The organism is Mesorhizobium sp. M0909 (assembly GCF_040319515.1).
GTDB lineage: Bacteria > Pseudomonadota > Alphaproteobacteria > Rhizobiales > Rhizobiaceae > Mesorhizobium.
Map to the genome: position 1 here is coordinate 1 of NZ_JAMYOA010000029.1, position 52,001 is coordinate 52,001.

General features: G+C 61.0%; 45 protein-coding genes and 6 pseudogenes. 21 read left to right on the plus strand and 30 right to left on the minus strand.

Going from position 1 to position 52,001, the window contains the following annotated elements:
- Window positions 1–109: 109 nt before the first annotated feature.
- The 4 genes from NKH83_RS28750 to NKH83_RS28765 are packed head-to-tail and all read right to left on the minus strand — an operon-like array spanning window position 110 to window position 4,078.
- Window positions 110–1,288, minus strand: coding sequence for a hypothetical protein (locus NKH83_RS28750; RefSeq protein WP_352808407.1), 1,179 nt, complete (start codon window positions 1,286–1,288; stop codon window positions 110–112).
- A gap of 56 nt (window positions 1,289–1,344) precedes the next feature.
- A complete protein-coding gene (locus tag NKH83_RS28755) occupies window positions 1,345–2,355 on the minus strand; it encodes a succinylglutamate desuccinylase/aspartoacylase family protein (protein WP_352808408.1) in 1,011 nt (336 codons plus the stop codon).
- 9 nt (window positions 2,356–2,364) lie between these two features.
- Window positions 2,365–2,709, minus strand: coding sequence for a RidA family protein (locus tag NKH83_RS28760; RefSeq protein ID WP_352808409.1), 345 nt, complete (start codon window positions 2,707–2,709; stop codon window positions 2,365–2,367).
- 49 nt (window positions 2,710–2,758) lie between these two features.
- Window positions 2,759–4,078: an alanine racemase gene (locus NKH83_RS28765; protein WP_352808411.1), complete on the minus strand. Its 1,320-nt coding sequence runs from the start codon at window positions 4,076–4,078 to the stop codon at window positions 2,759–2,761.
- Window positions 4,079–4,155: 77 nt separating this feature from the next.
- Here NKH83_RS28765 and NKH83_RS28770 point away from each other — a divergent pair, with 77 nt between their 5' ends.
- A complete protein-coding gene (locus tag NKH83_RS28770) occupies window positions 4,156–5,097 on the plus strand; it encodes an amidohydrolase family protein (protein WP_352808412.1) in 942 nt (313 codons plus the stop codon).
- On the opposite strand, the gene NKH83_RS28775 is transcribed toward NKH83_RS28770, so the two are convergent.
- From NKH83_RS28775 to NKH83_RS28790, 4 genes and pseudogenes are all read right to left on the minus strand, one after another.
- Entirely contained in the window at window positions 5,071–6,042 is a 972-nt protein-coding gene (locus tag NKH83_RS28775; RefSeq protein ID WP_352808413.1) for an ABC transporter permease, read from the minus strand. The genes NKH83_RS28770 and NKH83_RS28775 overlap by 27 nt on opposite strands.
- Window positions 6,039–7,004, minus strand: a complete 966-nt coding sequence (locus NKH83_RS28780; protein WP_352808415.1) for an ABC transporter permease — start codon at window positions 7,002–7,004, stop codon at window positions 6,039–6,041. Before NKH83_RS28780 ends, NKH83_RS28775 begins: the two co-directional genes overlap by 4 nt.
- A complete protein-coding gene (locus tag NKH83_RS28785) occupies window positions 7,001–8,509 on the minus strand; it encodes a sugar ABC transporter ATP-binding protein (RefSeq protein ID WP_352808416.1) in 1,509 nt (502 codons plus the stop codon). The genes NKH83_RS28780 and NKH83_RS28785 overlap by 4 nt, the downstream gene beginning before the upstream one ends.
- Window positions 8,510–8,527: 18 nt before the next feature.
- Window positions 8,528–9,579: pseudogene (locus tag NKH83_RS28790) on the minus strand (substrate-binding domain-containing protein).
- A gap of 241 nt (window positions 9,580–9,820) precedes the next feature.
- Between NKH83_RS28790 and NKH83_RS28795 the strand changes: the two are divergent.
- Window positions 9,821–10,621 (plus strand): IclR family transcriptional regulator, encoded by an 801-nt coding sequence (locus NKH83_RS28795; protein ID WP_352808418.1) that lies wholly within the window; start codon window positions 9,821–9,823, stop codon window positions 10,619–10,621.
- Between the two features lie 624 nt (window positions 10,622–11,245).
- Here NKH83_RS28795 and NKH83_RS28800 read toward each other — a convergent pair.
- Window positions 11,246–11,626: a DUF982 domain-containing protein gene (locus NKH83_RS28800; protein ID WP_352808419.1), complete on the minus strand. Its 381-nt coding sequence runs from the start codon at window positions 11,624–11,626 to the stop codon at window positions 11,246–11,248.
- Between the two features lie 941 nt (window positions 11,627–12,567).
- The gene (locus tag NKH83_RS28805; RefSeq protein WP_352808420.1) at window positions 12,568–13,749 is read right to left on the minus strand and encodes an ISAs1 family transposase; all 1,182 of its coding nucleotides are present in this window, start codon (window positions 13,747–13,749) and stop codon (window positions 12,568–12,570) included.
- A gap of 521 nt (window positions 13,750–14,270) precedes the next feature.
- Here NKH83_RS28805 and NKH83_RS28810 point away from each other — a divergent pair.
- Window positions 14,271–14,636, plus strand: a complete 366-nt coding sequence (locus NKH83_RS28810; RefSeq protein WP_352808421.1) for a low affinity iron permease family protein — start codon at window positions 14,271–14,273, stop codon at window positions 14,634–14,636.
- Between the two features lie 392 nt (window positions 14,637–15,028).
- Here NKH83_RS28810 and NKH83_RS28815 read toward each other — a convergent pair.
- Both NKH83_RS28815 and NKH83_RS28820 read right to left on the minus strand, forming a co-directional pair.
- Window positions 15,029–15,327 (minus strand): annotated as a pseudogene (locus NKH83_RS28815) (PRC-barrel domain containing protein).
- Between the two features lie 278 nt (window positions 15,328–15,605).
- A complete protein-coding gene (locus NKH83_RS28820) occupies window positions 15,606–16,085 on the minus strand; it encodes a BA14K family protein (RefSeq protein WP_352808422.1) in 480 nt (159 codons plus the stop codon).
- A 654-nt stretch (window positions 16,086–16,739) separates the two neighbouring features.
- Here NKH83_RS28820 and NKH83_RS28825 point away from each other — a divergent pair.
- The 4 genes and pseudogenes from NKH83_RS28825 (at window position 16,740) to NKH83_RS28840 (ending at window position 18,614) form a co-directional block, all read left to right on the plus strand.
- Window positions 16,740–17,666 (plus strand): NAD(P)/FAD-dependent oxidoreductase, encoded by a 927-nt coding sequence (locus NKH83_RS28825; RefSeq protein WP_352808423.1) that lies wholly within the window; start codon window positions 16,740–16,742, stop codon window positions 17,664–17,666.
- 60 nt (window positions 17,667–17,726) lie between these two features.
- Window positions 17,727–17,882 (plus strand): protein adenylyltransferase SelO family protein, encoded by a 156-nt coding sequence (locus NKH83_RS28830; RefSeq protein ID WP_352808458.1) that lies wholly within the window; start codon window positions 17,727–17,729, stop codon window positions 17,880–17,882.
- Window positions 17,866–18,231, plus strand: a pseudogene (locus NKH83_RS28835) (hypothetical protein); the annotation flags it as partial. The gene NKH83_RS28830 and the pseudogene NKH83_RS28835, both read left to right, overlap by 17 nt.
- A gap of 98 nt (window positions 18,232–18,329) precedes the next feature.
- Complete coding sequence (locus tag NKH83_RS28840) at window positions 18,330–18,614, plus strand: hypothetical protein (protein ID WP_502895638.1); 285 nt, start codon at window positions 18,330–18,332, stop codon at window positions 18,612–18,614.
- A 90-nt stretch (window positions 18,615–18,704) separates the two neighbouring features.
- On the opposite strand, the gene NKH83_RS28845 is transcribed toward NKH83_RS28840, so the two are convergent.
- From NKH83_RS28845 to NKH83_RS28865, 5 genes are all read right to left on the minus strand, one after another.
- The gene (locus NKH83_RS28845; RefSeq protein WP_352808424.1) at window positions 18,705–19,562 is read right to left on the minus strand and encodes a protein-L-isoaspartate O-methyltransferase family protein; all 858 of its coding nucleotides are present in this window, start codon (window positions 19,560–19,562) and stop codon (window positions 18,705–18,707) included.
- Window positions 19,563–19,887: 325 nt separating this feature from the next.
- Window positions 19,888–21,018 carry a LacI family DNA-binding transcriptional regulator gene (locus tag NKH83_RS28850; RefSeq protein ID WP_352808425.1) on the minus strand — a complete coding sequence of 377 codons (1,131 nt, stop codon included), beginning with the start codon at window positions 21,016–21,018 and terminating at the stop codon, window positions 19,888–19,890.
- Window positions 21,019–21,096: 78 nt separating this feature from the next.
- Window positions 21,097–22,626: an amino acid ABC transporter permease/ATP-binding protein gene (locus NKH83_RS28855; protein WP_352808426.1), complete on the minus strand. Its 1,530-nt coding sequence runs from the start codon at window positions 22,624–22,626 to the stop codon at window positions 21,097–21,099.
- Window positions 22,627–22,702: 76 nt separating this feature from the next.
- Window positions 22,703–23,539: an ABC transporter substrate-binding protein gene (locus tag NKH83_RS28860; RefSeq protein WP_352509064.1), complete on the minus strand. Its 837-nt coding sequence runs from the start codon at window positions 23,537–23,539 to the stop codon at window positions 22,703–22,705.
- A gap of 163 nt (window positions 23,540–23,702) precedes the next feature.
- On the minus strand, window positions 23,703–24,569 hold the full coding sequence (locus NKH83_RS28865) for a PfkB family carbohydrate kinase (protein ID WP_352808427.1): 867 nt from the start codon (window positions 24,567–24,569) through the stop codon (window positions 23,703–23,705).
- Between the two features lie 102 nt (window positions 24,570–24,671).
- On the opposite strand from NKH83_RS28865, the gene NKH83_RS28870 reads away from it, so the two are divergent.
- Both NKH83_RS28870 and NKH83_RS28875 read left to right on the plus strand, forming a co-directional pair.
- Window positions 24,672–25,673 (plus strand): SIS domain-containing protein, encoded by a 1,002-nt coding sequence (locus tag NKH83_RS28870; RefSeq protein WP_352808428.1) that lies wholly within the window; start codon window positions 24,672–24,674, stop codon window positions 25,671–25,673.
- A gap of 64 nt (window positions 25,674–25,737) precedes the next feature.
- Window positions 25,738–26,865 carry an NAD(P)/FAD-dependent oxidoreductase gene (locus NKH83_RS28875; RefSeq protein ID WP_352808429.1) on the plus strand — a complete coding sequence of 376 codons (1,128 nt, stop codon included), beginning with the start codon at window positions 25,738–25,740 and terminating at the stop codon, window positions 26,863–26,865.
- 683 nt (window positions 26,866–27,548) lie between these two features.
- Here NKH83_RS28875 and NKH83_RS28880 read toward each other — a convergent pair.
- The 4 genes from NKH83_RS28880 to NKH83_RS28895 form a co-directional block, all read right to left on the minus strand.
- Window positions 27,549–27,986: a TA system VapC family ribonuclease toxin gene (locus tag NKH83_RS28880; protein WP_352808430.1), complete on the minus strand. Its 438-nt coding sequence runs from the start codon at window positions 27,984–27,986 to the stop codon at window positions 27,549–27,551.
- Window positions 27,983–28,210 carry a CopG family transcriptional regulator gene (locus tag NKH83_RS28885; RefSeq protein WP_352808431.1) on the minus strand — a complete coding sequence of 76 codons (228 nt, stop codon included), beginning with the start codon at window positions 28,208–28,210 and terminating at the stop codon, window positions 27,983–27,985. Before NKH83_RS28885 ends, NKH83_RS28880 begins: the two co-directional genes overlap by 4 nt.
- A gap of 345 nt (window positions 28,211–28,555) precedes the next feature.
- Window positions 28,556–29,149 carry a DJ-1/PfpI family protein gene (locus NKH83_RS28890; RefSeq protein ID WP_254819857.1) on the minus strand — a complete coding sequence of 198 codons (594 nt, stop codon included), beginning with the start codon at window positions 29,147–29,149 and terminating at the stop codon, window positions 28,556–28,558.
- 153 nt (window positions 29,150–29,302) lie between these two features.
- Window positions 29,303–30,004, minus strand: a complete 702-nt coding sequence (locus NKH83_RS28895; protein ID WP_352739437.1) for a GntR family transcriptional regulator — start codon at window positions 30,002–30,004, stop codon at window positions 29,303–29,305.
- 186 nt (window positions 30,005–30,190) lie between these two features.
- On the opposite strand from NKH83_RS28895, the gene NKH83_RS28900 reads away from it, so the two are divergent.
- Genes NKH83_RS28900 through NKH83_RS28910 form a run of 3 tightly spaced genes read left to right on the plus strand, consistent with a single transcriptional unit; the run spans window position 30,191 to window position 33,753 of the window.
- The gene (locus NKH83_RS28900; RefSeq protein ID WP_352808433.1) at window positions 30,191–31,417 is read left to right on the plus strand and encodes an iron-containing alcohol dehydrogenase; all 1,227 of its coding nucleotides are present in this window, start codon (window positions 30,191–30,193) and stop codon (window positions 31,415–31,417) included.
- An 18-nt stretch (window positions 31,418–31,435) separates the two neighbouring features.
- Entirely contained in the window at window positions 31,436–32,923 is a 1,488-nt protein-coding gene (locus NKH83_RS28905; RefSeq protein WP_352808434.1) for an NAD-dependent succinate-semialdehyde dehydrogenase, read from the plus strand.
- An 8-nt stretch (window positions 32,924–32,931) separates the two neighbouring features.
- A complete protein-coding gene (locus NKH83_RS28910; RefSeq protein ID WP_352808436.1) occupies window positions 32,932–33,753 on the plus strand; it encodes an alpha/beta hydrolase in 822 nt (273 codons plus the stop codon).
- Here NKH83_RS28910 and NKH83_RS28915 read toward each other — a convergent pair whose 3' ends face one another.
- From NKH83_RS28915 to NKH83_RS28940, 6 genes are all read right to left on the minus strand, one after another.
- Window positions 33,754–34,503, minus strand: a complete 750-nt coding sequence (locus NKH83_RS28915; RefSeq protein WP_352509053.1) for a ribonuclease activity regulator RraA — start codon at window positions 34,501–34,503, stop codon at window positions 33,754–33,756.
- A 22-nt stretch (window positions 34,504–34,525) separates the two neighbouring features.
- Window positions 34,526–35,689 carry a mandelate racemase/muconate lactonizing enzyme family protein gene (locus NKH83_RS28920; RefSeq protein WP_352808437.1) on the minus strand — a complete coding sequence of 388 codons (1,164 nt, stop codon included), beginning with the start codon at window positions 35,687–35,689 and terminating at the stop codon, window positions 34,526–34,528.
- Between the two features lie 32 nt (window positions 35,690–35,721).
- The gene (locus tag NKH83_RS28925; RefSeq protein WP_352808438.1) at window positions 35,722–36,819 is read right to left on the minus strand and encodes an ABC transporter ATP-binding protein; all 1,098 of its coding nucleotides are present in this window, start codon (window positions 36,817–36,819) and stop codon (window positions 35,722–35,724) included.
- Between the two features lie 10 nt (window positions 36,820–36,829).
- Complete coding sequence (locus NKH83_RS28930; protein WP_352808439.1) at window positions 36,830–37,720, minus strand: carbohydrate ABC transporter permease; 891 nt, start codon at window positions 37,718–37,720, stop codon at window positions 36,830–36,832.
- Window positions 37,717–38,676, minus strand: coding sequence for a carbohydrate ABC transporter permease (locus tag NKH83_RS28935; protein WP_352808440.1), 960 nt, complete (start codon window positions 38,674–38,676; stop codon window positions 37,717–37,719). The genes NKH83_RS28930 and NKH83_RS28935 overlap by 4 nt, the downstream gene beginning before the upstream one ends.
- A 65-nt stretch (window positions 38,677–38,741) precedes the next feature.
- On the minus strand, window positions 38,742–40,220 hold the full coding sequence (locus NKH83_RS28940) for an ABC transporter substrate-binding protein (RefSeq protein ID WP_352808441.1): 1,479 nt from the start codon (window positions 40,218–40,220) through the stop codon (window positions 38,742–38,744).
- A 209-nt stretch (window positions 40,221–40,429) separates the two neighbouring features.
- Here NKH83_RS28940 and NKH83_RS28945 point away from each other — a divergent pair, with 209 nt between their 5' ends.
- From NKH83_RS28945 to NKH83_RS28975, 7 genes are all read left to right on the plus strand, one after another.
- Entirely contained in the window at window positions 40,430–41,140 is a 711-nt protein-coding gene (locus tag NKH83_RS28945) for a GntR family transcriptional regulator (protein WP_352808460.1), read from the plus strand.
- 54 nt (window positions 41,141–41,194) lie between these two features.
- Window positions 41,195–42,361 (plus strand): mandelate racemase/muconate lactonizing enzyme family protein, encoded by a 1,167-nt coding sequence (locus NKH83_RS28950; protein WP_352808442.1) that lies wholly within the window; start codon window positions 41,195–41,197, stop codon window positions 42,359–42,361.
- A 55-nt stretch (window positions 42,362–42,416) separates the two neighbouring features.
- The gene (locus NKH83_RS28955) at window positions 42,417–43,778 is read left to right on the plus strand and encodes a mandelate racemase/muconate lactonizing enzyme family protein (protein WP_352808444.1); all 1,362 of its coding nucleotides are present in this window, start codon (window positions 42,417–42,419) and stop codon (window positions 43,776–43,778) included.
- Window positions 43,779–43,795: 17 nt separating this feature from the next.
- A complete protein-coding gene (locus NKH83_RS28960) occupies window positions 43,796–44,995 on the plus strand; it encodes a mandelate racemase/muconate lactonizing enzyme family protein (protein WP_352808446.1) in 1,200 nt (399 codons plus the stop codon).
- Window positions 44,996–45,514: 519 nt separating this feature from the next.
- On the plus strand, window positions 45,515–45,694 hold the full coding sequence (locus NKH83_RS28965) for a DUF892 family protein (RefSeq protein WP_352808448.1): 180 nt from the start codon (window positions 45,515–45,517) through the stop codon (window positions 45,692–45,694).
- 859 nt (window positions 45,695–46,553) lie between these two features.
- Complete coding sequence (locus tag NKH83_RS28970; RefSeq protein WP_352808450.1) at window positions 46,554–47,423, plus strand: MBL fold metallo-hydrolase; 870 nt, start codon at window positions 46,554–46,556, stop codon at window positions 47,421–47,423.
- A 350-nt stretch (window positions 47,424–47,773) separates the two neighbouring features.
- Entirely contained in the window at window positions 47,774–48,226 is a 453-nt protein-coding gene (locus NKH83_RS28975; protein WP_352808452.1) for a YidB family protein, read from the plus strand.
- A 76-nt stretch (window positions 48,227–48,302) separates the two neighbouring features.
- Here the strand turns inward: NKH83_RS28975 and NKH83_RS28980 are convergent.
- From NKH83_RS28980 to istA, 3 pseudogenes are all read right to left on the minus strand, one after another.
- Window positions 48,303–48,722 (minus strand): annotated as a pseudogene (locus NKH83_RS28980) (transposase); the annotation flags it as partial.
- A 974-nt stretch (window positions 48,723–49,696) separates the two neighbouring features.
- Window positions 49,697–49,846 (minus strand): annotated as a pseudogene (locus NKH83_RS28985) (ATP-binding protein); the annotation flags it as partial.
- A gap of 14 nt (window positions 49,847–49,860) precedes the next feature.
- Window positions 49,861–50,895 (minus strand): annotated as a pseudogene (gene istA, locus NKH83_RS28990) (IS21 family transposase); the annotation flags it as partial.
- Here istA and NKH83_RS28995 point away from each other — a divergent pair.
- Together NKH83_RS28995 and NKH83_RS31750 are read left to right on the plus strand one after the other, a co-directional pair.
- Window positions 50,863–50,985, plus strand: a complete 123-nt coding sequence (locus NKH83_RS28995) for a hypothetical protein (protein ID WP_352808454.1) — start codon at window positions 50,863–50,865, stop codon at window positions 50,983–50,985. The pseudogene istA and the gene NKH83_RS28995 sit on opposite strands and share 33 nt — an antisense overlap.
- Window positions 50,986–51,732: 747 nt before the next feature.
- Window positions 51,733–51,882 (plus strand): hypothetical protein, encoded by a 150-nt coding sequence (locus NKH83_RS31750; protein WP_502895639.1) that lies wholly within the window; start codon window positions 51,733–51,735, stop codon window positions 51,880–51,882.
- The last annotated feature ends 119 nt before the right edge of the window (window positions 51,883–52,001 follow it).

The window sequence follows — 52,001 nt, forward strand, 5'->3', positions numbered from 1 at the left end:
CCTCCACTCCAGCCAGCATCTTGAATCACAGAACCGACTGATCGGGAATCCCCTTCGATTCCGTCAAATCAGGAACCGCTCTAGCAGACTGCGGCAACGGATCGGGTTTTCAAACGGATCGTGCGGCACTCACCCAATCGAGTCGTGCGGCAGGGACAAGGCCGTAATTGTAAAAATTGATGCCGTCGACATCGGCCGCCATCGAAGGTTTCACCTTGGCGATGAGGATGTCGGGGCCTGCCATTTCCGGATAGAACAGCCGGTAGCCGGCGCCGAGGAATTTTTCCGCGCCAAGGGCTGCGCGTCCGGCCGCCATCAGTCTGGCGACATCGCCGGGCTGCATGTCGTAGGCACACAGGATTGCCCCATCGCAGACCTTGCCGAGCGCCGCGAGATCGCAGCCGCCAAGCCAACCGTCTGTCAAATCGATGATGACAACGCGGGTCGCCGGATTGGCCACCTCGCGCAGCTCGGCGACCAGGCTGGTCACCGGTTCGAACCGCCACAGCAGGTAGCCATGGAGTTCCGGCCATGGCAAAAAAGTGTCGAGGCCGCTCCCCGGAAAATCTGGAAAGCGCCGTTCGGGCACGGCGCGCTCGCAGGTCTCGACGATCCATTGCCCGACGAGCTTGCGCGCTACTTCGCCGTCGACGCCGGCCCCGGCCGCGCGCGCGAGGCAGGACGGACAAAAACATATCGACAACAGAAAATCGTCTTCCGGCGTCAGCCCGACACCATCTTTCTCATGATGGTATTCGTGGGCGAAGCCCATGAAGGACGGGCTTTCAAGCTCGATCCGGTCCGGCCTGTAGCTGTGCGAGATATCGGCGACCAGCGCGCGGACATAGGCGCGCCCATCCGGATGCGACGGACAGAGGTTGTAATAATTGGGATCGCCGAAGGCGTTGCGGGTGACGGCCTGCGGATAAAGCATGCCAAGGCGGGTATTGTGCAGGCAGACCGTCCAGCACGAAACACCCAGCCCATTGGCGTCTCGTCTGCGGACAAGCTCGCCAAGCACGTCGCCGCCTTCGGAGATCACGTCCGCGACCTTGGGCTGAATTGCGAGGCCGGCCCATCGCGCGGCGGTTGGCTTGAAGTAGATTGTGCCATCCTCCGGGAAATAGGTTTTGCGGCGCGGGCTGCGCGGCTGCAGGAACCGTCCCGCATGATACGAGGTTGCAAGGCTGATCATGTTGAGCCCGGCGCGTTCGACAAGATCGCGTTCGACCATCTCGAAACCCAGATCCTGGACATCCCAGGGGTAGGTCCACATGGAAAGCTGCATAAGATATCCTCAGTTCTCCGGAGTGACGCAGCAGGCAGACGCCGTGCGGTTTCCCGTTAGGCTTCCACGGGTTCGGCGACCTGCATGAGGCAGTCTCCTGCCTCGCACATTGTATGCAGTCGGCGTGAAAGCACGATGCCGCTTTCGGCAAAATGCAGAGTTTCCTCAGCAAGATCGAGCCTTTCGAGGTCGTGATACCAGCCGGCCAATTGTCCGGCGTTCACGCTGTCGCCAAGCCTGACGGCGGGTTCAAACCAGCCGCGGCGGGTGGCATAGAGACCTTGGATATGCCGCGAAAGCGAAAGCAGTCGCATCGGCGCCGACGGCTTTGACTCCGCGCCAAGAACTGGCCCTTCGACCACGCCGAGCGCAATCAGCAGATTGTCGATCGCGCGTGCGGCGATCGCCATCGTGTCGACCGTGGCGGTGCCGCCGCCGCCGAACTCACCGCTGACGCCGATGGCGCCGGCACGGCGCGCTGCACCCATGGAGGTCGGCGAGGCCTGGCCATTGTCGGCCACGAACCCATAGGGCATGCCGAGCGCCCGCATCAGCTCCACCCCGCGCCTGTGGCGCTCGGGATCGGCATTGCGCTCGACGAGCGCTGTCGGCAGATGCTCCATCGAGGTGCCGCCAGAATGAATGTCGAAGATGACGTCGTGGCGGGGAAACAGTTCCATCTCCAGGAAATTGGCAAGCCGCCTTGTTGGCGTGCCTGACGGGTCGCCCGGAAAGGCGCGGTTGAGATTGCCGCCGTCGAGTGGCGAGCAGCGCTTTGCGGCCATCACCGCCGGCACGTTCGCCATCGGCAGGATGGTGACGCGACCGTTGATCCGCTTGGGATCGAGCCGGCGCACCAGCTTTGCCAGCGACAGCTCGCCTTCATATTCGTCGCCGTGATTGCCGGCCATCAGAAGCACCGACGGGCCTTCGCCGTTGCGGACAAGGCAGATCGGGACCTTGACCTGGAAATAGGGCGAACGGTCGATCGAAAACGGCATGCTGAGATGGCCGAGTGTCTTGCCGTCCCGGTCGAAGTCGAGCGTATGGCTGAGGCCGGTGTGCATGGCGGCGGCTCAGACAGCTGCGATCGCAGTGACCTCTATGCGAAGGTCGGGGTCGGCCAGACGCGCCTCGACACAGGCGCGCGCCGGCAGGCGCGCAGGATCCACCCAGGCATCGTAGATGCTGTTCATGGCATCGAAATCGGCGATCTGCGGCAGGAAGATGTTGATCGCCACTAGCCTCGACTTGCTGCTGCCGGCCCCGACAAGGAGCGCCTCGACCTTGGAGAGCACGTCGCTCGTCTGACCCTCGATGCCGGCCTTGCGGTCGTCTGCCACCTGGCCTGCGATGTGCACGAGGCCGCCATAGACGACCGCCTGGGACATGCGGGAGCCGGACTGGAAGTACTTGATCATATTAGATCCTTTCGAGGTTCTCTTTTTTGGAAGTGGCCGCGATATCTGGTCAGCCGAAATAGGTAGGAAAGGCGTGGCGGACATACCCGGCCGCGTCCGCGCCGAAGATCACGCGATAGCGATCGAGGCAGGTGCAGGGGTGCGAGATGCCGAATTCAACCACGTCACCAACGGCAATATCGTCGCCCGAGGCAATTGTCAGGAAGGCGTGCTGGTCGTTGAGCTTGAAGACCTCGGCACGCGCTTTCGGCAGCTCCTTGCCGGCACGAAAGATGGACACGACCGTCGGAAAGCCCTGGTCGAACGACACGTCGCGCATGCCCATACCGCAGATAGCAAGGCCGGGCTCCGGCCGCGACAGTACCTCGGCCCACAGGCGCAAAACCGGATGGAACGAATTTCGTGCGGAAGCACTGACGCCGCCGATCGCAAAACCGTCGCGGGCATCGAGTGCGCCGAGCGCTCTGTCGTAGACGCCATGGTCGTGAAAGAAGATGGCGCCGCTGCGCAGCACCAGCGTGGCATTGCCGTCCCTGGAAACGAGGGGCGCAAGCGCTGCGACCACCTTGTCGAAGTACACCGAGCCGCCGGCTGTGACGATCAGCGGGGTGTCGCCGCCGACGCGGGCGCGCAGCCGCAGGAACATATCGGCTGTCATTGCCAACAGGGCGGATATCGCCTCATCGGTGCGGCCAGGATCGGCTTGCGCCGCGGCACCTTCGTAGGTTGCGAGGCCGGCGATCAGCAGCCGCCCGCGGGCTGCTACAACCGCATCGGCGATCGCCTCGGCTTCGCCGGTGGTCCGGGCGCCTGCCCTCCCCGCACCAAGTTCGACGAGCACGCGCAATGGCGGCAGCGTCGCATTAGCGCGCCAAGCTTCAGCAAGCGCATTCACGGCATCGAAAGAGTCGGCAAAAACGTACAACTCGGCGCTTGGCCAGGCGCCGACAAGGACAGCAAGTCGGTTCGCACCACCTGGTCCGCCGACCTCATTGGCGATGATCAGCCGAGAGAGCCCGGCTCTGAGCATGACTGTGGCCTGCCTTATGTCGGCGACGGTCGTGCCCCATGCTCCGGCCTCGATCAGGGACCGGGCAAGGTCAGGCGCCATCGGGGTCTTGGCATGCGGGGCGATCACGGCGCCCTGTTCTCGCGCATACCGCAGGAACAGGTCACGATTGGCGATGAAGGCCTCCTCGTCGAGGGTCAACACCGGCAACGACATAGGTCCATGCGCTGGATGCCAGCGCTCAGATGCGACAAGGCTGCTGTCCAGCCCGAGGGTGCCAGGCGGCACGCCGCGGATCCGATCGTCGAGCAGGAAATTTTCACGGGGCGCGAGCGACAGGACGGGTGAGTTTTCGGTCATCCGATGCTAGTCCTTTCGCTTTCGCAGGATGAAGTCCGGATCGATTTCCGATGCCGGCCACACCAAGAGAGAGATGCGTGCCAAAGCGTTACTCCGGACCGATCATCGATGCCCACCATCACCTTTGGGATCTCGGCCTCGGACGCCATCCCTGGCTTACGCCCACGGCTGACGAACGCGGCGGTCTGGGCGAGCTCGGCCCCTTGCGACGAAACTATCTTCCTGGGGAATATTTGCGCGACGCCGGCCAGCACAATGTCGTCGCCACCGTCCATGTTGAAGCCGGTTGGGCCGGGGATGACTGCGTGGGTGAAACGCGGTGGCTTGAAACCCTCGACAAGTCGCGCGGCGTGGCCGCTCGTTATGTCGCTCACGTACCACTGGCGAACCGCCAAGCCCCGGCGCTGGTCGAGGCGCAGGCGGCATTCGACCGTGTCGTCGGCGTACGCGACATACTGAGCTGGGATCCGGATGCCGCCCGTCGTTTTGCGCCCCGTGACGGCATCATGGACGATCCGGCCTGGCGTGCCGGCCTGTCCCTGCTTAGGCGCCACCGGCTGGTTTTCGACCTGATGGTGTTTCCGCGCCAGCTCACCGGCGCGGCGCGCCTCGCAGCGGCCTTTCCGGACCAGATCTTTGTTCTCAACCATTGCGGCAGCCCGATCGATCGCGATGCGGAGGGGATGCGGGTGTGGCGCGAAGGGCTGCGGCTTTTGTCGGAGCGCGAGAACGTCGCCATCAAGATATCGGATCTGGTCGCCTACGATCATGATTGGACGCTCGACAGCCTAAGGTCGGTTGTCATGCATTGCATCGACTGTTTCGGTACGCGGCGCGCGATGTTCGGCAGCGACTTTCCGGTCGCCGGCCTGCATGCATCGTTCGATGCGGTGTATGACAGTTTCAAGGCCATTGCAGGAGAGCTTTCCGCGGACGAGCAGACCGCACTGTTCTACAGCAATGCACGGCGCATTTATCGGCTGGACGATATGTCATCGGCGGGCCTGCTCCCTGCCTGAGAGAAGCAGCAGCCCTAGGATCAGCGACCCGAACAGGATACTGCGCCAGCCGGGCGATGCGTTGACGACGGTGATCAGCGCCGTGATCGTAACCAGAAGGAGGGCGCCGGGGATAGTGCCGGCATAGGTGCCGAGCCCGCCGAGGATCGAGGTGCCGCCAAGCACCACGGCGGCAATCGAGGCGAGCAGATAAGGATCGCCGATGCCGACATAGCCTTGTCCGTTCATGCCGAGGACCAACACACCGGCAAGTCCCGAACAGAAGCCGCTGATGCCATAGACCGCGAGCGTGGTCGAGGCGACGGGAACGCCGGACAGCGCCGCGGCGAGCGGATTGGCGCCCATCGCGAATATCCGGGCGCCAAGGGATGTCGCATGCATCGTGGTCAGAACTATCACTGAAATGACCACCCACAAAAGCACGCCTGCCGGAATACCGACCGGCCGCGCATTGCCGAGCCAGCGGACCAGCGGGTTCTGGGCGGTCACGGCACTGCCGCCGGCGATGATGATCAGCAGACCTTGCAGGAATGTCGCCATCGCGAGTGTCATGATCATGGGATGAACGCGCAACAGCGCCACGCCCAGCCCGTTCACCAGACCGATTGCGGTCGTCAACGTGAGAACTGCAAGAACAGCGGTGAGCCCTGTCGGGTCCGCCTGCCACGAAAGCAGCGGCAGGCTGACAGCGCTAACCGTGACGATCGCCGCGACGGAGAGGTCGATGCCGCCGGCAATCACCACGAAAGTTTGGCCCGCCGCGACCAGGCCGATCACCGCGCCCAATTCAACCAAATAGCGCAAATGCCCATAAGCACCGAAGCCACGTGAAGCGAAGCTCGCCGCGATCCACACCGCGGCAACTATAGCGATCGTAAGGAAGGGCCGGCTGCGCAGGATCGTCAGGGCGCGCCTGCCGCTCACGCTCTCTTTCCGTGCTGTCATTGCTGCACCTTGCGGAATTGCGGGATGGCGACCGCGCCGATGATGATGAGGCCCTGGGCGACATATTGGGCGACCGGCGTGAAGCCGAGGAAGAACATGACACTGATCATCAGGCTGAGCAGCAGGCTGCCCGCAAGAGCGCCGCGCATGGTACCCTGGCCGCCAAGGAAACCGATGCCGCCGAGCACTGCGGCGGCAATGGAATTCAGCGTGAACGCCGTGCCGATGACTGGATCTCCCGAACCCGTTTGCGCGGCGACGAACAGGCCGGCGCCTGTGCAAAGCAGGCCGCTAATCGCGTAGGCGGCGATCCGGGCACCGTCGACCGGCACGCTGGAGCGGTAGGCGCCGACGGGATTTTCGCCTGCAGCATAGATGCTCAAACCAAGCGGCGTGGCGAGATAGAGTTTCCACAGAAGCACGATGAGTACCAGCAGCACGAATGCCGCCGGCGTGTTGCCGGCAAGCAGGTCCGACAGCCACTCGGGTATGGCGCCGCCCGGCCTCGGCAGGATGAGCAGCGCAGCGCCGCCGATAATGAAGGAGCCAGCCAGCGTCACCACAATCGCCGGTAACCGAAGTTTCACGACGATGAACCCGATCGCGGCACCGATGCCGAGACCGGTCAGCGCCACCGCAGCGGCACCGCCGGCTACGCCCAGCGGTCCAGTCATCGTCGTCGCAGCGATCACCGCGCCCAGGCTGACCATTGCGCCGATGGCCAGGCTTATGCCGCCGGTGAGCATGAGAATCGCCTGGGCCATGGCGACCAGCGCCAGCGGAAACCAGCTCTGGGTGAATTTGGCGAAACCGGACGCTGTCAAGAGGCCGGGAAACAGGAAACCGTAGGCAATGACGAACGCCAGGACCACAGCGAACAGGCTGCGTACGCCCATATTGCGGCGCAGCTGAACCGGCCAGTAGAGAGCACCGGCTTGGCTTGAGGATGCAACCCTGCTCATGCCGCAACTTTCTGCTGTTCGGCGCCCATTGCGGCGGAAACGATGGCTTCCTCGCTCAGTGCCTCGCGCTCGAGCATGGCCACGATGCGGCCTTCGCGGACCACGCCGACACGATCACAAAGGTGCACCAGTTCGGGTGTATCGGAACTGAGCAGCACGATCGCCTTGTCAGCGGCAGCGAGTTTGCGAAGCATCATGTAGATCTCACGCTTGGTCTCGACATCGACGCCGCGCGTCGGGTCGTTCAGGAGAAGCACAAGCGGTTCGTGTGGCATCCATTTCGCCAGCGCGACCTTCTGCTGGTTGCCACCTGAGAGTGCCTGCGCCGGGCGGTCGAGGTCGCCCTTGATGGCAAGCTGGGCGGCGAGGCCCCTTGCCATATCGCGCTCGGCACGCCGGCTGCGCAGTTTCAGTGCCGGCAGCCTTGCGAACGCGGGCAGCATCATATTGGTGATGATGGGATGGATCAGGTGCAGGCCTTCGCGCTTACGGTCAGCCGGGACATAAGCGAGGCCGAGCGCATTGGCTTTCGGCACGCCGCCGGGCAAACCCGAAACACCGTTTACTGTCGCGGATACCGTCCTGGCGGGGATCGCGCCGTAGAGGCCAAGCAGCAGATCTTCCTGCCCCTGGCCGACCAGGCCGCCAATACCAAGCACCTCGCCCGTCCTGATGTCGAGATCGACATCGCTCATCAGGCCGGCCGAAAAATTGCGAACCGAGATGGCGTCGGCCGGCGATGGCGAGGGCCGCCATCGTGGAAAGAGATCGCCGGGGTCGCGGCCGACCATCAGCCGTACTAGTCCTGCGGCATCGGTTCCTTCCAGCGAGCAGTCCGCCGTGCAGGTGCCGTCCTTGAGCACGGTGACATGCTGACACAGCGTCATCACCTCGTTCAGTCGGTGTGAGATGTAGAGAATAGCGATGCCCTCGCCCCGAAGCCCCTCCAGCAGGTCGGTGAGGATTTTTGTCTCAGTTGCCGATAGCGATGAGGTGGGTTCGTCGAGAATGAGCACGCGCGGCCGGCGGTAAAGCGCCTTGGCGATCTCCACCATCTGCCGGCGGCCGAGGGACAGCTGCCCCACCGGCGTAGACAGAGGTTCGTAAAGCCCGACAAGATCGCATGCGGCCCTGGCCCGGACGGCAAGCTCGTTGTAGTCGATCAAGCCGAACCGCTTTGGATAGGCGCCGAGCCCGATGTTTTCGGCAATGGACAGGCTGGCCGTCAGGCTGAGTTCCTGCTGGACAACGGCGATCCCGGCCTGTCGCGCATTAACGGGGGTCATGCGCGAGACCGGGCGCCCATCGACCTCGATCCCCCCGCCGTCCGGGCGCAAGGCGCCGGATAAAAGGTTGATCAGCGTCGACTTACCTGCGCCGTTCTCGCCCAGCAGCGCATGCACGCGGCCCGGCTGGAGAGCGATGGACACGTTGCGCAGAACGGGGTTGCCGAAGAAGGACTTCGACACCCCCCGCGCGGCGAGAAGCGGAGCCGTGGTTGTCAATGCTACAACCCTTCAGGCCTATTTCTGGGCCAGCAGCTTCTTGAATAGATCCTCATCGTACGGCGAATAGATGTAACCGTCAGCCGGGAAATCTTTCGCCCGGGCGAGGTATTCGTCGAGGTTGGAATTGTCGATCACCGGCAGCGGGATCTTGACGAAAGCCGGCACATCCTCGCCCTCCAGTGCCTCCACGGCGGTGTAGGTGGCGAAGGCGCCGAGCCAGTTCGGCTGCATCGTCGCCCAGCTCTTCAGGCCCTTTTCCTTCCACAGTTCGAGGAACTGGCGCGCATTCTCGCCGGTGATCGGTACCTGGTCGCGGCCCTGCTTGTCGAGCGCGAGCACGGCGCCCGCCGACAACGCGCCGCCCAGCGACAGGATGCCGTCGATTTCGGGGTTGGCGAAAAGCAGGCTGGTGACGGCCTCCTGGGCGGGCGCGACATTGTAGGGCGTGTTCGTCTCGGCAAGCACCTTCACATCGGGATGGGCCTTAAGCTCGGCATCGGCGCCTTTGCGCCGGTCGTCGCTGACCGAAACGCCGGCTGGGCCATTGAGGATGAGGATCTTGCCCTTGCCCCGATGGCGTCGATCAGGAACTTGGCCGCCTGATCGCCCCACTGTGAGGAATCGGTGTTGACCTTGGCGGTCACCTGGTCGGTATCGACGAGGCTGTCGAAGTTGATGATGGCGATGCCCTTGGCGCAGGCGTCCGCCAGGACGCGCGCCGGCGCGGTCGACGAACCAGCGATCAAGATGATGGCATCGACATCGGAATCGATCATCGACTGGATCTGCTGAATCTGGACGTTGGCGTCGCCCTGGGCATCGGTCACGACTAGCTTGTCGACCAAGCCTTGCTTCTTCAAAGTCTCGACTTCGGCTTCGATCGTGCCCTGTGTCTGCTTCATCCAGGTCGGCACTGAATAGATATTGGCCCAGCCGATCGTATATGGCGCTTTGCGATCGCCCTTGATGCATTTAGCGGCGGCGTTGGCCTGCGAACCGGCGCCGAGGCTAAGGAGAAGGCCGAGGCAAAGGGCACTGGCGGATGCGAAAAACGATAGTTTCGTCATGATTGTTCCCTTCTGAAGTTATGCCTGGACGTGCGGGGTCGGGACGAGAAAACCCGCCGGTTGCCGCATCTCGGAAACCGCCTGTTTTCTCGTCAGGACTTTCTGCGCCTAGCTCGTTATTGTCCGATATTTCAGACAATAGGCCTGTATACCGGACAAATGAGATGCTAGACTGAGCCTTGACATCTTTCAAGCGTCTTGAGACGAGGGCCGAAATGATTTTTGCGTGGGTGCGGCCTATATGAGCGATGGCGTCACTGGTCTAATTGAAACGGAAGCCGGCGCCGAGCCGCGCAATGGCGAGCGGCGTCGCGGGATCGACCGCGTCATCATGCTACTCGAGGCCCTTCTGCGGCACCGCGCACCGATGCGCGTGGGCGACATCGCCAAGATGATCGGCGCGCCGCGTTCAACCACTTATGAAATCGTCAACAGCCTGCTGGAAGCCGAAATGCTCGAGAACGTCGGAACCGAAGGCTATGTCTATTTCGGAAAGGCGATGCATCTGTTCGGCTGGGCCTACTCACATCATAATGCCCATTACCGGCGCATCATCGAAACCCTGGACAGACTAGCGGCGGAGACGGGCGAGACCGTCCAACTGTGCGGCCTGCGCGGGAACAAATACGTCGTCCTTGATTGCCGGGACTCGCCCGGCCCGTTCCGGATTTCAAGCGATGTCGGAGTCGAGGTGCCGATACCGTGGACGGCGTCCGGAAGGCTGCTGCTCGGCCATATGAGCGAGCAGGAAATACGGGACTTCATTCCGCCTGGCGACTACACGCTTCCCGACGGCCGCGTCATTGCGCCAGCCGAGTTCTTCGGCGATGTCGCTCTGGCGCGCCAGCAAGGTTTCAGCGAGACCGCCGCACTGGCCGACCGCTTCACCTGGTGCATGGCCGCGCCCATCCGCGATGGCAAGGGGGCCATCAACAAGACGCTTTGTTTCGTGTTGCCCGTCGACACGCCGGAAGCGCGGCGCAGCGAATTGCTCGCCCTGTTATGCGAGCGCGCCAGTGGGTTGTCGCTCGCGGTAAGCTAGTAAAAAATCGGCGCGCGAAGGCTCCGTTCGTTCACCAAGCCAAGGCTCAGCTACGCTGTCGCGCGGCGGACCTGATTCCCGCCTTGGCCGGCACCTATCTCCCGCCTTTCCCCCTCTCCCGATGGGTGCTGGCTATCTTCAGCGCGAGGCGGATTGCGCTTGTGTAGCCTACGGGCCCAGGGTCAGAGACAACTGGACAACAGGCGTGTCATGTTCACGGACATCAATCGCTACGGGATGTTGCTCCAGCCTTTGCACCTGATCTTTCGCTAAATTCGAGCAAGGCTCGAACCTGTTCGGTTTTTACAATCCTCATGGTGAACCCACCGCCGGCGTGCGCATCGGGCCTTCGAATGTCGGCGCATCGACGATCTTGCTTTCAAGATAGCCGTCGTTGCTGCGGTAAGGCCCTTCTGACCCACCGGGTAAATCCAGCAGTCGACCGGAGGCGACGGCACGATCAATCCACTCCTGTATCGCCCGCGCCCTCTGAGGCCGCGAATGCTGCGCACTGACCACCCGCTTGGCGGAATGCTCTCGTCGCACCAATTGAACTCGCGGGAGACGGCTTCGCAGACGGTGCGTCTGCCGCCCTGCCAATGGATCAAGGAGGGCGGCATGATTTCAGATCAGCTCTTCAACAATTCCGCCAAGTCGCTTCAGGCCGACGAGCGGAGGCCTTTGCTTAAGAAGGCCCTGTTCGGCTGCGGCCGCCTTGAAGGCATCGATCGCAGCTTGTTGATTGCAATGACCGGCCAAGCATTCCTTGATCATTCGGACCGCTTCGAGCCGTCGCGGTTTGGCCACGTATGGCCATGGTTGTTCAAGCGCTTTCGCAGCATCGGATATCGAGGCGACCACCGTCGACTTGCCATTCAGGTAGATTGTAATCGGGATAAATGCTGTCATTTTTCTCGCTCGCCGCAGTTGAAGGCGGTTAAACGCGAAGACACGGCGAGGGTTGCATGAACGCGCATCCCCGCGAAATCGGCGGCGGCAAAACATCGTTCAGCCTGCAGCCCGCGATGTCCTAGGCCTCACTCAATGGCATGAAGAACGCGCGGCAAGGGAAGCTGCACGGCAGGAGGAAATGCTTGGCGGGGCGTCGTCATTGAGCGCAAGAAGGTGCGGGCACGATCGATCCGCGCGCCCAAGCCCTATGCGATGAGTTCGGCATCAGGTCGTCGATCGCCAACGCTGTCCGGATCCGGGAGAGACACACGCCGTCGAGACGCTGGCCCGCATCATGCGCCGGTGCGAGGAGCGGCACTTGCGCCTGGTGCTGTCGACCCGGGCGGAACAAAGGCCGGCTCGATGAGATGCTGTTCTGGGCCGCATCTGACATGGTGCGGGCCTGTCCGAGATAGTCGAGCGCCGCGCCCGCGACTGGCTGACGATGTGGGCTTTCTGCCCAGTCGGTGAGCTGCAGTTTATCGCGTGGTGTTGTCCCACTAAGTTTTGCACTTGACGGCATGCTATACGAGCGGGTGTCAAAGCATTTGGCCCGCGAGCAACCTAGCTGATTCCGAACACCGACCGCGACAGAAAAACCGCGCTTTGCAACAAATTTCGGCAATTCTCACCCAAAGGACGTCGCAGAATAGCGAAAGCGCTGAAATCAGGCTGTTGCATCACACCCATGAAATCAGCGATGTTTCGGCTACGATCACAGAAGATGCGGGCGAGCGGGACTGCCTCAATTCGTGGATCGCAGACGGCGCGGCGAAAAGCGGCCTGAAGACTTCGTGCCCGAAGCGCCTAGGATTTCGCAGAGGCAGAGGTCGGCGCTTTTGCGTCGCGGATCAACTTGAGCGCCTCGTCCTTTGTCAGCCCGCATTTTCGCGCATAGAAGTCGGCCTCCTGAATCTCCTCCGGAGACGGTGGCACCTGGCGGCTATCGAGCTTTCGTTTCTTCTTTGCCATTTCAGTCTGACTGGGTGAATCAGTTAGTCAGCTAATGTGTCACTTTTGGGCGCTTGGGCAAAGTTTCGTGCTGTGAGTTCCAGCCCGATCCCGGCCGTGCCGGTAATCCCCCCTCCCGCAGCATGCGTGATGGCATTGATGAGATAGTCGTCGTTCCAGGCGCATTTCTTGATGCGATGGCTGATGGGGACTTTGGCAGCATCGGCGGTCTGAAGGATGTTTCTGGCGAGGCGATTGAGAAGGGCTGTGTTGGCGGGAGCATTATCCTTGCGGGCACGGCTGAGATCCTCATCGAGATGGACATCGAGCATCCAATGCAGGCCGTTCTCGATGTGCCAATGAGCTCTGGTGAGGTCGAGCGCCCGCTGCGGCGACATGAGCGTGGAGGCCATGAACAGGCGCATCAACGGCCTGGCCTGATCGCGCCGGCTGGTGATGCGAATGAAGGCCCGGTGGCCGGGCATCAGCGGCTCGGCCGCCGCCACGATCTCGGCCTGCCGCCACTCGTTGCGGCCGTGGCTGGTCTCGGTCCGCTCGGCAATGGAAGGGGTGGCGTCGGCCAGTTGCAGGTTGGCACGGCGCAGCCAATGACGACGGTTGCCCTTCAGCGCAAGCAGGTAATCGCCACCTCTTTGGGTAATGGCCGCAGCCATGCGGGTGTGGCAGTGGAGCGCGTCGGCGGTGACCAATCTGCCCCTAAGATCAATGAGTTCGACGACTTTGAGCGCGGCCTCGACTTCGTTCTCACCATCACTCGGCGAGACTGCCGCCAGGCACAGCCGGGTCTCGGCGGCGAAGGCCGACACCGTCAACGGCGGACTGGCTGCCAAGCCCTTCTCGTAGGCCCGCCGCAAAGCCTTGCCGTCAAGCGACACCACCTCGAGCGTCTCTCGGCTGGCTCGGGCGAAAGCTGCGGCAAAGGCAGCAAAGGCGCGACCAAAGGCCTCCGGGTCGAGCAGACGCAGCAGCCGCGAGAAGGTGTCATGGCTGGGAGCTGCGTCATAGTCGATCAGCCGCGACAGCGCCTGCTTGCGCTCCTGCGCAAACAGGGCGAACTCCGTCGCATTGCTGGCACCACACAGGCTTGCCGCGATCATCATCACGATCAGGTCGCCAAGCCGGTGCGTGGCGTTGGGCGCGCGTGGATCAGGCACCGCGCCAAAGTAGCTCTCAAAGTAGGAAATGGCAGTCGCTCCTTCGCTCAACTGCCTCTCCAAAGAATCCTTTCTCAGCCTAAACTCAACCCCAAAATCGCCATATGCGATTCCCCTGACCTCCCGCAGGGAGTGCAGAAGCGGAAGCACGCGACTAAGCAACATGCCTTGACGAGGCTGGTTTCGGCCGCGGAACTTTGCTCCTCATATCGGGTTGGCGTTTCTCAATGGAGAAAAGAGCCATGTCGAAAAGACCCGTTTTGAAAAAGAGCTGGCCGGCAAGCCGGCGCCAGAGGCGGAGGCCAGGGGCCAGTCCGAAAAGAGCCATAAAGGGGGAACGAACGACGGTGTCTCTCACGCCAATCCTCGCGCCCTGTCCGGAGAGGATGACGGGGACGCCACGTTCCCGTATAAGCGGAAAAGTAAGGACGACTGCACAGCAACGATTCATGGGCAGTCCCGGAGCCTTATTCCGCTGGCTCATAAGCGAGGGCCGTCCGCGTTCGGACGGCCATTGACGAGCACCCAAAATCGGACCCCAATCGGATTGCATCATTTGTTTGGGGATTCACATGAACCGATTTCTCTTTATGATCGCTGACTTTCTTTCCCGCCCGCCCGGCTTCTATGTGATCATCGCCGCGATGATCGCCTGCACTGCGATGGTTCCTTTCGGCCTAACAAGCGTAATTACCTATGCGCTTTCAGTAGCTGCGATTGTGATTACCGGCGTGGTCCTAATCCAGGGTTATCGCGACACCGCTGCCATCCATGCGAAGCTCGATGAAATCATCGTCGCATTGAAGGAAACGAGGAACAATGTCGTCGGGCTGGAACACGCCGAGCCTGAGGAAATCAAGGCCCATTTGGCGCGGCTCGAAATGGAAGCGGCGGCGGCCAATCAAGAAGCTGAGCAGGAGAGGGTCTCCGGCGCCTGAGCGCTACTGCGGCTCCCAAGCAAAGTGCGCGGGCAGCGGGAAGCGCAAAACAGGTCGTGGGCATATGCCCGCTGCCGGTTACCGCTGTGACCGGTGCGCGGGCGGCTCAGACATTGGGCTGTTCGCGAACATATTGTATGCCTCTTCCAACTAGCGTGCCGCTTCGTCTATCCTGTCATTCCTTGCTATGGAATATCGATGTGGACGAACCAACCGTCCCCCTACGCTCCATCACTCCATCACGACCTTCGAGCCGATCGGCAATTCTTTCTTCTCGAAGGATCGCCTGATCGCGCCGATGCGCTGGTCTTGGCGCTGACTGAGCTGATGCTCGACGGCACAACCTTTACGTTGGCGTGTGAAAAGGCCCGGCAGTGCCAGGCCAAGACAGATCAGCTATCGTGATGCTCAGGTAGCTCCTTCAATTGGTCGGTAGTCATCTGCGTGATGGCATGCACGGTGCCGTCTTCGTCCCGCATGAAATCGAGCTGACTCGCATACAGCGCTACCCGCTTTGATCCGATGCCCAGGAACCCGCCAAGATCGAAGCGACTTGGGCCTGGTCTCCGGTTCCATGGACGTGGTCTACCGTACTGATTTCCTCATCATCGCGCCCGTAGATGGTCGCGCCTTCAACAACGTCAGCGCGCAGTTCAGCATTCGTAAGCCGCACGTGATTGGTATGGTCCATTGTGGTCTCCTCTCAGTTGGCCCGAGGTAACCCCGATAGGGCCGACTGTTCCGAATCATTATTCAAAGAATAGGCCGTGGCGAACCTCATCACGCTGTTTCGCGAAACCTAATCAATCTCGTCTCGCGCATGGGGACAGAGCGGGACAAAGCGTCGAGCAGCTCTGTGCGCTTCCCCTCCTAGTCCAGATCCTCAATGCTTACCGTGGCGCCTGGCTGCCGCGGAAGATCGTCGCGTTGGGATCGACCTTCACGCTCGACAATTTCTGAGACTAGCAATCACTGGCATTGCCTTCGCGGCCCGCCTCCAAAAGGCTGGTAGGAGTTATCCTCCGGCCGATAAGAGCGATAATGGCTGAAGCAGTAATCAACGTGCTGTGCGCTTTGATATCCACTCGAGGCCGCCGCCTCCGTATAGCCAATGTTTTCGGGAGAGGCGCTGGAGGGGCGTGTGACGACGTTGTGATCAGAAAAGGGTGAGATGCATTCGCGGGCGACGCCGCTGTACGATCTGTAGCTGTTGTCGTCGGGGCGGTACGAGCGGTACCGATGGGTGCACCAGTTCACATGGTCACTGCTCAGGGTCGTGGACGCCGAAGTTTGCGGCGCACTGTTTGACGCGGTCCTAGTGTGGTCGACGGCCGGCGCTGGTTCAGGCGCTTGTTCATGTGTCCGGGGCTCCACGGCGGGCTGTCTTTCGACACGCTTAAGGTTTCGCAGGGTGGTGTCGACCTTTATCGCCTGGGTCGGCAATACCATTGCTGCGTCCACGGCGGGCTTTTGGACCGGAACCGGTTTCGCGGTGAGATAGGTGATCGCGAGCGCAGCCCCACCCACGAATACGCAAAGCGTGAGCGCAAAGCGCTCAACGCCGCCAGTAGATACTTCATCTCTCGCTCCAGCTTCTTCGCCCTTCAGGGCAGAAATGCAAACTCGGGCTCAGAGTTCCACCCAGCCTGAGGTGAGAGACGGAGCACCATGACCAAACTTCATAGCGCTTGCCAGGGGGGACCAAGCTCGTCGCTCGCATGGTCAGGGAGCGGAACAAGGTGTCGAGCAGCTAATATTCGATGCCACTCCACGCCGAGCAGCTCGAGCTCCGCGCCGTTTGGGCGTTCCGCGGACTGTTAATGTAAGAATTCGGGCAGCCTGGGAAGTCCGATCGGTAGACTTGTTCATCTCCGAGCTACTTCGCGCGGCCACATCGTGCAATGCCGCCTCCCAGCGGTCGCTAGACGCAAGGATGACGAAGCGTTGACCTCGTCCCCCCGCAGGCATGTCGGAGATTCGATGGCGGAATGCATGAAACGCCCGATTGGCGTGCCACTGTAACCAAATGGCTTGCTCCGCGTTTCCTTCAACGGCGTTCGACTGTACGCTCGCGATGCAGCCGTGTGATTTCAGGATTTCTGAATGGTCCACCGGGACACGAGCCGGCATGAAGGAAGCTTCGACTGCCTGATCGTAGGTGGCGGGCCAGCGGGCCTAGCGGCTGCGACTTACCTTGGAAGATTTCGAAGGCGAGTAATTGTTGTCGACGCAGATGAGAGCCGTGCAAAGTGGATTCCCTTGACGCGCAACTGCCCAGGCTTCCCAGACGGCATCACCGGCCCTGACCTACTTGACCGCCTCGAACTGCAAGCCACTCGATACGGCGCAAGCTTGGTCCACGACAGGATCGTATCCATTCGCAGAACGAAGGCTGGGTTTTTGGCGGGCGCTTCATCTCCCATTCGTGCCCGCTCGGTGCTCATTGCAACCGGCGTTGTTGACACCCTCCCGGATCTTCCTGGCGCTACCGACATGATCCAAGCTGGCGTCTTGCGATTGTGCCCTATCTGCGATGGCTATGAAGCCATCGACAAACGGGTGGCCGTCATCGGACCGGCCGAACACGCAATGAAAAAGGCCTTGTTCATGCGCACCTTCACTCAGGATCTCACTTTGCTGATTACCGATCCATCCGAGCCCTCCCCCGACAAGCGTACCAAGCTCAAGAGGGCCGGTATCGAGATCGGCGTATGCAGACCCAATGCCGTTTGCGCCACGGGCCGGGAGGCGGTCGTGGAACTCATCGACGGCGGAACGCTGTCGTTTGACACCATCTACCCTGCGATGGGCTCGACCATCCGCTCGAGGCTCGCGGTCGACCTTGGTGCATGCTGTGACAAAGCGGGCAACCTCGTCGTAGATTCGCGCCAGCGCACCGCAGTCACCGGACTTTATGCAGCCGGAGATGTGGTCAATGAGATCAATCAGCTTGCCGTAGCATTCGGCCACGCAGCGGTCGCTGCAACCGACATGCACAACTATCTTGCGAATGGCGACGGCGAGCGTTGATCCGAGGCGCAGGCCGACCTGGTGGCGCGCTGGATGCTGGTCGGCTTCATCCACGGCGTGATGGCGATATCCGGCGAGACGATCGATTACGGCCCTTGCGCCTTCATGGACATATATGATCCTCGGGCGGTATTCAGCTCGATCGATCAAATTTGGCCTCTATGCCTATGTCAACGAGCCGCACATCGCCGTATGGAACCTGACGCGGTTCACTGAGACACTGCTGCCGCTGCTGAATGGGGATGGGGATGAAGCAGTCTCTGAAGCGGAGAGGCAATTCCAGTCGCGTTATGAGGCTACTTTCCACCGTGGCATAAGTAGAAGACTTGAACTGCTGAGCGAACCCGAAGGGGGACTTGCAGCTTGCGAGCGATCTTTTCGAAGCTATGGCTCGCGGCGGTGCGGATTTCACGCTTACCTTCAGACGCCCCGGAAAAGCGCGGCGCGACAACTGTTCAAAGAGCCCAACGCATTCGACGCCTGGTCAAGGAAGTGGTGCGAGCGCCTGGCACGCGTACCAGCCGAGGTGGCATTTCGCAAACAGGTCATGAATTCCAGCAATCCCAAATTCATTCCCCGCAATCATCGCATTGAGGTGATGATCAAAACCTGCTCGCCGGCGGACCGCGCGAGCACGATTACGGCGAAGCCGCCGCCGATGCCATCGACACGGAAGTCCGCGACATTGTGGCGGCCGCATTCGAACGAACCGTCGGCCTGCTCACCGAGCGGCGCGACGTGCTGGAAAGGGCGGCACGCAGGCTGCTCGAGACCGAGACGCTCGACGAGACTGAACTTGCGTCGCTAGTCGCAGACGTCTCGGCGGCGGATCGTGCTGCACGGGATGGGTCTGGTCAGTCGTCGGACAAGCGGAAGCCTGCGCTGCAGCCGGCAAGGACCGCGGCTGCAATCCCCACGCGCGGATCGGGGAAATTTCGGACGCAATAACAATGCTTAGGACTGCTCCCGACGGATGGATCGCCCTTGGAAAGCCGTGCCGCACGCTACGGCGGCGACACGCGACATTGATGTCGATCTCTAGGCCTTCGAAATCCAGTACGTCTCAGTCACCAGCCAAGCGTTCTCGATCCCGTTTGCTGGTCGGCCTCGATGATATTGCGCGAGACCGGTGACTTTGCCTCGGGCCCCCTTGAGGGCAGCCTTCAAGGCCTTTTCTTCGTCACTGCGCCTGGCTCCGCTGCAGGGGTAAAACCCGCATGGCACAAGTGGCCGTACGGGAAATGTATCGCCAGCTCTTTCCAGAAGCATCATGAAGCCTCGTTGGTCTTCGCCCGTGAACGGCAGCGCCATCCGGCCAGCGTCGGACAAATTTGAAAGCCACCGTTCCGGCACGTGCGTCACTCCGGCAAAGGCGACAACGACATCGAGGTCTGGCAGATCAACTGCCTGCGTTGCATCACCGAAAATCACGTCGACATGGGCATAATGAGCAAGATTGCTTTGCGCGCGCCGGGCGAGTTCTTCGTCGATCTCATATGCAATCACGCGTCCTTCAGAACCCGTCAGTTCAGCGAGGATGGCGGTGAAATAGCTGACACCGGCGCCTACCTGAAGGACGGTCTGGCCGGGAGCGATGTTCACATGGTCGAAAACCAAGGCCCAAAGCGACGGCAAACCGCTGTTTAATCCGCGTTTTTCGTCCAGTGAGACCAGAACGTCGTGGTAAATCTCATGAAGTGCGGCTGAAGGGCTGGTATGGACCGCCCCGATCTTCAATCTCGAATGGATACGCCATGGCCCGTTGCCAAGGTAGTGTTCGCGCGGAACCTTTGCGAAGGCCTCGATGACAGCAGGGTTGTGCAAGACTGGTGATGAGACACGCAGGTCTTCGGCAAACCACCGGCGCGCTTTACTAGCATCGCTTCTTGTTGGCATGGAATGTCGGCTCCCGGATTGTGCGCACGCTGTGATGCTCTCAGAAAACCGGCCGACGGCAAAGGATCCCCGCACTGCTGGGCGATGCGCGTCGTCCGTTTGCCTTCGACCGCTGCTTTGCCGAGCGCCCTGCCCTCTCCGCCCGTGGACCCGCCCGGCTGCTGGCGTTCGCAGTTTAAACCGAAAATGGCGCGTCGGTTCCAGGTCAGCGATTTCAAACTAACTTGTCGATGTTTTCCAGAATGAAGCACGACCGTTTTGCGTCAATACAGCCACAGCTTGAATGTCAGCGACGCACCTGCTGCGGGACCTCAGATGATCCAACCTACGATTGGCCATGCACGGCAATGGAATTTCGTTCCACGATCTGGGCTGCCAGGACACGATGCTCGAAAGGTAACGTGGCCTGCGCTAACCTCTTCAAGAGAAGCTCCGCCGCCGCCGCCCCGATCAAATGCGCTGGCTGGGCGATGGCTGTGATACCCTGGGCCACGAATTGCATCCAATCGAGATCGTCGAAGCAAAGCAGCGAAACGTCTCCTGGAATCGCAAGTCTTAGTGCGGAAGTCGCCTCCAGAACGCCTGTCGACATCACACCATCGGCGGTAAATAGAGCGGACGGCGTATTGCGCATTGTCAGCAGATCGAGCGCCTCCTTGCGAGCTGCCTCGCTAGAATAGACCGCTACGCGGCGGATCAACCGTGGATCCGGCTCGATACCTGCGGCACGATGGGCTTCGAGATAACCCAACAATCGTTGCCAGCTTGGATGATGGTAGCGAACATCGAAGCTGGAGAGATCAACGTTCGCCACAAAGGAGCCAACATCATCGCGGTGGCCCGGCCCGAGTTCCGCCAGTATTCCGATGCGGCTGTGTCCGGCGGCGATCATGGCCGCGATGCTGTTACGCGTTACAGAAACGTTGTCGACCACGACTGAATCGGTTTCCAGGCCCGCCACTATACGGTCGAACTGCACGACGGGGCAGCGGGCCGCGACTGCTTCACGAAGATGATCCGGCTCGTCCACGAAGGTCGATGAGACGATCAGCCCATCGACCTGCTTTTCCAGCAGCAACTGCACCGCCTCTCGCTCGAGTTCGGCATTTTCGTCACTATTCGTGACGATTACCCCGAAGCCGCCACGGCGCGCGACATCCCCTATTCCGCGCAGCACGCTGGCGTAGAATGGGCTTTCGATGTCGCCAACCACAACTCCGATAGTCTGCGTCTTACCGGTGATCAGGCCTTTGGCCAGGCGATTGGGGCGATAGCCCAGCGCAGCTGCGGCGGCGCGCACCTTCTCCTGAACCTCGGAGCTGCTGTAGCCGTAGCCACCAAGGACACGCCCGGCGGTGGCGGAGCTCACCCCGGCCCGGCGAGCGACCTCTATGATAGTTGCGTTTTTCGACGATCTTTGAGTCACTCGGCAAACCCCGCCGTCACGCGCGCGCATGACGGGGACCTAGCGGCAGTTAAGCCAGCCCCGCAAGGCCGAACACCGCAACAGCCGCCGTTACGCACACCATTGCAATCACAGCACCTCTGACAAAAAGCGCCGAAGACGTGGACTCTGCGGATTGTCGAAAAGGTCCTCTGGTCGTCCTGCCTCGACAATCCGCCCCTCGTCCATGAATACGACCTGGTTCGCGACCTTGCGAGCGAAGTTCATCTCGTGTGTAACGACGACCATCGTCATCCCGCCCCGTCCGAGGTCGGCCATCAAGTTCAGGACACCTTTGACCAATTCCGGATCGAGCGCACTGGTGACTTCGTCGAACAGCATAATTTCGGGTTCGAGGGCCAGGGCGCGCGCGATGGCCACCCGCTGCTGTTGCCCGCCCGAGAGATTGGCCGGCCGATGGTCTTTGCGCTCCAGCAGTCCGACTTCATGCAGCCTCGCTAAGGCCGCCCCCTCAGCCTCCTCGCGCGACATGCGTTTAACTTTGCGCAGCGCCAGGGTGATGTTGGCGAGCGCGCTGCGGTCTGGAAACAGATTGAACTGCTGGAAAACCATGCCGACGCGCCGCCGGAGTTGGTCAGGGGTCTGTTTGTAGATGCTTTCGCCATCGAGCAGAATGTCGCCGGCTCGACACTCTACGAGGCGGTTGAGGCAACGCAGCAAGGTCGACTTGCCCGAGCCGGACGGACCGACGAGGCAGGTGACGGTCCCGGGCTCGACTTTCAGACTGACGTCATGAAGCACCTGGACGGCGCCGTAGGCCATGTCGATGTTCTTGACCTCGATGCCGCCGCCCTTGAAGCGGGTGGGCGCCGCTGCGGGCAATTTCGCTGCGCCCGGCACGACCGCCTCGGCAAGCTCGGCGACTTCCTTGAGGCCGCTCTGCACAGCGGTGATACGTTTGCCGACGCGCATCCGCGCGTCGATGTAATTGACGAGGTGGGTCAGCGGCACCGTGATCACGAGATAGAACACGCCGGCCAGCAACAGCGGCGACAGATTGCCGGTCAGCACGGCCTGATCCTGGCCAACGCGGAACAGTTCGCGTTCGGAGGCGAGCAGACCAAGGAAATAGACCAGGCTGGAGTCTTTGACGTTGCCAATGAACTGGTTGACCAGTGCAGGCAGGACGCGGCGGATGCCTTGAGGGATCACCACCAGGCGCATGCCTTGGCCATACGTCATACCGAGAGTGCGGGTGGCGTCGATCTGACCACGCTCGACGCTCTGGATGCCGGCGCGGAAAATCTCTCCGATATAGGCGCCGGCGATCAGGCTGAGCGCCAGAATGCCCAGCGGATAAGGCGATGGACCGAACAGATCTCGGCCCAACCGCGCGAAGCCTTGGCCAATGATCAGGATCGTGACAATAGCAGGAAGCCCGCGGAAGATATCGGTGTAGACCCGCGCAAGGAGTTTCAGCGGCCGGTTCTCCGAAATCCCCATGACTGCGAGGACGATACCGATCAGCGTCCCGAAAAACGTCGAGGCAAGGGCCAGGATCAAAGTGTTCTTGAGGCCGACCATCACCATGTTTGGCAGAACTTCTGCCATCGCCTGGAAATCAAGGAAGCTGCGGGCGAAGGTATCGAACCAGCTCATATCAAGTCCATCTATAACTCGGCCGGGCACCGTTGCTCACGGGCCCGGCCGGAAACGAAAATGAATACGCGCGAATTTACTTCTTGGGCAGATATTGATCGGGCATCGGAGTGCCCGGGAACCACTTCTCATGCAGCCGTTTCCAGGTGCCATCGTCCATGGCCTCGCGCAGCGCCTTGTTGAGCGCCTCGCGGAAGGCATCGTTGCCTTTCTTGACCACGAACCCGGCCGGCGCATCGAAGGACGGCACGTTCATTGTTATCTTCAGGTTCTTATAGCGCTCCACATACTGCTTGGCCGACTCATAATCAGTGAAGTGGCCATCGATCGTCCCGTTATTCAGCGCCGCCACCGCAGTGTTGTTGTCGGGGAATTTGACAATGTCGCCCTTCAGATTCTTCTCGGCATAGATTTCCTGCAGCGTTCCCTGGATCACGCCGATGCGCTTTCCGGCGGTGCTCTCATTGCTCGTCAGTGCCGGATCAGCCGAAATGATCGACAGGTAGCCGGCGAGATAGCCGTCGCCAAAATCCACGGTCTTCTTGCGCTCCGCGGTCGTGCCGATGGCCGCGACAGCGACGTCGAAGCGGCCGTTGGCAACCGACGGCAGCAGCGCCGAGAATTCCTGGCCGGTGAAAACGACCTGTTCCTCCTTGAACCCGAGCCGGCGCGCCACATCACGGAACAGTTCGGCGTCGAAGCCAGTGAAGTTACCGTTGGCGTCGGTGAAGACATAGGGTTTCGCATCGCCCATGGTTCCGACGCTGATCACCGTCGGGTCGATGAGGTTGTAGGGGTTGTCGGCCGCGTTTGCCTGCGTTGACGAGGCCAACGTGCCAAGTCCTGTCAACAGCGCGATCGTCAGCGCCAGACCGGATTTCACAAGTTGGCGCCTGCTCAAATTGGTGTGCATGTCTTCTCCTCTTACGATTGGCCGAACTCGGCCCTGCGATCCCACTCGACGCTCTCATCCATCAAAACGCTCTTAGGTGGCGTTTTGGTCAGATAGGTGAGAACGTTATCATTTCACTAGCATTGTCCATTTCTCGCGTCAATTGCTTCGGAGAATTTCGCTGCTAGACGGTTTTCCAGTCTTGAGCGTGCCGAGCTCCGCGAAGGATCTCCGGCGTCATCTTTCCTAACTCGATTGCTGTCGCGTGGCCGATCGCCCCGTAGTACTGGCAGGTAGCGGCCGCCGCCTCCGCGGCATGGCCGAGAATGTCTTGAGGCGCCTCTTCCTTAAGCAGGCCGAATAGCGTTCTGGCGATGAAGGTGTCGCCCGCGCCCAGGGTGTCGACTGGTTCGACCAGCCGCGCCTCAGTGCGATAAGAGACGGTGTCGCTGTGAAGCACTGCGCCGGCTCGGCCACGAGTCACAAGGACCCACTTTGAACCACATCCAAGGAGTTCGGCTGCGATTGCGGCCAATTCGTTGTCGTCGAGACCGTCACCCGAGACGGAAGCCAGATAGCAATAGGGCCCGATCTCGCGTCGATGTCTCGGTGTCCGCCGCGTGGAAAAGTCGTAAGACAGCAGGGACTTACTCGATACAGCGGCAACCCACGGGTCTAACCCGCTGGACTGGCCGATGTGGACGGCCTGAAAGCCCGAGAGAAAATCCAGATCTTTTTGCGTCGGCGTAAACACCGAAACTCCGAGATCGAAGTCCAGGAAAATCCGATCGGCGTTGCGGTGACCTATGAGGCAGTAAGCGGTAGGCCCCTCAAGGCGCCGTAATCGGGTGACGTCCACGCGCTCCGACGCCAATGCAGTGCGGATCAGGTCCCCTGCCCGGTCTTTGCCGATCGCTCCGACATAGGCCGATCGTCCGCCGAAGCGGCTGACATAGACCGAGACATTGAGGCAATTTCCGCCAGGATACATCTCGTCGCGAGCAAGATAACAATCGACCACGTTATCGCCTATCGCGGCAATCTTGACCATTGCAGGACTTTCGGTTTAAAGGATGTGATAACGTTCGCACAATGGCTGCCACCTGTCAATTGTGCGCCGGCCCCTAGTTCTGCCAACGAGACGAGAAAGCCCATGATTTCCGCCCTGCCCGCCGACGTGGAACGCGCCCTGACCGCTACGGCGGGCAGGCAGTTTTCGCACCTATTCCTCGTGGCGTGCGGCGGCTCGCTCTCGATCATGATGGCAGGCAAATACTTCGTCGACCGTCACAGCGGCACATTCGCCTGCGACATCTACAACGCGGATGAGTTCGTCTGCCGAGACCCGCGACGGTTGGGACCTGACGCGCTCGTTGTCCTTTGCTCGCAGACCGGCACCACCAAGGAGACGGTGCGGGCGGCCAATCATGCAAAACACCGAGGCGCAACGACAATCGCCATGACACTCGACCAGATATCGCCCCTCGCGCGGGCGGTCGACCACCCGGTAGCCTACCAGGCATCCTACACTACGGGCAAAGCAATCGATTCAGCCTGCAGCAATTACGGCGTGCTCTACATGCTGCTCGCTGGCCTGATCGATGCTCGGGAGGATGCCAAGCTAACTGCCGACCTGCTGATGAGTCTGAGCCATCTTCAGCCGGCGATAGAGCGTGCGCACCGGACCTATGCCGAGCGGTTTCAGACCTTTGCACCCCGTTTCGCGCCGCGCAAGGCGATCTACACACTTGCCAGCGGTGCCAGCTATGGCGCGGCCTATTCGTACGCCATCTGCGTGTTGATGGAGATGCAGTGGTACGACTCGCAGGCCATACACGCGAACGAGTTTTTCCATGGCCCCTTTGAGGTGGTGGACAAGGATGCCGGCTTCGTCGTGATGTTGGGCTTGGACGAAACGAGACGCCTCACGGAACGCGCCCGCGACTTCCTTTTCAAGTACGGCAGCCGGGAAAACATCCTGGTGCTAGATGGAGCGGAACTCGACCTCAGCGGTATGTCCGATGGCATCAAACCCTATCTCGTGCCCCTGGTCTTCTTCGACACTCTATGGCGTTTTGCCTATGAGCTGGCCGGCCTGCGTGGCCGGCCGATGCTCGATGGCCGGCGCTATATGAAGAAGCTAACGGACTACTAGTTCCATCGCGCTCAGCAGCGATCCGACAACTCCCAGCCCGGCTTCTGCGTAGAAGGATTTCCCTATGACTGCACCTGCAAAACCGCGCCAAGTCGTCGTTGTCGGCGCAGGCATCTTCGGCACCTCTTCCGCGCTGCACCTCGCTCGTCTTGGTTTTGATGTAACCATTGTCAATGACGGCGCGCCGGCCAACGGTGCATCCGGCCGTTCACTTTCCTGGCTGAACTCAGCGCGACGTGCCGACACTGCCTATCACCGCTTGAGGCTTGCAGGCATCGACCGTTATCGGACCTTGGCGGCCACAAGGCCGGAAACCGCGTCGTGGCTTCGCTTTGACGGCGGCCTCACCTGGGATGCGGATGATGAGGTGAACCAGATCGCGTCCATTTGCCAGCTGGAGCAGGAAATTGGTTATGACGCGCTTTTGCTCGGCCCTGCCGAAGTTGGCGCAATGACGCCCGGCGTCAATGCCAATGCAATCACCCCGCAGGGCGCAATCTTCAATCCTGGCGAAGGATGGGTCGACCTGCCCTCCTTGATCGATCTGCTACTCAACGAATTCCGCTCCCGCGGCGGCAAGCTTATCCTGGACGCTGGACGCGTGCGGATAGATGCCACAGGTGGTCGCGCGCGTGGCGTCGTCACTGTCGACGGTGCGCCGGTAAAGGCGGATGCAGTGGTCCTTGCGGTTGGGCCAGCGACGCCTGTCATGCTTGCGGAGACCGGCGTCGATGTCCCCGACGCCACGCCGATTTCACTTCTTTTGAAGACTAAGCCGACCAAGACCGAGCTCCGTGCCGTGCTGAATACGCCGCGCGTGGCGGTGCGCCCGACGCCGGATGGCGCACTTGTTTTGGATTCGGCGTGGTCGGAGGAAGAAGTCGTGGTCAACTCGGACGGCACCTACACCGTGCACGACAAGACCATCAAAGGGCTGCTCGACGAGGCCAGTGCGGTGCTCGACGGTAATCCGCGGCTCCAACTCGCTGCCTATGCCGTCGGCCCGAAGCCTATCCCCGGCGACGGCGAGCCGGTGCTTGGCTCCGTCGAGACCGTCGCCGGTCTTTATGTCGCCTTTAGCCACAGCGGCGCCACGCTTGGACTGATCGTCGGCGAATTACTTGCCAAAGAAATCGCCTCCGGCAATCCGCACCCCATGCTTGCAACGTTCCGCGCCAACCGTTTCAGCTGACAGGGCAATCGCGGCCGAGGTCGAACTGTCCAGATGGGCCGCGGGCCTGGGGAATCCTGGCAAGAATCGCTAAACAGCGAATTTCTGCCTCTTGCAGCTTCAACGCTGGACCGAGGGTGGTCAAGGCCAAGAAGCTGAGGTGCCCGGAGGAGCATCTCAACCCGAATCCGAGCGTGAACTCGGCCGCGCCAGCCATCGAGATGAACACGTCCCGCGGCATGCCGAAGGTCAGAAACGGCTTATCTTGGACCAGCGGGTAGAACCACTCCGGATACGCTCGATGTCGCGAGGTCCTAGAGGTTGTAAGGTGGGACACGAACGTGCGGCGCGTCTGTCTGGCCCCAGTCTCGAACGTACTGGCGACTACACCGCCAGCGCCCCTGAGCACCGATGTCTTGCAATGGATCACCCAGCAAACATTCGTCGCCAAGAAACAACAGCTTCGTTTGGTAAGCCGACGCATTGTACCAGCCGCAGGCAGCTGCGCAACGGTTCAAGCCCGACCTTGACTGGAAGCTGGAGGACGAACCATCGAAGAGGGGCGGCATGTTGAGACACTCGTGGCCTTGGACGAACGGTAGCGCATAGCGCCTGAGCGCACCGGCCTGATGGTGCTGCGCGGCTACGCCTATCTCAACCTGCGCGGTTCGGCGATGCAGAACAGACAAAAAGAGCCCGGCGGTCTACCTTGTTGGAATCAGGTGCAGTGCAGACTTCCCGCCCTTCACGGCCGCCACTGACAGCTTGCGGTCAAAGCTCGCAAGTTGGCCGCCACGCGCCTTGGCGAGCGCGAGAAGATACGTATCCGTTACCTGTGCCGAGGTCAGGATATTCGCTGCATCGATGTCGCCCGAGCCGACCAGGCTCACATCGTCGGGCCAGAAGCTGTGCCCGTGCAGAGCCCGCAACTTGGTAACGATTTGCGCAACGACGGCGGGCGAGCCGGGAGAATTGGGATATCTTTGGTTGCCGACGATGCGCAGGACGCCGTTTTCGGTGATGGGACACGTAGCCCATGCGGCGTTACCGGTCTGTTCGAACCAGCCATGCGCGTCGTCATGGGCGACGTGGCCAGGATCGATCAGTGCGATCAGCACATTGACATCGAGCAGGAACGTCAAGGCAGGTCGTCTCGCAGGGCATTGACGGTCTCAAGCGTGACAGGAGGTGCATCCGGCCGAGGCGACAGTAGAGGAATCCCGTTGCGCTCGCCGCCGGCTTGAGGCCGGCGCAGCGAGCGCCGGGCGAGATCGGTGATGACCTCGCCGAGGCTGCGATCCTGCTGCCGGGCGATGGCCTTGGCCGCGACCAGGACGTCGTCATCGATCGCCAGTGTGGTTCTCATGTCGCCCTCCTGGTGCGCATCAATCATCACGCATCATATAAAGCAGCAACGTCGGGTACTCAAGCGGTGCGACTTCCGACAGCGGTGCGACTTCGTAGCGTCGGAAGCAGATGAGTTGTCCGGATTAGGTACCACACGTGTTGTCCGATCACTCGTATGCGAGTTTGGTTTCCCTCACCCTTTGACTACCGACAAAGTTGCGCAGGGCCGACGGGACCGTTATGGCTGCGCTACGTAAGGGACGTGCCTTCCGGAAGCTTATCAGCTCGGGAGACTATCGGCAGAAGCTACGGACGCTGCAGCAAGGACCGACGCACCCCCTTTGAGATGCGTCGGAGCAAAGGTCTACGCGTGGCGGATTTCGGTTCCCAGCACCTTCAGGCATTCGCGGATGAACGCAGCAAGCGCCGTCCAACCTTTTGCCGAAACCATCGTCCCATCCACATATGCCTCCGTTGGAGAGAGGTCGATATAGGTGCCGCCCGCAAGCGTCACCTCCGGCTCGCACGCCGCCAGTGCGCCGACCTTCTTGCCACGCACGACCCCATCTACCGCGATCAGGATCTGCACGCCGTGGCAGATCGTGAAAATCGGCTTCTTGCTTTCGTGGAAGTGACGCACCATCGCCTGGACGCGCTTGTCCGTGCGGATGTATTCGGGCCCACGACCGCCAGCGCAGTAAACAGCGTGGTATTGCTCCAGCTGCTTCTCGGCGTCGGAGAAGGTCTTGTTGATCAGTGCATAGTGACCGAGCTTTTCGGTGTAGGTCTGATCGCCCTCGAAATCGTGCAGCGATGTTTTGATCAGGTCTCCAGCGCTTTTGTCTGGGCACACGACGTGAACGGTGTGGCCCACCGCTTCCATAGCCTGCTGGTAGACGAAGATTTCGTATTCCTCGGTGAATTCACCGGTCAGCATCAGGATCTTTTTGCCTGGCATGGTACTTCCTTTCCTGTGAGAACGGGGCCGGGCGAGACCTGTACTCGCCCGGTAAGCTTGAGTTTCTAGAAGGCTGAATCGGGGAAGTGGTCTTCGTTGGCACTGGCCTGCGTGATGATCGTCGATGGCGGGTACGGGGACACCGCGACAGTCTCAGTCGAACGCCAACAACAAACGGTCGCGGGAATGCTCGATATGGCGACGCATCGCCTGCTCGGCAGCGGCAGGATCGGCCGCAGCGAAAGCGGCCAGAATGGCCTCATGCTCGTCAAGCGCCTCCTCGGTGACGCGCGAATGGAACATCAGGCGAAATATGTGGAAGTGGGTATGCTGGTGAGCCAGTGTCTCGCGCACGAGTTCGTTGTTGGCGAATTCCATGACCTTGTCATGGAAAATGGCATCCTGGCGGGCGAAGTTGGAATACCGCAGGCGCTCGTCCTTGCCCTCATGGCGCGCCATGACGCCGGCGGATTTCTGAAGTTGTGCGAGCTTTACCTCATCCATGAGCACCGCCGCCTTGGCTGCACCATGAGGCTCTAGCAGCAGGCGAAGCTCGTAGAGTTCGTCGAACCGTCGTTTCGTGATCTGCGGCGCAGCGCGGTAACCGATCAGATGCGTCTTCAGCACCAGGCCTTCGCCCTCGAGCCGGCCGAGCGCCTCGCGGATCGGCGTATGGGAGACGTTGAATTCCTTGACCAGGCTGTCGACCGTGATGCGCGAACCCGGCGCAATCTTCAGCGACATGAGTTGCGCAAAAATCGCTTCGTAGACGTCCTCAACCAGGCTGCTGGAGCGCTGGATACGCCCGCCGCCGAGGTTCGTATCGTCCGCATTGAGTAAGTTAATGGCCTGCATGTTTTGCCTCTTGACACATTGAGTTGCTAACACGATGCTCCGGCCAATGCAATCCTATATCATATACGATTTAATAGAGGATCATTTGCCGCCGTTAGGAGACGAAACAATGGCGCTAGCGGTGGCCCTGCGGGAGCAACGTGCCGCGCCCGCAGCCTTTCCAGACATCATCACAGGATGCAGGTCATGAGCCTTTACGCTGCCATAAGGCTGCCGCGCGAAATCCTCTTCGGGAAGGGCCAACGCCACGTCATTCCGGTTGTCGCAGCCAGGCTCGGGCGTCGCGCGCTCGTCTGCACCGATGAACGTTTTGCCGCAACGGGCCCGTTCGCAGAGATTGTCGCGGCGCTGCGAGCCGCCGCAATAGATGTGCTGGTGCATGACCGAGTGCTACCCGACGTTCCCCGAGACACCGTTGCCGTCTGCGTCGAGGAGGCGCGGAAGTTCGCGCCCGACATGGTGATCGGCATTGGCGGCGGCAGTTGTCTCGACATGGCCAAATGCGCCGCGTTGCTCATCAGCCACGGCGGTCAGCTCCAGGATTACTACGGCGAATTCAAGGTGCCCGGTCCAACGCTGCCGTTGATCGCGGTGCCGACGACAGCCGGAACCGGCTCTGAAGTGACCCCGGTTGCCGTGATCTCGGATCCGGATCGCACACTGAAGGTCGGCATCTCCAGCCCTTATCTGATCGCGGCCGCAGCCATATGCGACCCTGAACTGACGATGACATGCCCGCCGGGATTGACGGCGATCGCAGGCGCCGATGCGCTGACGCATGCAATCGAGGCCTTCACCGCCGCCAGGCGCGGAACCGATCCCGGCCTTCCGCAGAAACATGTCTTTATCGGCAAAACCGCCTTGACCGATCATTTCGCCCTGCTGGCGATCAAGCTGCTTGGCCGAAGCCTTGAAACGGCATACCGCCGGCCCTCTGACGAGGACGCCCGGGCCGACGTGATGATGGGCGCACTTGCAGCCGGCTGCGCGTTCGGAACCGCCGGCACGGCGGCAGCGCACGCCGTACAATACCCGGTCGGCGCGATAACCCACACCGCTCACGGATTGGGTGTCGCCACCATGCTGCCATACGTCATGAAGTACAACAGAACAGCCGCAGCGACCGAGATGGCCGAGATCGCCAGCGCGCTCTGCCTCGACGGAAAAGGCCGGACGCCCGAAGAGCTGGCCGACGCGACTATTGGCGAGGTCAGTCGGCTGTTTGGGGCAATCGGGATCACCCCCTCGTTGGCCGAGCTAGGGCTGCCCCCCGACAAGCTCGATTGGACGGCGGAACAAGCGATCGGTATCGAGCGCCTCATCAAGAATAATCCGCGGCCATTCGATTTGAGGTCCATGCGACGCCTCGTCCAGGCCGCCTTTGATGGCGACCTCGCCAGCTGCGTGGTGTAAACAATCGGGAATATCGAGATGAACACGTTTTCACAGGTTCTGTCGGATGATCAGGGCGTCAGCGACTTCCACACAATCTCGCAGGGGCTCTATATCGACGGCCAATGGCGGCAGTCCGCGGATGGCAGGGTAATTCAGGTCATCGATCCCTCGACGGAAGCCATCATCGCTGCCGTACCCGATGCGACCTTAGAGGACGCGGCCGCCGCCGTTGACGCCGCTGCCAAGGCAGCCCATGGCTGGCGGACAACGTCGCCGCGAAAGCGCTCCGAGATCCTCCGACGCTGCTTTGAACTGATGACGGAACGATCGGAAGCGCTGGCTACTCTCATCGCATTGGAAAATGGCAAGGCCCTGCGGGATGCCCGAGGCGAGATCGCTTACGCCGCGGAGTTTTTCCGTTGGAATGCCGAGGAGGCGGTTCGCATTACCGGTGAATTCGGTACTGCGCCTTCCGGCACCAACCGCATCGTGGTCGACTACGAACCGATCGGCATCTGCGTCCTGATCACGCCCTGGAATTTTCCTGCCGCAATGGCGACGCGCAAGATCGCGCCGGCACTTGCCGCTGGATGTACGGTGATCCTGAAGCCGGCCAGCGAGACACCCCTAACGGCCTACGCGCTCGCCGCGCTCTACCAGGACGCAGGCGTTCCGCCGGGGGTTGTCAACGTCCTGACAACCTCCAGTCCCGGGCCTTTGACAGCCGCCATGTTGGCCGATCCGCGGGTGCGCAAACTCTCCTTCACCGGCTCGACGGGTGTGGGTCGCGCTCTGCTGGCAGAAGCTGCCAAGCATGTGGTTTCGTGTTCGATGGAACTCGGCGGCAACGCACCGTTCATTGTGTTCGACGACGCCGATCTCGAAGCGGCGCTCGATGGTGCAATGGTGGCCAAGATGCGCAACGCCGGCGAGGCCTGCACGGCCGCGAACCGCCTCTACGTGCAATCCGGCATCTACGAAGCCTTCTTGGATGGCCTCGAGAAGCGGATGTCGTCGCTCAAGGTCGGCCCTGGCACTGATCCGGACACGGAATGCGGGCCAATGATCACGAAAAAGGCGGTCGAGAAGATAGACCGCCTTGTCATCGACGCGATCGCACGCGGCGCGCGGGTCATGTGCGGCGGCTCAGTCCTGGCCGGACGTGGCTTCTTCTACCCTCCGACAGTGCTTCGCGACGTGCCAGGCGAGGCAAAGATGGCGCATGAGGAAATATTCGGGCCGGTGGCGCCAATCTCCAGCTTCGAAACCGAGGCCGAGGTCATCGCGCGCGCCAATGACACTGAGTATGGGCTTGCTGCCTACATATACACGCGCGATCTGGCGCGTGGCATGCGGGTGGCCTCCCGGATCGAGGCCGGGATGATCGCTCTGAACCGCGGGCTGATGTCCGATCCGGCAGCCCCCTTCGGCGGCGTCAAGCAGAGCGGGCTCGGCCGCGAGGGAGGGCAGCATCACGGCATTGCGGAATTCATGGAGGCGAAATACCTCGCCATCAGCATGTGAGCAGAAGAATGCAAGGCGACCCCTTTCGCATCCGCGACCACGTCGCGGAATTTGACGAAATCGTGCAGGACTTCGTTGATCGCAGCGAGGCCGCCCGCGCCACTATTGCGATGACCGCGGACGTGGCCTACGGACCGGATCCGACCGAAACCATGGACCTGTTCTTCCCCGCGGGCAAAAGAACGGCCCTGCCGGTGCACATCTTTGTCCATGGCGGCTACTGGAGAATGTTCTCCAAGTGCGATTATTCATACATGGCGACGACGATTACCCAGGCCGGGGCTATTGCCGTCATCCTTGATTACGCTCTGATGCCCAAGGTCAGAATGGCGACGATCGTCGACCAGGTGCGCCGCGCCAAGCAGTGGGTCCTGGCCAAAATCGCCGATCATGGTGGAAACCCGATGGCCCTGACTGTCAGTGGTCATTCGGCAGGAGCACATCTTGCAACGTTTCTGTTCGAGGGAGAGCATACCCCCTCGAATGTGAGGGCAGCCCTTCTGTTGAGCGGGCTCTATGATTTGAAGCCGCTCCAGGATTCCTTTCTCGCCAACGAGATTGGAATCACCGACGAGGAAGTCGCCATGTTCACACCTCTCGCTTGTCGGCATGATCCTCAAACCAGGACGACGGTTCTGGTCGGAGCCAATGAGACGCCACCCTTCCATCAGCAAGCCGATCGATTCAAAGCAAGCTTGCTGCGGCAGGGATCGTTGGTAACGTGGCATGTGCTCCCGAACCGCAACCACATGGACAGTGTCAGAGATCTTGGCGTGCCGGGGACTGAGGCTGCCGATTGCCTGGCAAAACTGATCGCCAAGGCCTGCTGACTAACTCGGGTTCTCGGGGCGGTTTGTTTTGCGCCACTCCTCGTACTCCCCGCGGGCATCGTCATGCAACGGATAGTAGCGTTGCAACGGCCCGCCCTCCATGAGCTTCGCTCGCGAGAACTCCTCCCAATCGTGATGCTTCTGTGATTCTTCGATCACCTTCGGGGCCATTACGACGGGAAGCACCACCACGCCGTCGTCGTCGGCGACGATGATGTCGCCGGGGATCACCGTGACACCGCCGCAGGCAATCGGGACGTTGACGGCATTGGGATAGATGCTGGTCTGCACATGATAGTTTGGCGTCCAGCCGCGCAGCCATAGGGGCAGGTCGAGCTTTTCGACATTGGGCCGGTCGCGCATGCATCCGTCGATGACGATACCCGCCCCACCCCTGCCCTTGAAATAGGTCGACATCATATCGCCGAAGACGCCTGAGCTCATGTCGCCGCGCGCGTCGACCACGACCACATCGCCCTCCTGCGCGTGATAGAGCACGTGCCGGTGCAGTTGCGTCTCCGGATCGGCATATTCTCCCTCGGTGAAGAGGTCCGGTCGCTGCGGCAGAAACTGCAGCGTCAGCGCCGGCCCGACGATCGACTTCCCGTGGTTTTGCGCCACCGGACCGACCATGTGCGGATTGCGGAAGCCCATGTGGCCAAGCGTGCCGGCCACCGTCGCGGCGCCGATCTCCCTGAGTGCGTCGATCAGGTCTTTAGGCGGCCGCATGATGTCGGAAGTATGCGTCATTGTGGACTCCGATTGAATGGAACTACCAGTTCGTAACAGAACCGTCGCGGCGCCTAAGGTGAGGCGCTTCCCAGAAACGCAGACTTTGCGCCTGGACCGCAACTTCGTTGACCTCGACGCCGAGCCCCGGCAGATCGCCGACCGGGTAATCGGTCCCGTCGAGCCGTGGTTGCACGGGGAAGAAGTCGGAATTGTCGAAGCCCAGCTTCGTTTCGGGTGCCCTGGTCTCGAGCCACGCGAAGTTGGGTACCGCTGCAGCGAGATGCACGGTCGCGGCCGTGCACACTGGACCAAGCGGATTGTGCGGCATCAGGTCCACATAATGCGCCTCGCTCCAACCAGCGATTTTCATCGCCTCGGTGAGCCCGCCGACATTGCAGACATCGATCCGGTTGAACTGATGGATGCCGCGCTCGATGTAGGGCAGGAACTGCCACTTGCTGGCAAATTCCTCGCCGATGGCAAAGGGGATGTCGGTCATCGTGCGCAGTGATTCATAGGCCTCCGGCGTCTCGGCCCGTATCGGCTCCTCGAGGAAATCAAGCACGCCGCGGCCGAGCCTGCTGCAGAAGCTCGCCGCCTCTGCCACCGACAGCCGATGATGATAGTCGAGGCCGAGGACCACGTCGCCGCCCAGCGCCTCGCGCGCCTTGTTCAGCATACTCGCGGTAGGGCCGATGGACTCGCGCGGCTCGAAGATGTCCTTGCTGTTTTGCCCGAAAGGGAAGAAGCGGATTGCCTGCCACCCCTGTGCGCGAAGTTCGCGTGCCCGTTCGATGGCAACATCGCCTTCGGCCTCGTCGCCGGTCGAGGCGAAGGTGGGGATGCGGTCGCGCTGTTTGCCGCCCAGCAGCTCATAGACCGGCACGCCCAGCGCCTTGCCCTTGATGTCGTGAAGGGCGATGTCGATGGCGGAAATCGCCGCCTGAAGGACTCGCCCACCTTCGAAGTACTGGCTGCGGTAAACCTCCTGCCAGATCCGTCCGATCTGCATCGGGTCGCAGCCGATGAGAAACTCGCGATAGTGCTCGACCGCGCCGGCCACGGCCCTCTCGCGACCACTCAAGCCGCTCTCGCCCCAGCCGAAGATGCCTTGGTCGGTCTCGATCTTGACGAGCATCTGATTGCGGGTTCCTACCCACACCGGATAGGGCTTGATCGCGGTGATCTTAAGCTTCTCAGTCATCCAGCCCACGTTTCACGCGCATTCGCCCTATCTCAGTTGGCCTTGAGGGCCATTTCAGTTTCGCCGTCGAACAGATGCATCCGCACCTGGTCGAACTCGAGCCAGATCTGCTCGTCGGGCGCGACGGCAATGTTCGGCGGCACGCTGACGTTGACGATGGCGCCGGACAGGAACGCCTGAACGAAGGTGACGTCTCCGGTCGGCTCCACCGTGTAGGCCTTGGCTGGGACGCTGCTTGGCACAGCACTCTTGTGGAGCTTGATCGTCGAGTGACGTGCGCCGAGCACGACTTTCCTGGTCGTCGCTTTCGCCACCTTCTGGGCATTGCGCGCTGAGAGCTCAAGGCGCCAGCCCTCGGCGCCGGTCAACACCGTGTTGCCGTTTGCCATCGAGGCCTCTAGCGGAATAAGGCTCATCGCCGGGCTGCCGATGAAGCTGGCCACGAACATGTTCACCGGATGGGCAAAGACCTGCGCCGGTGAATCGTATTGCTGCAGGTAGCCGCCATTCATCACTGCCATCTTGTCAGCCATGGTCACAGCTTCGAGCTGGTCGTGCGTCACATAGATGATCGTCGCCTTGAGGTCCTGGTGGAAACGCTTGATCTCTGACCGCATCTGCACGCGCAGTTTGGCATCGAGGTTAGACAGTGGCTCGTCCATGAGGAACACGGCGGGGTCGCGAACGAGGGCACGGCCAAGGGCCACACGCTGCTGCTGTCCGCCCGAAAGTTCGCGCGGCTTGCGCTCGAGCAGATGCGTCATGTCGAGCACTCGCGCCGCTTCCTTGACCTTCTTGTCGATCTCGTCCCTGGGGAGTTTGCGCATCTGAAGCGGGAACGCCAGGTTCTTGTAGACTGATTTCTGCGGGTAGAGCGCGTAGTTCTGGAACACCATTGCGATGTCCCGATCCTTGGGGTCGAGGTCGTTGACCACCCGCTCGCCGATGATGATGTCGCCCGATGTAATCGGGGTCAGCCCGGCGACGAGATTGAGCGTGGTTGTCTTGCCGCAGCCTGAAGGGCCGACGAGCGCAACGAACTCGCCGTCATTGACCGTCAGTGAGACGTGGTTGACAGCTTTGAAGCTGCCATAGCTCTTGACGAGATCTTGGAGGACCACGTGGGCCATCGGCAACTCCCTAGTGCTTGACCGCGCCTTCTGTAAGGGCGCGTACAAAGTATCGTTGCAGGACCAGGAACAGCACCACGACGGGCACGCTCATCATGAAGCTCGCCGCCATCAGGCCCGGAAAGTCCGTCGTATTTTCCGAGAAGAAGCGTTGGATGCCGACCGGCAGCGTCAACTGCTCGTTCTTGGAGAGGAAGGTGTAGGCGTAGATGTACTCGTTCCACGCGCCGATGAAGGAATAGATTGCGGTGGCGATGATCCCCGGCGTCGAGAGCGGCATCACGATCATGATGAAGGCCTGGAACCGTGTGGCGCCATCAATGCGCGCCGCCTGCTCAAGCTGCACCGGGATGTTGTCGTAAAAGCCCTTGAGCAGCCAGATCGCCAGCGGCAGGCCGAAGGTGAGATAGGTGAGGATCAGCGAGCCGTGCGTGTTTATCAGACCGATGGCGCGCATCAGGATGAAGAGCGGTACGAGAAAGATCACCGCCGGGAACATATTGCGCAGCAGCACGGCAAAGAACAGGAAATTCCGGCCGGGGAAACTGAAGCGCGAAAACGCGTAGGCCGCAGGGACAGCCACGATCACAGAAAGAATTGTCGTGACGGTCGACACGAAAAGGCTGTTCCAGAAGAAGCGGAGGAAGTCCTGGCCGACGCTGTTCTGCGGATCGAGCAGTTTCTGGTAGCTGGCGAGGGTAGGTTCGTCCGGCCACCATTGCGGCGGGAATTGTGTCGCCGCGAAGCCGGACTTGATCGAGGTGATCAGCATCCAGATCATCGGCAACGCGGTATAAAGCAGCATGAACACGAGGAATATGCGCCCGGCCCACCGCCATCCGTCGACGCGCATGCGGCGACGGGCCTTGGCTCGAGGGGCTGTCTCGGCAATCGTGCTCATTCGCTCCCCTCTTTCCGCTCGTTGCCGCTTAACGCACGGACGTAGAAGTAGCCCAGCGTCATCAGTGTGAGGAACAGGAGCACCGAATAGGCCGATGCCACGCCCCAGCGCTGCCGTCCGAAGGCGAGCTCATAAATGTGGGTTATCCAGATATGCGATGCGTTCGACGGCCCGCCGCCGGTCATGATCCAGGGGATGATGAAGGAATTGAAGTTGGCCACCGCGAGCAGCAGCATCGTCACCACCGAGACGTTGCGCAAGTGCGGGAAGGTGACGTGCCAAAAGCGCTGCCATGCATTGGCACCGTCGACTTTTGCGGCGCGCAGCAACTGGTCGGGGACTGTCTGCAGGCCGGCCATCATCATGATCATGGCGAACGGAAACTCGCGCCAAATATTGACGACGATCAGGGAGGGCAGCACCGTGCTGACATTGTCGATGAAATTCGGCGGCTGGTCGGCCAATCCGAGGCCAACCAGCACCGCGCCGATGATTCCGAAGTCCGAATGGTAGATCCACTTCCAGATGTAGGAGGCGGCGACGGCACTGATGACCCAAGGGATGATCAGGACAGCGCGCAAGACGCCACGGCCGATGAAGTCGCGGTGGAGCGCCAGCGCTGTGGCAAACCCCAGGACAAAGGAGATGAAAGTTGACCCCAGTGTCCAGATCAGTGTGTTCCAGGTGACTTTCCAGAACACCTGACTGGTGAGGATGGTCGTGTAGTTGTCGAGGCCGATGAAGGTCTTATCGCGGAGCTGCAGGCCAGGCGGTGTCTTAAAGAACGACAGCTCGACCGTGTAGTAGATCGGATAGGCGATGACGATGAGCATCACGGCGATCGCCGGCAGCACGTACGCGTAGTCCGCGCGATGCTGCCAGATCTTCCGCAGCGCGCCGGACCTGCCGGGTTGCACTCTTCGGCGAGCCTCGGCCTTGCCGGTTACGATCGTCACTGTGGGGTGCCCTTATTCTTCGGAACGAACCGGCTGGACCATCGACCCAGCCGGTCAGGCTTGCGCTAGAGTCCGCCCATCAGCTCTCTCACCCTCTTGGCTGCGTCGTCCGCTGCCTGGTCGACGGTCATCGCTCCGGTCAGGGCGTTCTGCAGCATGTCCGGGATGATGATGTTCATGATCTCGGGGGCCTGCGGCAGCGCTGGGAACGGGATGCCGTATGGCAGCATCGACGTCGTGACATCGAGGAACTTGATGTTGTCCAGACGTTCCTTCATCCACTTGGTCTTGAAGCCGTTGAGGTTGCCCGGATTCGAGCCGGCGTACGCCATCTTCAGCGACCATTCAGGGCTCGTCCACATGCAGATGATGGCCTTTGCTGCCGGCTCATCTACCTTGCCGCCCTCGACATATTCGGGCTTCAGGATGTGAATGTTCGAGCCGCCGAACACGACGGCGCGCTTGCCGTCGGGACCGGTCGGGATCAGGCCGTAGCGCATGTTGTCGATGACCGTCTGCGCCTTGTCCTTGTCGGTGCCCGTCGCCTTTTTCTGCAGGTCGAGCATCACGTTATAGTCGGACGGGTGCGAGATCATCATGCCGAGCTGGCCGGCGACGAACAGGGGCTGATTATCGGCCTGCTGGTTGGTGAGTGCCGAAACCGGAACCGACTTGTCGCGAACATACATGTCGTAGGAGGCTTGCAGCGCTGCCTTGCTTTGCGGGCTATCGAGCTGGACCTGCTCATAGGTCGGGTTCGGCGTCGCTTCGTCGAAGACGCCGCCGCCATAGGCCCACAGCTGTGGCATGAAGCGGTACGGCGTATTGCCGGCATTCTTGCGAGCCACGAGGCCATATCCGGCAATGCCGAGCTTATCGTGGATCTGCTTGGAATACTTGACCACGTCGTCCCACGTTGCCGGCGGCTTGTCCGGATCGAGGCCGGCACGCTTGAAGATGTCGGCGTTCCAGATGAACGCCATCGTCTCGTTGTTGGTCGGAATACCGTAGGTCACGCCCTCCCAGGTCACGGCCTTCATGGCGCCGGGCCAGAAGTCCTCGGTCGTATACCCCACATCCTCGGGCTTGAGCGGCTGCAGATAGCCCTTTGAGGCGAACTCGGTACCACCCAGGATTTGCAGGCGGACCGCCATCGGCGCGGCATTGCCCAGGAGCGCCGTGCGGAACTTGTCGAGAAGGTCGTTATAGGTGAGGGCTTGTTCCTCGAGCTGGATGTTCGGATAGGTCTTGCGGAACGTCTCGAAGAAATCCTTGTAGTACTGGCGCAGGAGGTCGGGGTCGCCCTCGAACACGCCCTGATACCAGAAAGTCAGTCGCCCCTTATAGTCGAGCGGGGTGACCTTGGCGCAATCGGCCGCCGTGTCAAAATCCTGTGTGCCCGCAATCGAGCGCACATATTCCGGCGACCACTTGCTCAGGTCGACCGGCGGTGCACCCAGCGCCGATGTAGACGTCAGGGATGCCATCAAAGCAGTGGCGACAGTGCCGCGCAGGACGGCACTGCCGAGGGCAATTCTCGTCATAGGTATCCTCCCTGGTTCTCCCATGCCGCCCTAAAGCGGTCCTTGCTCGTTTCGATCGCGAGGATGCTTCTTTCAGATCAGTGTATCCGCTCGATCACTTGGTACGTTTTCAGATCATGGATTGCCTGTCAACGCGCAGAATCGTACATTGTTTGCGAAAGCCGTGTGTGATATCGGGCGAGGTATGTATTAAAATGGGGAGCCCGGCCTTGGCCGAAACAAGCGATTTCAAAGCGATGCCACCGGTGGGGACCGATCCCATCGGAGCCTCCAGCGAGGGCGCCTCGCTTTATGAATTGATCCGGGAAGACATCATCGAGGGACGGCTCGCCGCCAACGAACGGCTTGTCGTCACCGATCTCGCCCGGCGTCACGGCACCTCGACCAATCCTGTGCGCGAAGCCCTACAGTTGTTGCGCGGGGAAGGGTTTGTCACCTTTGTCGCCAACCGCGGGGCGCGCATCCGACCCATAGATCAGGATTTTGTCAGGGATATCTACGAGATCGGTGTTCTGATCGAGCCAGCCCTGACACGATGGTTTGTGAACATGGCTACCGGCGAGGACATCGCCGAACTCGAACGTCTCCAGGGCCTGATCGAAGAGAACAATTTCGCCGACACATTCAGGCACAGTGAGCTGGATACCGCTTTCCACACCGTGATGTACCAGCGGCACTATAACCGCCACGCAGCCGAGCTTTGGTGGAAGCATCGCGAAGTGCTGCGGGCCGTGAGCCGTCGTTTCAATTTCACGCTGGCGCGACGTGCCGCGATCATGCGCGAGCACCGCGAACTCATCGCGCTAGTGAAGGCGGGAGAGGCCGACAAGGCGGCCGAACTCGTTTCCCGCCATGTCGAGGGTTCGGGCCGGCATATTCTGGAACAGATGCGAGCGCGCAACGCGGCTCGGGCCGGATAGAATGTCCACTCCAGAACATCGTTAGCTGACCATTTTCAGGCAAAGGTAGTTGAGATGAAAATCACGAGCATTCGGCCGTGGCTGATCAAGTCCGATGCTTCTTACTGGGGAGAGTTCCTGTTCGTCGAAGTGACGACCGACGAGGGAGTGAGTGGCTGGGGAGAGATCACCACCACGACAAGGCTCGCCAACCGCGCTCTCTGCACGATCCTGCGGCAGATCGGCATCGCCGTGACAGGCGAGGATCCGGCGCGCATCGAGCATCTCTGGCACAAGATCTTCCGCAGCTTCACCTACATGGGTAGCCGCGGCGCCGCCGTCGAATGCGTGAGCGCCATCGACATAGCCCTCTGGGACATCAGGGGCAAAGTCCTCGGCAAGCCGATTTACGAGCTGCTGGGCGGGCCGGTACGCGATGAAATTGCGCTCTACACCCATCCCAACCAGGCCAAATTCACCAGCAAGGAGGCTGTGGTCCGCGAAATTCTAGACATTGTCGAGTCCGGACACACTGCGCTCAAGTTCGATCCCTACCCCCACCAGGGCCGCAGCGCCGATGGCCTGGCCCGCGAACAGCGGGACGGCTACCTCGATGGAAGCATGACCCGCAAGGACGAGCGCGAAGCCGCCGAGCTCACGGCTCTGATCCGCGAAACGGCAGGACCCGATGTCGACATTCTCATCGATGCGCATGGCCGCTTCGACGTCCCCACCGCCATTCGCCTCTGTCGGAGTCTCGAAGAGGCCGGCCAGATCGACTGGTTTGAGGAGCCCTGCCCGCCCGAGAGCCTTAACGCCCTCAAGCAGGTGCGTGAGAAGGTCAATACCGCTATCTCATGGGGCGAGCGCGGCCACACGAAATGGGATTTCGTGCCGGTACTTGAGAACAGGCTCGCCGACTACATCATGCCCGACGTTACCTGGACCGGCGGCATTACCGAACTCAAGAAAATTTCTGCGCTCTGCGAAGCCTACTACGTGCCGGTCTCGCCACATGACGCCGCGGGACCAATCAACGTGGTTGCGGGAGCGCAGGTGATGATGACCGTTCCCAACTTCTACAAACTCGAGACATCGGAGTGGAACCTGGGCAAATACGATCACCTGATCGACAGACCACTCGACATTTCGAACGGCAGCCTCAAGCTGACGTCAAAGCCTGGTCTCGGCATTGAGATGGACCGCGACTACCTGCAGGCCCACAAGATCGAGCTGGGCTAGCAACACTCTGTGCCGGCGCCCGGTGCGCGGCGACAAGCCGAAACGAGGATAAGTCATGGCAAAGACAGGTGGCGCCGACGAAGCGCTCAATCGGGTAAACACGAACTCCAAGCCATCCCAGCTTCGCATCACCGACATGCGGATAGCCGAAATCGCCGGCGCGCCGTTCACCTCAACCCTGCTCAAGATTTACACCAACCAGGGCATCGTCGGGCTTGGCGAGGTGCGCGACGGCGCCAGTGCCACCTACGCGCTGATGCTGAAGAGCCGGCTGCTTGGCGAGAACCCTTGCGACATCGACCGCCTGTTTCGCCGGATCAAGCAGTTCGGTGGCCACGGCCGGCAAGGCGGCGGCGTCTCGGCGGTCGAAATTGCGTTGTGGGATCTCGCCGGCAAGGCCTACGGCGTGCCCGTCTACCAGATGCTCGGCGGCCGGTTTCGGGAGAAGGTGCGCGTCTATTGCGACACCGACGCTACCGTCCCGAGCGGCACCGAGACCGGCAAGCGCCTCAAGCAGCGCATGGCGCTCGGCTTCACCTTCCTCAAGATGGATCTGGGGCTGATGCAGATTGCGGATGTGCCCGGTGCGGTCGTCTCCCCTGCCGGTTCACTTGAAGGGTACCGTATCCATCCCGGCCGCGGCCCGGTCAAGACCATGGAGGAGCGGCGCGCCCGCAATACCGCTTACGATTTGCATAACGTCCCCCATCCGTTTACCGGCCTCCACTTTTCCGACAAGGGCCTCGACCTGCTTGAGCAGTACATTGCCGAGGTTCGCGATGTTATCGGCATGGATATTCCGCTCGCCATTGACCACGTCGGCCACATCTCGCTGCAGAACGGTATTCGCCTCGCCAGGCGGATTGAAAAATACGTGCCGGCCTGGCTCGAGGATGTGATCCCATGGCAGTACACCGAGCAGTATCGGCAACTGCAGGCCGCCACCACGGTGCCGATCTGCACCGGCGAGGACATCTACCTTAAGGAGGGCTTCGAGCCCCTGCTCAAGAGCGGCGGCCTCTCCATTATCCACCCGGACCTGCTCACCAGCGGGGGCATCCTCGAGACCAAGAAGATCGGCGACATGGCCCAGGACCACGGCGTCGTAATGGCCATCCATATGGCCGAAAGTCCAATCGCGGCAATGGCCGCGGCACATGTCGCGACCGCGACCGAAAACTTCATGGCGCTCGAATACCACTCTGCCGATGTCGACTGGTGGGACGATATCGTCACCGGCGTTCCCAGGCCGCTCGTGAAGGACGGCTTTATCACTGTTCCGGACAAACCTGGCCTGGGGATTGACGACGTCGTCGACGAGGTGATCTCGCAGCATCTGCAGCCGGGTGTCACCGGCATCTGGCAGCCCACGGATCACTGGGACAACGAGTATTCCTGGGACCGCACCTGGAGCTGAGGCGAAAAGAACCGAAGATGAAGATCACCGACCTCCGCTGCGCCGTCATCGGCAAACATCCCATCGTCCGCATCGTTACTGACGAGGGCCTCTATGGCCTTGGCGAAGTCGAGTTCACCAAGACCTACCTCAAACCCTGGGTGCTGCATTTCCGCGAGGCGCTGATCGGCGAGGACCCGACCGACGTCGAGCGGGTGATGTTGAAGATCCGCCAACGCGGCTCTTTCAAGCCCTATGGCGCGGCGGTAAGCGCTATCGAGCATGCGCTGTGGGACATTGCCGGCAAGGCCGCAGGCGTGCCGGCCTACAAACTGCTCGGCGGCAAGGTGCGAGACAAGGTGCGCGTCTATAACGGCTCGATCCGCCAGAAGCGAACGGGGGACCGGCCGGAGGATTACGCCGCTGACGTGAAATGGATGATGGAGCAGCCGCAGAACTTCTTCATGATCAAGCAGGGAATCTCGTTCCACTCCAACATGAAGGACACCATCGAGGGCTTTCACTATGGCGTGACCCAGAAGAAGGCTGGCTATCACGGTGCCATGGATCAGGGCGTGATCAGCGAGCGCGGTTTCAACCACATGCTCGACTGCGTGATCGCGATGAAGGAAGTGATGGGCGACAAGGTCAGCCTGGCGCTCGACTGCGGCCCGGGCTGGATGCTGCCCGATGCGATCAAGTTCGCTCGCGCGGTCGAGAAGTACAATTTGATGTGGCTCGAGGACATGCTGACCGGCGACTATGTGCCCTGGGTCAATCCGCAGGCCTATCGGGAGCTGACCACCTCCACCTCGACGCCAATCCATACCGGCGAGCAGATCTACCTGCGGCACAATTTCAAGGAGCTGATCGAAAGGCAGGCGGTGCGCGTCATCGGCCCCGATCCGGCCGATATTGGCGGCATTGCCGAGCTCAAATGGGTCGCCGAGCACGCCTATATGCACTCGATCCTGATGGCACCGCACGGCACCGCGAACGGCCTTCTAGGTCTCGGCGCGCTGATCAATGTCTGCGCCACCCTGCCCGCCAACTACATCGCGTTCGAATACCCGAGCGCCTCCGACCCGTGGTGGGAGGACCTCGTAATCGGCCTGCCGTCGCAGATCGTGAAGGACAGCATGGTGGACCTGCTGGAAGCGCCGGGGCTGGGCCTCGACATCGACGCCGAAGCAGCCAGGAAGCATCTCCGGGAAGAGGATGCGGGCTTCTTCGACTGAACCATGCTTCTTGGGCAACTCCGCACCGAGCGGACTGATTCTCGCAAATTCCCTGGTGCTCAATGCCGCGCCACTCGCGCGCCAGTCGAATGAGCCGTGAAAAGCTTGCCGGCAATCAGGCGTGGACGCGTTGGTCATCGATTTTAGCGCATGAATCGCGGACCCTACCGGCACTTTCCAATGCCTTGGCAGAACGCCATGTCTTTCTCGGACTGGCGGAAGAAAGAATTAGGCACGGGTATGGACCAGGTAGTCGGACAGGCTCTGGCTACTTTCGCGCATCCAAAAAAGCCTCCCGGCATGGGCGCGCACAGAGGGGCCGTTGTTGGCCGAGCCGGGAAGATAGGTTTCTTCCGAAACGGGAGATCGGGCGGGATTCAGAAGGAGAAATGCGATGAACACAAACTTCAACTCGGAAAGCCGTGAGATATTTCCTGGAGGGCCTCGATGAGGAGCACTCCACTCTCAAGGACACTTGCCTTGTCGATGGTTGGCAGGGCGGCAGCCTTGGGACATTCGATGGCCGTCGACGAGATCATCAAGAACAGCCTAGCTTTCGCATTCGAGAACTACGAGATTGCTGCTTACAATTCGCTGCTGGTACTCACCGAGGCCGGTGGCTTTCAGGATCCCGAACGGGTCCTCAGGCAAAATTTGAGCGAAGAAGAAGCCATGGCTAATTGGCTGAAGGAAACCTGAGCGACGTCACCTTGCGGTAAGCGAAGTTGCGCGAAGCTGGTGAAACCGCAAAAAGCTAATCCAACGTCGCGGGGCGGGCGTTCATAACGGATGCTCGCGCTTGCGGTGTGTCGCAACGCAATCAGCGCGTCCGGTTTGCCGTGAACAGATCTTGCTGACGCACCAGTTCGTCGGCGACGGGCTGACGGAGGCGGCGTGTGCCATCCGCGTGGATGGCCGAAAATAACCCCACCTCTGCGAAGATGTCCCAGATAACCTGGACACCTGCCGATCGGGCCGCCTCTCGGCGCCCAACTTGACCAGTCATAGGTCCCGGGAGCCGTTTCGATCAGGGTGCCACCGCAGTCCGTCGCGCGGATGGTGCGAAGGCCGAGTTCGGCGCAGCCGCGGTAGTCGCCCAGGGCATGCAAACTTTGCGAGGTCGCACGAATAAGATCGAGGCGAACCCCGTCCTTGCGCCGGTGCGAGGAGCACTCAAAGCCTGCCATGAAAAACTGGCGAAACGCGAAGCTTGCGGAGCCGGAGCCTCCACCTGGTGCTCGTCCCTGCGCCCCACTTCACTCATTCGAAGTCTCCTTTCAGCAGTCGGCTTCGAACTCGGCCGCTTGTTAGGACCGGGAACCGCGTTGGCGAAATACCGCATCCAATCGGGCGCGCGCCATCTTTGTTGCTCAGTCCAGCTCGTCCTTGCGTGACCGGGTAATGCGGAACGGATTGGTCGAGCCTTTGTTCCTGTGGTGGACTGTCCGGAGCTGGGTGGCGAATGAGGAACAAGGAGGGCCGTGCCAAGTTCGGGGCGATACCACCGCCGCCGATCGACTCGAGCGGCTGCTCAGCAACAAGAGAGGCACGGGATCACATGACCGTTCAGATTCGACTTTCCGAGATCGACCACGCCAGGCGCGAGGATCGTGGCGACGGCGCTTGGAGCATCGCACCGGACTTGGGCTATTTGCGGCTAGCAATCGTCAATGTCGTGCTCTTCGGCGCACCGGGCAGCGGAGATCGGAACTGGATGCTGATCGATACCGGGTTGCCGACGTCCCGCAGCAGCATTCTTGCGGTCGCGGAAAAGCGGTTTGGCACGAACGCACGGCCGGCCGCGATCATCCTGACCCACGGCCATTTCGACCATGTGGGAACGGTCCTAGACCTCGCGAACAAGTGGGACGTCCCTGTCTTCGCGCATCCACTCGAGCGCCCCTATTTGGACGGAACCGCATCCTATCCGCCACCGGATCCTTGGGTCGGGGGTGGACTGATGGCGCTGCTTTCGCCGCTTTTTCCACGGGGGCCAATTGATCTTGGCAACCGTTTGGAACTCTTACCTGCCGACGGATCGATCCCCGGAATGCCCGGATGGCGATGGCTACACACACCCGGGCACGCTCCTGGGCATATCTCGCTCTGGCGCGAGGAGGACCGCTCGCTGATCGTAGGGGACGCTTTCATCACCACCGGTCAGGAGTCAGTCTATGAGGTCGCCGTTCAGGATCTTGAGATGCACGGTCCGCCGCGCTACTTCACGCCGGACTGGGATGCGGCGGAAAGATCCGTGAAGCACCTGGCTGCCCTGAACCCGCAGATGGTCATCAGTGGACACGGTGCGGCTGCTGCGGGAGTGGGCATGCGTCAAGCTCTTGACAGCCTGGCTGAGCGGTTCAGGGTGTTCGCCGTCCCGCCGAAATTGAAATTCGTGCGCGAGCCGGCGGCAGTCCAAGGTAGCTGAGGCTAACCGAGCCGCCGTCGTTCTGAAGTATGGTCAAGTTGGGCAGACTCTATCTCGAGCCCGTAGAGTTACCCGTCGGGTCGCGCGCCCCATCGTCGCCGACAAACTCTGACAAGCGGAACAAACCCGGGAGGCGCCGAGTTAGGGCGTTCGATCGGCGCAGGGCGACTGCGGCCAAGCGCCCCGAAGTTCTGCGTTCAGGAGAAGACGTCAGATGGAAAACGAGTACCCCGAAGGACGCGTCCTCTCCGCCGGCGAGCCGACCGGCAAGAAGTTGTTCGAGCCCACACGCGTCGGCATCCGCCAAGACTTGCGATTCCCTCATCGGCCAAAACCGTGGAGGAGACCAAATGGCAAATCCGGGAAGATTGGCGATCGCGATGCTTGGCGTTCTGGCATACCAAAATCGCGACAAGCTCTGTGAATTGATTCCGGGAGCGGGGTATCTTAACCCAAACGACCCGCAACGCAGAATTCTGGCTCAGATAACGAATGGCGTGTCGAGGGCTGACCTTGGTGAGATCCTCGACCGGTTCAGGGAGGTGGGGGCAGGATCGAAGGTCGACTCGTGGGTTGGCAGCGGGCCAAACCAACCGATCGAGCCAAGGGACGTCGAAGCGGCAATGGACGAAGGTACACTCACGTCAATCTCGATGCAGACGGGTCTTTCGCGCGAGGAGCTAATCAGAAGGATTGCGCGGGATCTACCCGAGACAGTCAACGAGATGACGCCGAATGGTGAATGGCCGCCTGAGCCGACACAAGGCTTGGATAAGTCGACCCTGCTCGACAATGTATCCTAGGGGACACAGCCAGGAATGCAGCCGGCCAAGGCGAGTTCCAGGGTGGCAACTCTACACCGGGGACGCTCCTGCGCGGTGCCTTCATCGGCTCGCGAAGCTCGCGGTCGTCCGGCCTGCTGGTCTCGTAGCGAACCGTCATGCGGCAACAGCCGATGGCTTTACACGCCCGCCGTTCGCTCATCCCGAAGCCTTCCTTCAGGCGAGCGACAGCTTTCCGCTTGGCCGCGGGCGTCACCATTTCTTTCCACAAGATCCTTCAACGCGGCATTGTCGAGCATGGCGTCGGCCAGAAGCCGCTTCAGCCGCGTGTTCTCGTCCTCCAGAGCCTTCAGTCGCCGAGCCTCGGAGACATTCATCCCGCCGAAGCGGGCCTTCCAGTTGTAAATCGAGGCGTCGCTGACCTGGTGCTTGGGCACAGATCGGCAACCGATATCCCGCCCTCATGTTCCTTCAAAATTCCGATGATCTGCTCTTCAGAGAAGCGGCTACGTTTCATGTCCTGGCCTCTCGAGGGCCAGAACGAACTTCAAACCGGCGGCGGGCCCTCCTGATTACGAAGTGCCATGGGGTCACTCTTTGTGGGCCCGATCAATTTCATCAAGCAAAGACTTATGCTCGTCCGGCAGCTCCTGTTCTACCGGAAGATTTAGCGCTCTGCGAAGGTAGTTGCGGACGGCTTCTGACGTGACCCACCGTCGTACAAGGTCGGCAATAACCTTCTGTTTCCTTCTGTCGACCTCAACCATGGTCGATCCTGCATACGAACAGGATAGAACCTTCTGGCGAGAAGATTTGTTCCTTGTCTATTCACGGAGATCGGGCAGGACGGCGCGCCCGCTCTTGCGGGGTCACAATGAGCAAAATTCCTGGAATGCTGGGCGGGAACGTTAGGCGGATTAATGAGGCGCGGAGCTGAGAACTACTCCCGGCCGTCGAAGCACACGAACAGGCCAGTGGCGGAAGCTACCTCAAGGATAGCCTCAGTTAGCTCTTCGTCAGATGCCCGCAGACTAGGCGCAGTCACACGGACTCGTTCTATTGCAGCCTTGATCGAGACAATGTCTCCGCGAGCCGCCCCGTTCAGGAGTGCAGCAATAGCCTCATGTAGAGTTGGATTGATAATTTGAACGACACTCATCCGACCATCCCCAAGGGGCACGCCGAAGAGACGACAGTACTCTCTCCCTGACCGACATCAACAGGATGTAAGAACCGTACAATGCTGAGCCGTAACCGTCAGGAATGTTGGTAGAAATTTCTGAGCGGGGGATCGGATAACTGGCTCGCGCGGCGCCCCCCGTGCCCCTCTTGATCCACGCAGTGCGGCGCGTTTGGGCTGCCCCATGTCACAGGCAAGGCCTAACCAATTTCGTTAGCGTGAGTGGGATTGTGCATCGCTTTGCGCCATGCGAGGGGCTGTCAAGCGAAGTGAGGATTTGACCCCTTGGACGAAACCAAGAACTGACCCCCTCATTGTTTTGCTGTTTCGTTGGTCTCGAGCGTCGTTCCGGCGTCCTGCAATAGGCCGGAACGACGCTTTTCGCGAAGCCGGTAGCTGTTACCGTGGATGGTGATCACTGTCGAATGATGAAGCAGGCGATCAAGGATCGCGGTCAGCTTCAGCCGGTCGAGCATTACCAACATCTCGTGATCGACCGCCGTAAACCCCAGCTGCCTCCCACCAGCGCCTCATATTCGGCCAGTGGCCGCAACAGAGCGGAAGGTGCAACGATCTCCGCCAATTGTACCGGCGCAGCAGCGCCGAGCCGGCCGGCAAGATGCGCGCGCTCGACAATCCGTTGGCGACGTCCCCCGCACAAGGCATGATCCGCCACCACCTCGCCCGCGTGACGCACGATAACGCGGCCGCCCAACACCACGACTTGGACGCTCTCCCCGATCAGCCGCGAGGAAACCGGGTAACTGTTCGTGTCCAGGTCGATCGCGCAGTCCGCCTGGACCTTGCGCACGAGATCCCGCAGCTGCCCAAACGGCGCCCGTCCCCCAGAGGGCGAAGCGCCCCAGCCTCTTCGGCAAGGCGCTCCGCAGGAGCCGCGCCGGTCGTGCCATGCACACGCTGATCGGCAATCCCGCGCGTCCACCGGTCCAGATGCGCCTCGAACGCCGCCCAGTTCTCGACCGGCGGCCAGCAATCGCATTGCGCTTGACGTAGCCGACCTCGCGTTCGTCCTTCCCCTTCATACGCGCCCTGTAGGGCGCACAAGCCCGCGCCGTAAATCCCAGTAGCGGCCAAAGGCGTGCAGCCGCATGTTGAACCGCACCTCCCGCGTCGTCGCATCGTGATGTTCGACCAGCGCCTTCGGGTTGTCGAACAGTACTTCCCTTGGAACCCCGCCGAAGCTAAGGAAGGCTCCTTCCACCCCCTCGAACCAGTCCGCCTGGCGCTCCCGAAGCGAGGGAGGGATATGCAGCCGACGCGAGTAACCCAGCGTTGCTACAAACAGGTGCACCCGAACACGCTCGCCGCCGATCCACGCCCGCGTGTCGCCAAAGCCGATCTGCATCTGATGTCCCGGCGCCGTCTCAAACCGAACCGTCGCGCGCTTCTGGGCCCTCAACTCCCGACGCCAACCCTGCACCCGAAGCTCTAGCGAACGAAGCCCTATGACGATCCCATGTTCGCTCTCCAGTTCCTGGCGCACCACATCGTCGAGAGCATTGTAGACGTTTCGTCGCTGACCGCGCTCGTCACAGCGGAATTCGACATGGGCAGGAACTTGTTTTGGGCGATGACGTAGATGACGCCCATTGCGCCAGCAGGTCGGCCGCCTGAACCTCGCTCATCCGGTGGCGCAAGAACCGATCATTGTCATAGTTTTGGCGCAGAACTTCAAGTTCACGAATTCGCTCTCTTCGCGGAGGCACTTTCCGCCGACATACTCTTCGGTAGCAGGCCGGATCAAGAAAGAAATCTGCCGGCGCAATGCTATCGTGCACGATGCCCAGGAAGAGAGCGAGACGACTTCTCTGAATCGCACGCCACGGTACGCCAAGGCCTTGCACAAGGCTGAGCGCGGTTTATTTCCAAGGCGGCGCGGCGCAAGGCCTCGCCATCCAAAGCGCTTGCTTCATGTCGAGGCTGTTGAGAGGTTCGTTGGCCGGCATGCAATCACCGCCCCCGCCGAGGGCATGACGGCGGCTCGATTCGAAAAGCAATCAACGAGCGGAGAGGCCGTCGCGTTCCTTGTGACTGTGGTGGTGGTGAGACACGAGGCTCAATGCGGAGCGCCAGCGGCCGCGATCAGCGCCTCGTCGAGAATCCACTTCAGCTTCGCCGAGCGCTGGGAAGCTTCATTTGCTTGCCGTTCGTACGTGCCTGGAACGACAGGCAGCGGCCACAGTATGCCATGCGGGGCAGCTTCAATATGTCGCCGCGTGGGATGGGGAGGAAGCGCGCCAGTGCCAGTGGGGCTTTGTAATGGAGCGCGCAGCGGCGAGCCCGTTGATCGGCTCGTCTCGCGTCCACCGGACAGCGCTACTGGCCGCTGCATGTTGCACAGGCGCGGAAGAAGCTCGAACGCCGAGGCTTTACCCCAAGCCAGATCGACGCCGAGATCAGCCGCTATGCGACGGCGATCGGCCGCATCCTTCAATCTCAAAAGCAATGTGGCTCAACACTAGATTGTGCCGCATGAGCGAGGGAGCGAGCATATCCGTCCGCGAAGCGGAACGGAGTGGGGGTGTGGGGCCACAGGCCCCACGTAATACATAGGTTAAACCAAAAATCGCACCCCCGCTGGCATTTAGTTACGCC

What these genes read in the sequence shown, in the direction of transcription:
- NKH83_RS28750 (WP_352808407.1), bottom strand. Translation starts at nt 1,288, where the DNA reads ATGCAGCTTTCCATGTGGACCTACCCCTGGGATGTCCAGGATCTGGGT.
- NKH83_RS28755 (WP_352808408.1), bottom strand. Translation starts at nt 2,355, where the DNA reads ATGCACACCGGCCTCAGCCATACGCTCGACTTCGACCGGGACGGCAAG.
- NKH83_RS28760 (WP_352808409.1), bottom strand. Translation starts at nt 2,709, where the DNA reads ATGATCAAGTACTTCCAGTCCGGCTCCCGCATGTCCCAGGCGGTCGTC.
- NKH83_RS28765 (WP_352808411.1), bottom strand. Translation starts at nt 4,078, where the DNA reads ATGACCGAAAACTCACCCGTCCTGTCGCTCGCGCCCCGTGAAAATTTC.
- NKH83_RS28775 (WP_352808413.1), bottom strand. Translation starts at nt 6,042, where the DNA reads ATGACAGCACGGAAAGAGAGCGTGAGCGGCAGGCGCGCCCTGACGATC.
- NKH83_RS28780 (WP_352808415.1), bottom strand. Translation starts at nt 7,004, where the DNA reads ATGAGCAGGGTTGCATCCTCAAGCCAAGCCGGTGCTCTCTACTGGCCG.
- NKH83_RS28795 (WP_352808418.1), top strand. Translation starts at nt 9,821, where the DNA reads ATGAGCGATGGCGTCACTGGTCTAATTGAAACGGAAGCCGGCGCCGAG.
- NKH83_RS28800 (WP_352808419.1), bottom strand. Translation starts at nt 11,626, where the DNA reads ATGTTTTGCCGCCGCCGATTTCGCGGGGATGCGCGTTCATGCAACCCT.
- NKH83_RS28810 (WP_352808421.1), top strand. Translation starts at nt 14,271, where the DNA reads ATGAACCGATTTCTCTTTATGATCGCTGACTTTCTTTCCCGCCCGCCC.
- NKH83_RS28820 (WP_352808422.1), bottom strand. Translation starts at nt 16,085, where the DNA reads ATGGTATTGCCGACCCAGGCGATAAAGGTCGACACCACCCTGCGAAAC.
- NKH83_RS28825 (WP_352808423.1), top strand. Translation starts at nt 16,740, where the DNA reads ATGGTCCACCGGGACACGAGCCGGCATGAAGGAAGCTTCGACTGCCTG.
- NKH83_RS28830 (WP_352808458.1), top strand. Translation starts at nt 17,727, where the DNA reads ATGGCGATATCCGGCGAGACGATCGATTACGGCCCTTGCGCCTTCATG.
- NKH83_RS28845 (WP_352808424.1), bottom strand. Translation starts at nt 19,562, where the DNA reads ATGCCAACAAGAAGCGATGCTAGTAAAGCGCGCCGGTGGTTTGCCGAA.
- NKH83_RS28850 (WP_352808425.1), bottom strand. Translation starts at nt 21,018, where the DNA reads ATGCGCGCGCGTGACGGCGGGGTTTGCCGAGTGACTCAAAGATCGTCG.
- NKH83_RS28855 (WP_352808426.1), bottom strand. Translation starts at nt 22,626, where the DNA reads ATGAGCTGGTTCGATACCTTCGCCCGCAGCTTCCTTGATTTCCAGGCG.
- NKH83_RS28860 (WP_352509064.1), bottom strand. Translation starts at nt 23,539, where the DNA reads ATGCACACCAATTTGAGCAGGCGCCAACTTGTGAAATCCGGTCTGGCG.
- NKH83_RS28865 (WP_352808427.1), bottom strand. Translation starts at nt 24,569, where the DNA reads ATGGTCAAGATTGCCGCGATAGGCGATAACGTGGTCGATTGTTATCTT.
- NKH83_RS28870 (WP_352808428.1), top strand. Translation starts at nt 24,672, where the DNA reads ATGATTTCCGCCCTGCCCGCCGACGTGGAACGCGCCCTGACCGCTACG.
- NKH83_RS28875 (WP_352808429.1), top strand. Translation starts at nt 25,738, where the DNA reads ATGACTGCACCTGCAAAACCGCGCCAAGTCGTCGTTGTCGGCGCAGGC.
- NKH83_RS28885 (WP_352808431.1), bottom strand. Translation starts at nt 28,210, where the DNA reads ATGAGAACCACACTGGCGATCGATGACGACGTCCTGGTCGCGGCCAAG.
- NKH83_RS28890 (WP_254819857.1), bottom strand. Translation starts at nt 29,149, where the DNA reads ATGCCAGGCAAAAAGATCCTGATGCTGACCGGTGAATTCACCGAGGAA.
- NKH83_RS28895 (WP_352739437.1), bottom strand. Translation starts at nt 30,004, where the DNA reads ATGCAGGCCATTAACTTACTCAATGCGGACGATACGAACCTCGGCGGC.
- NKH83_RS28900 (WP_352808433.1), top strand. Translation starts at nt 30,191, where the DNA reads ATGAGCCTTTACGCTGCCATAAGGCTGCCGCGCGAAATCCTCTTCGGG.
- NKH83_RS28905 (WP_352808434.1), top strand. Translation starts at nt 31,436, where the DNA reads ATGAACACGTTTTCACAGGTTCTGTCGGATGATCAGGGCGTCAGCGAC.
- NKH83_RS28910 (WP_352808436.1), top strand. Translation starts at nt 32,932, where the DNA reads ATGCAAGGCGACCCCTTTCGCATCCGCGACCACGTCGCGGAATTTGAC.
- NKH83_RS28915 (WP_352509053.1), bottom strand. Translation starts at nt 34,503, where the DNA reads ATGACGCATACTTCCGACATCATGCGGCCGCCTAAAGACCTGATCGAC.
- NKH83_RS28920 (WP_352808437.1), bottom strand. Translation starts at nt 35,689, where the DNA reads ATGACTGAGAAGCTTAAGATCACCGCGATCAAGCCCTATCCGGTGTGG.
- NKH83_RS28925 (WP_352808438.1), bottom strand. Translation starts at nt 36,819, where the DNA reads ATGGCCCACGTGGTCCTCCAAGATCTCGTCAAGAGCTATGGCAGCTTC.
- NKH83_RS28930 (WP_352808439.1), bottom strand. Translation starts at nt 37,720, where the DNA reads ATGAGCACGATTGCCGAGACAGCCCCTCGAGCCAAGGCCCGTCGCCGC.
- NKH83_RS28940 (WP_352808441.1), bottom strand. Translation starts at nt 40,220, where the DNA reads ATGACGAGAATTGCCCTCGGCAGTGCCGTCCTGCGCGGCACTGTCGCC.
- NKH83_RS28950 (WP_352808442.1), top strand. Translation starts at nt 41,195, where the DNA reads ATGAAAATCACGAGCATTCGGCCGTGGCTGATCAAGTCCGATGCTTCT.
- NKH83_RS28955 (WP_352808444.1), top strand. Translation starts at nt 42,417, where the DNA reads ATGGCAAAGACAGGTGGCGCCGACGAAGCGCTCAATCGGGTAAACACG.
- NKH83_RS28960 (WP_352808446.1), top strand. Translation starts at nt 43,796, where the DNA reads ATGAAGATCACCGACCTCCGCTGCGCCGTCATCGGCAAACATCCCATC.
- NKH83_RS28965 (WP_352808448.1), top strand. Translation starts at nt 45,515, where the DNA reads ATGGCCGTCGACGAGATCATCAAGAACAGCCTAGCTTTCGCATTCGAG.
- NKH83_RS28970 (WP_352808450.1), top strand. Translation starts at nt 46,554, where the DNA reads ATGACCGTTCAGATTCGACTTTCCGAGATCGACCACGCCAGGCGCGAG.
- NKH83_RS28975 (WP_352808452.1), top strand. Translation starts at nt 47,774, where the DNA reads ATGGCAAATCCGGGAAGATTGGCGATCGCGATGCTTGGCGTTCTGGCA.
- NKH83_RS28995 (WP_352808454.1), top strand. Translation starts at nt 50,863, where the DNA reads ATGTTCGCTCTCCAGTTCCTGGCGCACCACATCGTCGAGAGCATTGTA.